General features: G+C 65.3%; 58 protein-coding genes and 1 tRNA gene (2 of these 59 running past the window's edge). 33 read left to right on the forward strand and 26 right to left on the reverse strand.

Annotated features, from left to right (window positions below):
* The 3 genes in view from BMW51_RS07210 to cobS are tightly spaced (at most 6 nt apart) and all read right to left on the reverse strand, a layout consistent with a single transcriptional unit that may run on beyond the window.
* Positions 1-514, reverse strand: partial view of an aspartate/glutamate racemase family protein gene (locus tag BMW51_RS07210; RefSeq protein WP_093004821.1) — the 5' portion only. Its footprint begins 176 nt before the window's first position; the window shows 514 of its 690 coding nt (coding positions 1-514); the start codon lies at positions 512-514; its stop codon lies beyond the left edge, outside the window.
* 6 nt (positions 515-520) lie between these two features.
* Positions 521-2,347, reverse strand: coding sequence for a cobaltochelatase subunit CobT (cobT, locus tag BMW51_RS07215; protein ID WP_093004823.1), 1,827 nt, complete (start codon positions 2,345-2,347; stop codon positions 521-523).
* Positions 2,348-3,352, reverse strand: a complete 1,005-nt coding sequence (gene cobS / locus BMW51_RS07220) for a cobaltochelatase subunit CobS (protein ID WP_093004825.1) — start codon at positions 3,350-3,352, stop codon at positions 2,348-2,350.
* Positions 3,353-3,633: 281 nt separating this feature from the next.
* Between cobS and BMW51_RS07225 the strand changes: the two genes are divergently transcribed.
* Positions 3,634-4,029 (forward strand): VOC family protein, encoded by a 396-nt coding sequence (locus tag BMW51_RS07225; RefSeq protein WP_342723624.1) that lies wholly within the window; start codon positions 3,634-3,636, stop codon positions 4,027-4,029.
* 25 nt (positions 4,030-4,054) lie between these two features.
* The gene (locus BMW51_RS07230; protein WP_093004829.1) at positions 4,055-4,423 is read left to right on the forward strand and encodes a DUF1428 domain-containing protein; all 369 of its coding nucleotides are present in this window, start codon (positions 4,055-4,057) and stop codon (positions 4,421-4,423) included.
* A gap of 6 nt (positions 4,424-4,429) precedes the next feature.
* Here BMW51_RS07230 and BMW51_RS07235 read toward each other — a convergent pair whose 3' ends face one another.
* Positions 4,430-5,023: a J domain-containing protein gene (locus BMW51_RS07235; RefSeq protein WP_425440980.1), complete on the reverse strand. Its 594-nt coding sequence runs from the start codon at positions 5,021-5,023 to the stop codon at positions 4,430-4,432.
* A 55-nt stretch (positions 5,024-5,078) separates the two neighbouring features.
* Here BMW51_RS07235 and BMW51_RS07240 point away from each other — a divergent pair, with 55 nt between their 5' ends.
* From BMW51_RS07240 to BMW51_RS07260, 5 genes are all read left to right on the forward strand, one after another.
* Positions 5,079-5,390: a BolA family protein gene (locus BMW51_RS07240; protein ID WP_093005163.1), complete on the forward strand. Its 312-nt coding sequence runs from the start codon at positions 5,079-5,081 to the stop codon at positions 5,388-5,390.
* 2 nt (positions 5,391-5,392) lie between these two features.
* Complete coding sequence (locus BMW51_RS07245) at positions 5,393-6,094, forward strand: glutathione S-transferase (protein WP_177171589.1); 702 nt, start codon at positions 5,393-5,395, stop codon at positions 6,092-6,094.
* 10 nt (positions 6,095-6,104) lie between these two features.
* On the forward strand, positions 6,105-6,557 hold the full coding sequence (locus tag BMW51_RS07250) for an NUDIX hydrolase (protein WP_177171569.1): 453 nt from the start codon (positions 6,105-6,107) through the stop codon (positions 6,555-6,557).
* Positions 6,538-7,455 (forward strand): pirin family protein, encoded by a 918-nt coding sequence (locus BMW51_RS07255; protein WP_093004835.1) that lies wholly within the window; start codon positions 6,538-6,540, stop codon positions 7,453-7,455. The genes BMW51_RS07250 and BMW51_RS07255 overlap by 20 nt, the downstream gene beginning before the upstream one ends.
* A 99-nt stretch (positions 7,456-7,554) precedes the next feature.
* Complete coding sequence (locus BMW51_RS07260) at positions 7,555-8,493, forward strand: helix-turn-helix domain-containing protein (RefSeq protein ID WP_093004837.1); 939 nt, start codon at positions 7,555-7,557, stop codon at positions 8,491-8,493.
* Here the strand turns inward: BMW51_RS07260 and BMW51_RS07265 are convergent.
* Positions 8,478-9,578 (reverse strand): DUF2332 domain-containing protein, encoded by a 1,101-nt coding sequence (locus BMW51_RS07265; protein ID WP_093004839.1) that lies wholly within the window; start codon positions 9,576-9,578, stop codon positions 8,478-8,480. The two genes, BMW51_RS07260 and BMW51_RS07265, sit on opposite strands and share 16 nt — an antisense overlap.
* Before the next feature lie 62 nt (positions 9,579-9,640).
* Here BMW51_RS07265 and hisG point away from each other — a divergent pair, with 62 nt between their 5' ends.
* Positions 9,641-10,333: an ATP phosphoribosyltransferase gene (hisG, locus tag BMW51_RS07270; protein WP_093004841.1), complete on the forward strand. Its 693-nt coding sequence runs from the start codon at positions 9,641-9,643 to the stop codon at positions 10,331-10,333.
* Complete coding sequence (hisD, locus tag BMW51_RS07275) at positions 10,330-11,625, forward strand: histidinol dehydrogenase (protein WP_093004843.1); 1,296 nt, start codon at positions 10,330-10,332, stop codon at positions 11,623-11,625. The genes hisG and hisD overlap by 4 nt, the downstream gene beginning before the upstream one ends.
* A gap of 46 nt (positions 11,626-11,671) precedes the next feature.
* On the opposite strand, the gene BMW51_RS07280 is transcribed toward hisD, so the two are convergent.
* Complete coding sequence (locus tag BMW51_RS07280; RefSeq protein WP_093004845.1) at positions 11,672-12,190, reverse strand: YciE/YciF ferroxidase family protein; 519 nt, start codon at positions 12,188-12,190, stop codon at positions 11,672-11,674.
* Positions 12,191-12,342: 152 nt separating this feature from the next.
* Here BMW51_RS07280 and nusB point away from each other — a divergent pair, with 152 nt between their 5' ends.
* The 10 genes from nusB to BMW51_RS07330 all read left to right on the forward strand — a co-directional run bounded on the left by nusB (position 12,343) and on the right by BMW51_RS07330 (position 19,988).
* A complete protein-coding gene (gene nusB, locus BMW51_RS07285; RefSeq protein WP_093004847.1) occupies positions 12,343-12,831 on the forward strand; it encodes a transcription antitermination factor NusB in 489 nt (162 codons plus the stop codon).
* Between the two features lie 2 nt (positions 12,832-12,833).
* Positions 12,834-13,013 carry a DUF4169 family protein gene (locus BMW51_RS07290; RefSeq protein WP_093004849.1) on the forward strand — a complete coding sequence of 60 codons (180 nt, stop codon included), beginning with the start codon at positions 12,834-12,836 and terminating at the stop codon, positions 13,011-13,013.
* A gap of 43 nt (positions 13,014-13,056) precedes the next feature.
* Positions 13,057-14,592, forward strand: a complete 1,536-nt coding sequence (locus BMW51_RS07295) for a cation:proton antiporter (RefSeq protein ID WP_093004851.1) — start codon at positions 13,057-13,059, stop codon at positions 14,590-14,592.
* Between the two features lie 2 nt (positions 14,593-14,594).
* Positions 14,595-15,494, forward strand: a complete 900-nt coding sequence (thiL, locus tag BMW51_RS07300; protein WP_093004853.1) for a thiamine-phosphate kinase — start codon at positions 14,595-14,597, stop codon at positions 15,492-15,494.
* Positions 15,495-15,579: 85 nt separating this feature from the next.
* Complete coding sequence (locus BMW51_RS07305) at positions 15,580-17,751, forward strand: sodium-translocating pyrophosphatase (RefSeq protein ID WP_093004855.1); 2,172 nt, start codon at positions 15,580-15,582, stop codon at positions 17,749-17,751.
* Between the two features lie 190 nt (positions 17,752-17,941).
* Complete coding sequence (gene infA / locus BMW51_RS07310) at positions 17,942-18,187, forward strand: translation initiation factor IF-1 (RefSeq protein ID WP_026325702.1); 246 nt, start codon at positions 17,942-17,944, stop codon at positions 18,185-18,187.
* A 32-nt stretch (positions 18,188-18,219) separates the two neighbouring features.
* Positions 18,220-18,786, forward strand: a complete 567-nt coding sequence (locus BMW51_RS07315) for a Maf family protein (protein ID WP_093004857.1) — start codon at positions 18,220-18,222, stop codon at positions 18,784-18,786.
* Positions 18,779-19,711, forward strand: coding sequence for an Rne/Rng family ribonuclease (locus tag BMW51_RS07320; protein ID WP_093004859.1), 933 nt, complete (start codon positions 18,779-18,781; stop codon positions 19,709-19,711). Before BMW51_RS07315 ends, BMW51_RS07320 begins: the two co-directional genes overlap by 8 nt.
* Complete coding sequence (locus tag BMW51_RS07325) at positions 19,708-19,881, forward strand: DNA gyrase inhibitor YacG (RefSeq protein WP_093004861.1); 174 nt, start codon at positions 19,708-19,710, stop codon at positions 19,879-19,881. Before BMW51_RS07320 ends, BMW51_RS07325 begins: the two co-directional genes overlap by 4 nt.
* A gap of 31 nt (positions 19,882-19,912) precedes the next feature.
* Positions 19,913-19,988, forward strand: a tRNA-Phe gene (locus BMW51_RS07330).
* A gap of 89 nt (positions 19,989-20,077) precedes the next feature.
* On the opposite strand, the gene BMW51_RS07335 is transcribed toward BMW51_RS07330, so the two are convergent.
* Positions 20,078-21,205, reverse strand: coding sequence for a tyrosine-type recombinase/integrase (locus BMW51_RS07335; RefSeq protein WP_093004863.1), 1,128 nt, complete (start codon positions 21,203-21,205; stop codon positions 20,078-20,080).
* Between the two features lie 950 nt (positions 21,206-22,155).
* Here BMW51_RS07335 and BMW51_RS15845 point away from each other — a divergent pair.
* A complete protein-coding gene (locus tag BMW51_RS15845) occupies positions 22,156-23,226 on the forward strand; it encodes a hypothetical protein (RefSeq protein ID WP_143051826.1) in 1,071 nt (356 codons plus the stop codon).
* 295 nt (positions 23,227-23,521) lie between these two features.
* Positions 23,522-23,716 (forward strand): KTSC domain-containing protein, encoded by a 195-nt coding sequence (locus tag BMW51_RS16425; RefSeq protein WP_218139370.1) that lies wholly within the window; start codon positions 23,522-23,524, stop codon positions 23,714-23,716.
* 151 nt (positions 23,717-23,867) lie between these two features.
* Here the strand turns inward: BMW51_RS16425 and BMW51_RS16400 are convergent, their stop codons facing one another.
* The gene (locus tag BMW51_RS16400; protein WP_342723570.1) at positions 23,868-24,557 is read right to left on the reverse strand and encodes a DUF6771 family protein; all 690 of its coding nucleotides are present in this window, start codon (positions 24,555-24,557) and stop codon (positions 23,868-23,870) included.
* A 134-nt stretch (positions 24,558-24,691) separates the two neighbouring features.
* On the reverse strand, positions 24,692-25,153 hold the full coding sequence (locus BMW51_RS07355) for a thermonuclease family protein (protein ID WP_143051832.1): 462 nt from the start codon (positions 25,151-25,153) through the stop codon (positions 24,692-24,694).
* A 245-nt stretch (positions 25,154-25,398) separates the two neighbouring features.
* Here BMW51_RS07355 and BMW51_RS07360 point away from each other — a divergent pair, with 245 nt between their 5' ends.
* The 3 genes from BMW51_RS07360 (at position 25,399) to BMW51_RS07365 (ending at position 27,350) form a co-directional block, all read left to right on the forward strand.
* On the forward strand, positions 25,399-25,641 hold the full coding sequence (locus BMW51_RS07360) for a hypothetical protein (RefSeq protein WP_093004869.1): 243 nt from the start codon (positions 25,399-25,401) through the stop codon (positions 25,639-25,641).
* 327 nt (positions 25,642-25,968) lie between these two features.
* Positions 25,969-26,253: a hypothetical protein gene (locus BMW51_RS15850; RefSeq protein ID WP_143051827.1), complete on the forward strand. Its 285-nt coding sequence runs from the start codon at positions 25,969-25,971 to the stop codon at positions 26,251-26,253.
* 557 nt (positions 26,254-26,810) lie between these two features.
* Complete coding sequence (locus BMW51_RS07365; protein ID WP_093004871.1) at positions 26,811-27,350, forward strand: Ros/MucR family transcriptional regulator; 540 nt, start codon at positions 26,811-26,813, stop codon at positions 27,348-27,350.
* A gap of 15 nt (positions 27,351-27,365) precedes the next feature.
* Here the strand turns inward: BMW51_RS07365 and BMW51_RS15855 are convergent, their stop codons facing one another.
* Positions 27,366-27,791, reverse strand: a complete 426-nt coding sequence (locus BMW51_RS15855; RefSeq protein WP_143051828.1) for a hypothetical protein — start codon at positions 27,789-27,791, stop codon at positions 27,366-27,368.
* Between the two features lie 466 nt (positions 27,792-28,257).
* On the reverse strand, positions 28,258-28,830 hold the full coding sequence (locus tag BMW51_RS07370; protein WP_093004873.1) for a recombinase family protein: 573 nt from the start codon (positions 28,828-28,830) through the stop codon (positions 28,258-28,260).
* A 224-nt stretch (positions 28,831-29,054) separates the two neighbouring features.
* Between BMW51_RS07370 and BMW51_RS15860 the strand changes: the two genes are divergently transcribed.
* The gene (locus BMW51_RS15860; protein ID WP_143051829.1) at positions 29,055-31,442 is read left to right on the forward strand and encodes a hypothetical protein; all 2,388 of its coding nucleotides are present in this window, start codon (positions 29,055-29,057) and stop codon (positions 31,440-31,442) included.
* A 704-nt stretch (positions 31,443-32,146) separates the two neighbouring features.
* Here BMW51_RS15860 and BMW51_RS07375 read toward each other — a convergent pair.
* The 9 genes from BMW51_RS07375 to BMW51_RS07415 form a co-directional block, all read right to left on the reverse strand.
* The gene (locus BMW51_RS07375) at positions 32,147-33,295 is read right to left on the reverse strand and encodes a DUF1501 domain-containing protein (protein ID WP_093004875.1); all 1,149 of its coding nucleotides are present in this window, start codon (positions 33,293-33,295) and stop codon (positions 32,147-32,149) included.
* A 4-nt stretch (positions 33,296-33,299) separates the two neighbouring features.
* Complete coding sequence (locus tag BMW51_RS07380) at positions 33,300-34,730, reverse strand: DUF1800 domain-containing protein (RefSeq protein WP_093004877.1); 1,431 nt, start codon at positions 34,728-34,730, stop codon at positions 33,300-33,302.
* 95 nt (positions 34,731-34,825) lie between these two features.
* Positions 34,826-35,272 carry a periplasmic heavy metal sensor gene (locus BMW51_RS07385; RefSeq protein WP_093004879.1) on the reverse strand — a complete coding sequence of 149 codons (447 nt, stop codon included), beginning with the start codon at positions 35,270-35,272 and terminating at the stop codon, positions 34,826-34,828.
* Positions 35,273-35,275: 3 nt separating this feature from the next.
* Complete coding sequence (locus BMW51_RS07390; RefSeq protein ID WP_093004881.1) at positions 35,276-35,674, reverse strand: hypothetical protein; 399 nt, start codon at positions 35,672-35,674, stop codon at positions 35,276-35,278.
* A complete protein-coding gene (locus BMW51_RS07395; RefSeq protein ID WP_093004883.1) occupies positions 35,667-36,227 on the reverse strand; it encodes an RNA polymerase sigma factor in 561 nt (186 codons plus the stop codon). The genes BMW51_RS07390 and BMW51_RS07395 overlap by 8 nt, the downstream gene beginning before the upstream one ends.
* A gap of 36 nt (positions 36,228-36,263) precedes the next feature.
* Positions 36,264-36,695, reverse strand: coding sequence for an EF-hand domain-containing protein (locus tag BMW51_RS07400; protein WP_245708325.1), 432 nt, complete (start codon positions 36,693-36,695; stop codon positions 36,264-36,266).
* A 76-nt stretch (positions 36,696-36,771) separates the two neighbouring features.
* The gene (locus BMW51_RS07405) at positions 36,772-37,023 is read right to left on the reverse strand and encodes a GCG_CRPN prefix-to-repeats domain-containing protein (RefSeq protein WP_177171570.1); all 252 of its coding nucleotides are present in this window, start codon (positions 37,021-37,023) and stop codon (positions 36,772-36,774) included.
* Positions 37,024-37,151: 128 nt separating this feature from the next.
* A complete protein-coding gene (locus BMW51_RS07410) occupies positions 37,152-38,438 on the reverse strand; it encodes a sigma-54-dependent transcriptional regulator (RefSeq protein WP_093004885.1) in 1,287 nt (428 codons plus the stop codon).
* Positions 38,435-40,240, reverse strand: coding sequence for a sensor histidine kinase (locus BMW51_RS07415; protein WP_093004887.1), 1,806 nt, complete (start codon positions 40,238-40,240; stop codon positions 38,435-38,437). Before BMW51_RS07415 ends, BMW51_RS07410 begins: the two co-directional genes overlap by 4 nt.
* Positions 40,241-40,393: 153 nt before the next feature.
* On the opposite strand from BMW51_RS07415, the gene BMW51_RS07420 reads away from it, so the two are divergent.
* The 3 genes from BMW51_RS07420 to BMW51_RS07430 are packed head-to-tail and all read left to right on the forward strand — an operon-like array spanning position 40,394 to position 45,776.
* Positions 40,394-41,743, forward strand: coding sequence for a dicarboxylate/amino acid:cation symporter (locus BMW51_RS07420; protein WP_093004889.1), 1,350 nt, complete (start codon positions 40,394-40,396; stop codon positions 41,741-41,743).
* Positions 41,744-41,745: 2 nt separating this feature from the next.
* Complete coding sequence (locus BMW51_RS07425) at positions 41,746-44,880, forward strand: TonB-dependent receptor domain-containing protein (RefSeq protein WP_245708329.1); 3,135 nt, start codon at positions 41,746-41,748, stop codon at positions 44,878-44,880.
* On the forward strand, positions 44,880-45,776 hold the full coding sequence (locus BMW51_RS07430; RefSeq protein ID WP_093004893.1) for an SGNH/GDSL hydrolase family protein: 897 nt from the start codon (positions 44,880-44,882) through the stop codon (positions 45,774-45,776). The genes BMW51_RS07425 and BMW51_RS07430 overlap by 1 nt, the downstream gene beginning before the upstream one ends.
* A 4-nt stretch (positions 45,777-45,780) precedes the next feature.
* Here BMW51_RS07430 and BMW51_RS07435 read toward each other — a convergent pair whose 3' ends face one another.
* The 3 genes from BMW51_RS07435 to BMW51_RS07445 all read right to left on the reverse strand — a co-directional run bounded on the left by BMW51_RS07435 (position 45,781) and on the right by BMW51_RS07445 (position 50,074).
* Positions 45,781-47,418: a long-chain-fatty-acid--CoA ligase gene (locus tag BMW51_RS07435; RefSeq protein WP_218139371.1), complete on the reverse strand. Its 1,638-nt coding sequence runs from the start codon at positions 47,416-47,418 to the stop codon at positions 45,781-45,783.
* Positions 47,419-47,542: 124 nt separating this feature from the next.
* A complete protein-coding gene (locus BMW51_RS07440) occupies positions 47,543-48,229 on the reverse strand; it encodes an NnrU family protein (RefSeq protein ID WP_093004895.1) in 687 nt (228 codons plus the stop codon).
* A 33-nt stretch (positions 48,230-48,262) separates the two neighbouring features.
* Positions 48,263-50,074 (reverse strand): peptide MFS transporter, encoded by a 1,812-nt coding sequence (locus BMW51_RS07445; protein WP_093004897.1) that lies wholly within the window; start codon positions 50,072-50,074, stop codon positions 48,263-48,265.
* Positions 50,075-50,203: 129 nt separating this feature from the next.
* On the opposite strand from BMW51_RS07445, the gene BMW51_RS07450 reads away from it, so the two are divergent.
* Genes BMW51_RS07450 through BMW51_RS07465 form a run of 4 tightly spaced genes read left to right on the forward strand, consistent with a single transcriptional unit; the run spans position 50,204 to position 52,148 of the window.
* Entirely contained in the window at positions 50,204-50,776 is a 573-nt protein-coding gene (locus tag BMW51_RS07450) for a nitroreductase family protein (RefSeq protein ID WP_093004899.1), read from the forward strand.
* 56 nt (positions 50,777-50,832) lie between these two features.
* Positions 50,833-51,189, forward strand: coding sequence for a GntR family transcriptional regulator (locus tag BMW51_RS07455; RefSeq protein WP_093004901.1), 357 nt, complete (start codon positions 50,833-50,835; stop codon positions 51,187-51,189).
* A 51-nt stretch (positions 51,190-51,240) separates the two neighbouring features.
* Positions 51,241-51,663, forward strand: a complete 423-nt coding sequence (locus BMW51_RS07460) for a hypothetical protein (RefSeq protein WP_093004903.1) — start codon at positions 51,241-51,243, stop codon at positions 51,661-51,663.
* On the forward strand, positions 51,660-52,148 hold the full coding sequence (locus BMW51_RS07465) for a hypothetical protein (RefSeq protein WP_093004905.1): 489 nt from the start codon (positions 51,660-51,662) through the stop codon (positions 52,146-52,148). The genes BMW51_RS07460 and BMW51_RS07465 overlap by 4 nt, the downstream gene beginning before the upstream one ends.
* Before the next feature lie 3 nt (positions 52,149-52,151).
* Here BMW51_RS07465 and BMW51_RS07470 read toward each other — a convergent pair whose 3' ends face one another.
* Positions 52,152-53,822 carry an acyl-CoA dehydrogenase gene (locus tag BMW51_RS07470; RefSeq protein ID WP_093004907.1) on the reverse strand — a complete coding sequence of 557 codons (1,671 nt, stop codon included), beginning with the start codon at positions 53,820-53,822 and terminating at the stop codon, positions 52,152-52,154.
* A gap of 37 nt (positions 53,823-53,859) precedes the next feature.
* On the opposite strand from BMW51_RS07470, the gene BMW51_RS07475 reads away from it, so the two are divergent.
* On the forward strand, positions 53,860-54,786 hold the full coding sequence (locus tag BMW51_RS07475) for an L-threonylcarbamoyladenylate synthase (protein ID WP_093004909.1): 927 nt from the start codon (positions 53,860-53,862) through the stop codon (positions 54,784-54,786).
* Positions 54,787-54,879: 93 nt separating this feature from the next.
* On the opposite strand, the gene BMW51_RS07480 is transcribed toward BMW51_RS07475, so the two are convergent.
* Together BMW51_RS07480 and msrA are read right to left on the reverse strand one after the other, a co-directional pair.
* A complete protein-coding gene (locus BMW51_RS07480) occupies positions 54,880-55,167 on the reverse strand; it encodes a hypothetical protein (RefSeq protein WP_093004911.1) in 288 nt (95 codons plus the stop codon).
* A 94-nt stretch (positions 55,168-55,261) separates the two neighbouring features.
* Positions 55,262-55,388, reverse strand: the 3' end of a protein-coding gene (gene msrA, locus BMW51_RS07485) for a peptide-methionine (S)-S-oxide reductase MsrA (protein WP_093004913.1). Its footprint extends 422 nt past the window's final position; the window shows 127 of its 549 coding nt (coding positions 423-549); the start codon falls outside the window, past its right edge; it ends in the stop codon at positions 55,262-55,264.

The raw sequence follows: 55,388 nt of genomic DNA on the forward strand, positions 1-55,388 counted from the left end.
AGTCGAGTACCGTGCCCCGCACCAGCTCGCGGTAGATCACGTCGTGCACGATCCCGCGATCGGCGCGCGTCGGCACGATCACGTCGAGGCCGCGCGCCTGCAACCGATCGACGTAGAACGGCTGCTCCATCGTGAAGGCGGTGCCGAGCAGGCCGACGCGGGTGAACCCCGCCCGCGTCACTGCGTCGGCGGTCGCGTCGACGACGTGGATCAGCGGCAGGTCGACGCCTTCGGTGATCGCGTCCGCAACGCGGTGCATGGTGTTGGTGCACAGCCCAAGCAGCTCGGCGCCGCCGCGCTCCGCCGCCCGTGCCGCCTCGACCATACGCGCCGCCAGCACGTCCCACTCGCCATCGTGCTGGAGCGCGACGATCTCGGCGAAATCGACCGATACCATCACGCTCTTCGCCGAATGCGTTTCGCCTATTCGGCGTCGCACCTCCTGGTTGATGATGCGATAATAGTGCGCCGAGCTCTCCCAGCTCATCCCGCCGATCAGGCCGATGGTGCGCACCGTCCGCTACTCCGCGTCGAACAGCGCCGCGAGCTGCTCGATAATCGTGCCGCCCAGTTGCTCGGCATCCATGATCGTCACCGCGCGACTGTAGTAGCGTGTCACGTCGTGCCCGATCCCGATCGCGACCAGCTCGACCGGCGAGCGACGCTCGATCCAGTCGATCACCTGGCGCAGGTGGCGTTCCAGATAGCTGCCCGAATTGACGCTGAGCGTCGAATCGTCGACCGGCGCACCGTCGGAGATGACCATCAGGATGCGGCGCTCCTCGGGCCGCGCCATCATCCGCGCGTGCGCCCACATCAACGCCTCGCCGTCGATATTCTCCTTGAGCAGCCCTTCGCGCATCATCAACCCGAGCGAGGTGCGCGCGCGCCGCCACGGCTCGTCAGCCTTCTTGTAGACGATGTGCCGCACGTCGTTGAGCCGGCCGGGCTGCGGCGGGCGGCCCGCCGACAACCACGTCTCGCGCGATTGACCGCCTTTCCAGGCGCGCGTGGTGAAGCCCAGAATCTCGGTCTTGACCCCGCAGCGCTCCAGCGTGCGCGCGAGGATGTCGGCGGAAATCGCCGCGATCGAGATCGGACGCCCGCGCATCGAACCCGAATTGTCGATCAGCAGCGTGACTACGGTGTCGCGGAAATCGGTCTCGCGCTCGATCTTGTAGCTGAGCGACTGCCCCGGCGCGGTCACCACCCGCGCCAGCCGCGCGGCGTCGAGCAACCCTTCCTCCTGATCGAAATCCCACGAGCGCGATTGCTGCGCCATCAATCGCCGCTGCAGCCGGTTGGCGAGTTTGGACACCGTCGACTGCAGGTGGACGAGCTGCTGGTCGAGATAACCGCGCAGCCGCGCCAGCTCGTCGGCGTCGCACAGGTCGGTTGCCGCCACGACCTCGTCGAACTGCGTCGACCAGACCTTATAGTCGAATTGCGGCATGTGGTCGGACGGCGGACGGTTGGGGCGGACGGGCTGCATCCCCTCCTCGCCCTCGTCGCCGGGCTCGCCGTCGACGTCGTCCATGTCGTCGCCGTCGGTTTCCTGACCCTCGCCCTCCTGCTCGTCCGACTGGCGCTCTTGCCCACGCGCCTCGGTCTGCGCCTCGCCCTCGCTCCCTTCGGCCTCGCCCTCGTCGGCCTCGTCGCTGTCCTCGCCCTCGCCGCCGGCCTCGTCCTCGCCGCCTTCCTCGTCGCTCTCCTCCGGCACCTGCTCGCCCTCGACGAGTTCGAGGTCCTCAAGCAGCTTGCGCGTCAGCCCCTGGAACGCGCGCTGGTCGTCGAGCACCAGCGACAGGGCCTCCAGGTCGACGCGCTCGCCGACCCAGTCGCGCACCAGCGCCAGTCCCGGCTCGCTCGCGACCGGCGAGGGCAGCCCGGTCAGCGCCTCGCGCACCATCAGGCCGAGCGCGGTCGACAGCGGCACCTCGCTCTGCTGGCGAGCACGCGTGATCGGGTCGGCGCGCAGCCGCACGTCGAGCGCGGTGGCGAGATTGTCCGCAATCCCCGCGTACCCGCGACTGCCCAGCGCCTCGACCCGCGCGGTCTCGACCGCGTCGTAGACGGCGCGTGCCACGGCCTCGGCCGGCGCACCGCGCGCGTGGAGCGCGGTGTCGTGATGCTTCAGCCTGAGCGCAAACGCATCGGCGAACCCGCGCGCTTCCGCCACCTGATCCGCGGGCAGCGAGCGCGCGGGCATCGGCACACGGATGTGCTTGCCCGACTGGGACGGCGCGTCGGCGGTAAAGGCGAGCTCCACCTCCGCCTCGTCCGACAGCGCGCGCGCGGTGCCGCCGAGGACGTTCTTGAACCGGTCGAGGGGCGTGTCGCTCGCCATTTACGCCTTCGCGGCCACGCTCTCGGGCAGGTCTTTCCCGAACACGCGCTGGTAATATTCCGCCACCAGCGGCCGCTCGGCGTCGTCGCACTTGTTGAGGAACGAGAGCCGGAATGCGAAACCCACGTCCTTGAAGATCAATGTGTTCTGCGCCCAGGTGATGACGGTGCGCGGGCTCATTACGGTGGAGATGTCGCCGTTAATGAAGCCCTTGCGCGTCAGGTCGGCGACGCGGACCATGTTCTCGACCGTCTTCTTGCCCTCGGGCTTGTCATACTCGCCCGATTTGGCGAGCACGATGTTCGCCTCGGTTTGCGCCGGCAGGTAGTTCAAGGTGACGACGATGTTCCAGCGGTCCATCTGGCCCTGGTTGATCTGCTGCGTGCCGTGATACAGCCCGCTGGTGTCGCCCAGACCGACCGTATTGGCGGTCGCGAACAGCCGGAAATACGGGTTGGGGCGCAGCACGCGATTCTGGTCCAGCAGCGTCAGCTTGCCCTCGGTTTCCAGCACGCGCTGGATCACGAACATCACGTCGGGACGCCCCGCGTCATATTCGTCGAAGACGAGCGCGGTCGGCGTCTGCAGCGCCCAGGGCAGCAGGCCTTCGCGGAACTCCGTCACCTGCTGGCCTTGGCGCAGCACGATCGCGTCGCGTCCGATCAGGTCGATGCGGCTGATATGCGCGTCGAGGTTGATGCGGATGCACGGCCATTTCAGCCGCGCCGCGACCTGCTCGATGTGGCTCGACTTGCCGGTGCCGTGATAGCCCTGCACCATGACGCGGCGGTTGTGCGCAAACCCCGCCAGGATCGCGAGCGTGGTGTCGGGATCGAACACATAGGCGGGGTCGAGGTCGGGCACGCGCTCGTCGGCCTCGGAGAAGGCGGGCACCTCCATGTCGCTGTCGATCCCGAACAGGTCGCGCACGCCGACCATCTTGTCGGGCGCGTCCATGATCGTGCTGTCCCGGCTGTCGGGCTGGGTGTTGGAGAGGTCGTTCATCGAGCTTGAGCCGCTTGTTTAAGAGTTGCCGCAATCAGTGCGAAGGGATCGCGTTCGCGTCAACCCGCGCGTGGGCGTCGGCCCGGCATGCACCGGCAGATGGAACGGTGAGGATAACGCCCCGGCGTTCGCGAGGTTGCCCGCGTTGGTACGCGTCCGCACGAAAGACGAGCGCGGCTTCGTTACGCTCACTCCAACGACAAGGTGGTTGCGTTCGCCGGCGTCTCGCTCATGCTGCTGCTCGGATCGACTCGCTAGAAGGAGGCCTGCCTGTGCCGCGGATGATCTTCGTCAACTTGCCGGTCAGCGACGTCGCGCGCTCCACCGCCTTCTACCAGGCAATCGGGTTCACGTTGAACCCGGACTTCTCGAACGCGCAGGCGAGCGCGATGGTATGGTCGGACGCGATCCACGTCATGCTGCTCGACCGCGGCTTTTACGCGACCTTCACCGACAAGCCGATCGCCGACACCCACGCCACCAGCGCGGCGCTGCTGTGCCTGTCGTTCGACAGCCGCGACGAGGTGGATGACATCAGTCGGGCCGCGGTCGCGGCGGGCGGACGCGAAACGCGCGCGGTAACCGATCAGGGCTTCATGTACGGCGGCGCGTTCGAGGACCCCGACGGACACACGTTCGAGACCGTGTTCATGGACACGGCCCCGGCCGCGGACTGACCTTAAGGCAGGAGAAAATGGGCCAATGACCTACGTCAACGGGTTCGTGACGCCGGTGCCCAGCGACGGGTGTGACGCCTATGTCGCCGCAGCAGGAGAGGCGTGGCCGTTGCTCGCCGAGTACGGCGCGCTCCAGATGATGGAGAATTGGGGCGACAAGGTGCCGACCGGCACGCGCACCGACTTCGCACGCGCCGTCGCGTTGCAGGACGGCGAAACGGTCGTGTTCAGCTGGGTGCTGTGGCCCGACCGCGACACCGCGGAACGCTGCGAGGCCGCGATGCACAGCGACGAGCGGTTTCAGACGCTGTCCATGCCGTTTGACGGCGCGCGCATGATCTTCGGCGGGTTCGAGACGGTGTTCCATGCCGGCGCCGGTGCGACCGGCGGCTGAGCGCGCTCACGCGAAGGCGGGTGCCTGCCGTAATTGCTGGTAGGCCGCGATCACCTTGGTCAACCGTTCCTCATGGCTGCGATCGCCGCCGTTGCGGTCGGGATGATATTTGCGCACCAGTTCGGAATAGCGTTTGCGCAAGGCTGCGCGGTCGGCATCGGGCGCGAGGCCGAGAGTGTCGAGGCTGCGGCGATCCTCACCCGACAAGGGCTTGCCGTCGCGTCGCTCGGGTGCCGTCGTGCGGCGAAAGCGCGCGCCGATCGCGTCGAGCGGATCGGCGTAATCGGCCCAGCGCGGCGGCTGGTCGCCCTGACCCGCACGTGCGAAGGCGCGGGTCTCGCGCTCCCACCCCGCGGTCGGGCTCTGCGCACGGTGGATCTCGTCGGCGCTCATGCCCTCGAAATAATTGTAGCCCGCGTTGAACGCGCGGACGTGGTCGAGGCAGAACCAGCGGAAGCGCGGCGGCGCGTCGCCGCTGCCTGGACCATCCAGCGGTGGCGCGCGGAACTCGCCCGCCTCAGCGCAGCCCGGATGATCGCAGGCACGCTGGCTGTTCTCGACGCGGCCGTGGAAACGCGTCTGCGGTCTGTCCTTCCTGATCGACACGATGGTTGAGCCTGGCGCCTTTCCCGCAAAAACTGCCTATATGGGGCCGATGACCGACCCTGCCACCGCTTCCGTCACTCCGCCCGGCCCTGTCGAGCGCGCGATCAACGAGCGCCTGACTGCCGCGCTGTCCCCCACCCACCTGCGCGTGATCAACGAGAGCGCACAGCACCGCGGCCACATGGGCGATGACGGATCGGGCGAGAGCCACTTCCGCGTCGTGATCGAGAGCGCGGCCTTCGCCGGCCAGTCGCGCGTCGCGCAGCAGCGGCTGGTCAATCGCGCGCTCGCCGACCTGCTCGCTGACCACATCCACGCGCTCGCCATCGAGGCGCGCGCGCCGGCGGAGGCAGTCGGGTGACGATGAAATTATGGTACTGGCCCGAAATTCAGGGCCGCGGCGAGTTCATCCGGCTTGCGCTGGAAGCCGCCGGCATCGCGTACGAGGATTGCGCGCGCGTGAGCGGCGCCGACGCGCTGATCGCCGACCTTGATGCGCGCAAGGGCCGCGCACCGTTCGCGCCGCCCTATCTCGACATCGATGGCTTCACGATCGCGCAGGTCGCCGACATCCTGCTCTACCTGGGCGATCGCCACGATTTGGCGCCATCGCGGATCGCCGATCGCTACTGGGTGCACCAGTTGCAACTCACGATCGCGGATTTGGTCGCGGAGGTTCACAACGTCCACCATCCCGTCGCCGTGATGGACTATTACGACGACCAGAAGCCTGAGGCGGCACGCGCGGCGCGGCAGTTTCGCGAGGAACGCCTGCCCAAGTTCCTCGACTATTTTGAGCAGGCGGCCGAGTGCAACGACGGGCCGTGGATGATCGACCACCGCTGGACCTATGCCGACACGTCGTTGTTCCAGCTGATCGAGGGACTGCGCTACGCATTCCCGCGCCGGATGGCGACGCTCACGCCCGATTACCCCGCGCTCGCGCGCATCCACGGGCTCGTCGCCGATCTGCCGGGGATCAGGCAGTATCTCGCCAGCAATCGGCGCATCGCGTTCAACGAACAGGGCATCTTCCGCCATTATCCCGAACTCGATGACGAGTGACGTGTCCGCGATGACCGTACGCGTCCCGCGGCCTGCGGCGCGCATCCTGCTGGTCGACGCGCAAGCCCGCGTGCTGCTGTTCCGCTTCACGCCTGCCGACCGGGCCCCCTTGTGGTGCACGCCCGGCGGTGCGGTCGATCCGGGCGAAAGCTACGAGGCGGCGGCGCGGCGCGAGCTGTGGGAGGAGACCGGGCTCGACCGCGACTGCGGACCACAGGTTGCGCGCCGCGTCGTCGACTTTCTCACCTTCGACCGGGTCGAGGTGACTGCGGACGAACGCTGGTTCCGCGTCGATGTCGAGCACCACAATGTCTCGGGCGCGGCACTGACCGATCAGGAACGCGAACTGATGGCGGAGGCGCGCTGGTTCACGCGCGACGAACTCGCCGACTGGGCGGAAGTGATTTATCCCGCCGATCTGCTTGCCATGCTGGAGGAAACCGATGTCCACGCCCCCAAATGACGGCGACGCGCTGATCCTGCAGACGCTCGCCCCCGCAACGCACGATCTGGGCGGGTTCAAGGTCTATCGCACGCTGCCGCACAAGGAGCGGACGATGGTCGGTCCGTTCCTGTTCTTCGACCAGATGGGACCGGCGCACCTGCCGCCCGGCGACGGCGTCGACGTGCGCCCGCATCCGCACATCGGGCTGTCGACCGTCACCTATCTGTTCGACGGCGCGTTCCAGCACCGCGATTCGCTCGGCAGCGACGTGCGGATTACGCCGGGCGCGGTGAACCTGATGACCGCGGGCTCGGGCATCGTCCACTCGGAGCGGTCGCCGCAGGACGTGCGTGCCGATGGTCCCGCACTCGCCGGCATCCAGACCTGGCTCGCACTGCCCGACCACCTGGAGGAGCATGATCCCGCGTTCGAGCATGTCGCCGCCGACGCATTGCCCGAGATTGCGTATGCCGGTGCCCGCGCGCGCGTCATCATGGGAACGCTCTGGGGCGAGCGTGCGCCGACCACGACCTGGGCCGACACAATCTACGCCGACATAACGCTAGATGCGGGCGGCAGCGTGCCGGTCGACCATTCTACTGACGAGCGCGCAATCTATCTGGCGCATGGTCAGGCGACGCTCGACGGCATGACGCTCGAGCCGCAGCGGCTCTACGTGCTGCGCCCGGGCACCAAGGCGACGCTCAGGTCGGAAACGGGCGGACGCGTGATGCTGGCTGGCGGCGCGGCCTTCTCGACCCCGCGCCACGTATGGTGGAATTTCGTGTCCTCGTCGCGCGACCGCATCCGCGAGGCACGACGCGCGTGGAAGGCGGGCGAGTTCGCGGACGTACCAGGCGATGACAAGGAGCGCATCCCGCTTCCCGAAGTCCCGAAAACGGTCAGTTACCCGTAAGTCAAAATCGCGCGCGCCTCTTGATCCGTGTCATCGTAAAGATCACAGCAAGCATAAGGGGCTGATCGTGTGAGCGTGCCTCCTGCGTGAGGGGACGGCATGAGAGCGGAAGACCTGCGCGGCGGCACCAACCGCCCCGGCGTGCCGGCATCGGCGTTCGCGATGCCACCGGGGCTCGCCGTCCGCTACGACCTGCCCGCGCCCGACCTGCTCGAGCTCGTCAGCGGTTACGCCAGCTACGGCGACGGCAACCGTGCCGAGATGATCAACTGGTTCCTGCCCGCGCCACCGATGATCTGCGTGCTGCTGGATGCAGGGCCGGTCGGGATCGCGATCCGCAACCACCGCTTCGCGCCTGCACCGGTCAGCGTGTACGGCGCAACCAGCAGCGCGTTTCGCGCGACGACCAACGGCGGCATCCAGGTCGGCATCGGGCTGACCGCGCTCGGCTGGGTGCGGATGTTCCCGCAACCGGCCTCTGCCTTCCACAACCGCGTCGTCCCGCTCGATCAGGTGCTGCCCGCCGGCATTGCGGAGCGGCTATTGGGCGAGTTGGAGAAGCTTAGCGACGAGACGCTGATCGCACCCACACTCGACGCGCTTTTGGCGCCGCTGTTCACCCGCCGCCACCCGCACGAGGACGCCATTCGCGACTTCACGCGGTTGATGCTGGTCGACGGCGTGATCGAGATTGCGGACACGGCCGATCGATTGGGGCTGACCGTCGCCACGCTGCGGCGGATCGCGATGCAGGCGTTCGGCATGCCCCCCAAGCTGCTGCTGCGCCGCGCACGCTTCCTGCGCTCGCTGGTCAAGCTGCTCGGCTCGGGCGAGCCGATGGGCTATCATCTGATCGACAGCAGCTACTACGACGCGTCACACTTCCTGCGCGATGCCAATACCTTTCTAGGCATGCCGCCGCGGCGCTTCCTTGCGCAGGGTACGACCTTCCTGACCGCGAGCATGGTCGCGCGCGCGGCGGCGATCGGCCCCGCAACGCAGGCCCTGCACGCCCTGCCGCGTCAGTCCGCCTCGTAGGCGCCGCGGCGCATGACATAGTCGCGCGTTTCGTAAGGCGGTGACAGGCCCTCGACCCAGGCGCCGTGCGCGTGCGTGAGCGCGACGAGTTCCATCGGCGTCGTCCCCGGCCAGCATTGCACCCGCACCTCATGCCGGTGCAGGTCGCGGTTCGGCTCCATCATCACCCAGGCGAGCGGCCGCTCCGCGCTCGCCCGCGCGCCAGCCGCGGCCATCGCGTCGCGAATGCGCGCGCGGCCCTCGGGCAGCAGATACTGCCACACGACCGAGTGCATCAGCACGCGCGTGACCCCCGCCGGCTGCGGCTCGGCCAGCCGTGCCTCGACCCAGTCGGCCGCGTCGCCCTGCACCAGATCGACGCCGTGGGCGCATACCATCTCGATCGCGGTGTCGAGCCGCGCCTGCCGCTCGGCCGCATCGACCCAGACGTAACCCTGCAACCGCTCCGCCGCTGCCGGTTGCGCGACATCGACCGGCGCGATGTCGACGCCGCGCGCGGATACGACCTCGATCGGCACCGCAGGCGGTGGCGCGCCGCGCCACTCGGGGCGGATCGGCAGCGGCGATCCGGACGGTCCCGCCGCGACGCCGCCCAGATCGAAGCGCATCCGACCGATCAGCAGGTTAAGCCCCGCGCTCGACCCGATCTCCAGCACCTCGACGCGTGGACCGAAGCGCGCGGCAACGTGGAGCAAACCCGTCATCAATCCCGCTGACCGCGCCGCCTCGTTAGTCTGCGGCGGACCATCCAGCCACGTCAGCAAGTCTTCGTCGAGCCGCGCCACCGCGCCGTCCAGCGCGTCGTCGACATTGCCCGCCTCAATAATCACGCTGGAAAACACCCGCGAGAGGTCGGCATCTGCGCCGCGCCGATGAAGCGCGTGCAGCCCGCCGACCAGCCGCAACACGATCGCGTCCGCGACCGGTTCGCCCGCCCAGTCGAGCACGCGTCGCCCGATCTGCGTGTCGCGCGTCAGCACGCGCCCGAGCGAACGCGACACGCGCGCGGTGATCGGCGCCGCCATCGCGTCGCAATATTGCGCCTGCACCTCGAACGCCGCCCGGTTCTCCGCCTCGCTCGCCATCGGCCCTCTCCCTTTCCTCGCCGACATTGCGCCCCTTTCACAGCGCTCGTAAAGCCCGCGGCATGTCCGCCGAACAGCCGCCAGTCGACCAACACGACGTGACCGTCATCGCGGTGCCCAAGGGCCGCATCCTCGCCGAGGCACTGCCGCTGCTCGCGCGCGCCGGCGTCGTGCCCGAGCCTGCATTTTCAGACGAGAACAGCCGCGCGCTGCGCTTCGCGACGCAGGATCCGCGCATCGCGCTGATCCGCGTCCGCGCGTTCGATGTCGCCACCTTCGTCGCGCACGGCGCGGCGCAGCTCGGCATCGTCGGGTCGGACGTGCTCGCCGAGTTCGACTATCCCGAACTCTACGCGCCGGTCGACCTCGGCATCGGGCATTGCCGTCTGTCGGTCGCGGAGCCGGCCGCGCTCGCCGAGCACGACGACCCGCGCGGGTGGAGCCACGTGCGCGTCGCGACCAAATACCCGCACCTGACCGCGCAGCATTTCGCGCGCCGCGGCGTGCAGGCGGAGTGCATCAAGCTGAACGGCGCGATGGAGCTCGCCCCGCTGCTCGGCCTCGCGCCGCGCATCGTTGATCTCGTCTCCTCGGGGCGGACGCTGAAGGAAAATGGACTGGTCGAGGTCGAGCCGATCATGGACGTGTCCGCGCGGCTCGTCGTCAACCGTGCCGCAATGAAAACGCGCGCGCACGTCTTTCCGCTGGTGGAGGCGTTCCGCCGTGCGGCCTCGGCACAGGAGCGGGCGGCGTGATCCGGCTCGACGCCGCCGACGCGAATTTCGCCGTCGCGTTCGACGCGTTGGTCGACGATCGTCGCGAGACCTCGGTCGATGTCGCGCGCGACGTGTCGACCATCATCCGCGCGGTGCGCGACGAGGGCGACGCCGCGCTCCACGCTTTCACGCAGAAGTTGGACCGGCACGATCTGAACGAGACCGGCTGGCGCGTCGACGCCGCCGACTGCGCCGCGGCGTTCGATGGGCTCGAGCCCGAACTGCGCGCCGCGCTCGAACTCGCCGCCGCACGCATCCGCGCCTATCACGAGCGGCAGCGGCCCACGGACACCGACTTCACCGATGCGGCGGGCGTGAGGCTCGGCGCACGCTGGCGCGCGGTCGATGCGGCGGGCATCTACGTGCCGGGCGGCCGCGCGGCTTATCCATCGACGCTGCTGATGAACGCCATCCCGGCGCGCGTCGCCGGGGTCGAGCGCCTGGTCGTCGTCACCCCAACGCCCGAAGGCGAGATCAACCCGCTAGTCCTCGCCGCCGCGCACCTCGTCGACGCAGACGAGGTGTGGCGCGTTGGCGGGGCGCAGGCGATCGCCGCGCTCGCCTACGGTACCGACCGCATCGCGCGCGTCGATGTCGTAACGGGTCCGGGCAATGCCTGGGTCGCCGAGGCGAAGCGGCAGGTCTACGGCGTGGTCGGCATCGACATGGTCGCGGGACCGAGCGAGATCGTCGTGGTTGCTGACGGACAGAACGACCCCGAGTGGATCGCCGCCGACCTGCTCAGCCAAGCCGAGCATGATGTCACGACGCAGTCGATCCTGCTGACCGACGATGCCTACTTCGCCACAAGGGTTGAGGAAGCGGTCGAGCGCCAACTCGCCGACCTGCCGACCGCCGCCACCGCGCGCGTAGCGTGGGAAGATAACGGCGCGGTCGTCGTGGTGCCGACGCTCGCCGACGCGATTCCGCTGGTCGACCGGCTAGCACCCGAGCACATCGAGTTCGCCTGCGACGACCCGCGCGCGCTGTTCGATCGGCTGCGCCACGCCGGCAGCGCCTTCCTCGGCCGCCACACGCCCGAGGCGATCGGGGACTATGTCGCGGGTCCGAACCACGTCCTACCAACGGGGCGCCGCGCGCGCTTCGCGAGCGGCCTCGGCGTCACCGACTTCATGAAGCGGACAAGCTTCCTGCAACTCGACGAGACCGCGCTCAACGAACTCGGTCCCGCGACGGTCGCGCTCGCGAACGCGGAGGGGCTGCCCGCGCACGCCAAATCGGTCGCGCTCAGGATCAGGGCCAACCGCTAACCGCTCGTCGCCCCGGAGCCGATCGGGGGCGACGAAGGCGCTTCTTTTACCCCGCCGACGCCATCTCGGCCGCGCGATTGGCCTTGCCCGTCGCCATCGCGGTCAGCTTGTCGTCGGTGGCATATTCCTCCGCCAGCGTTTCCTTCAGGATCGACGCAATCTCGCCGCGTCCCATCTGCTCGGCCCAGGCGATCAGCGTGCCGTAACGTGCGATCTCATAATGCTCGACCGCCTGCGCCGCCGCGATCAGCGCGGCGTCGAGCACCGCCTTGTCGGCGATCTCGCCCGCGACCTCGTTCGCTTCCTTGATGATGCCGTCGATCGCCGGGCAGGTAACGCCTGTTGCCTTCTCGCCCATTAGCCCGAAGATGCGGTCGAGCCGGTCGATCTGCCCCCGCGTCTCGCTCAGATGCTGCTCGAACCCCGCCTTCAACCCCGCGTCGCTCGCCTTGTCGATCATCTTGGGTAGCGCCTTGGTGATCTGGTTCTCGGCGTAATAGACGTCCTGCAACTGGTGCAGGAACAGGTCGTCAAAGGTTTTGATGTCCTTGGTGAACAGGCCCATGTTCGTCGCTCCCGTGATTGATGAGCTGATAACGGTGCGCACGGGCAAGTCGTTGCGCTATCAAGGCAAATTGCGGTCGAGCGGTGCCGACGCGAGGACGGGCGCCGCTCGGGGGTGACGAACGGCGCACGCGCGACTACATCGCCGCCCTTATGTCCCGCACCGCTGCCCGATCGCGCGCCCGCGCCGCCGCCCGCCTCGCCGCCGTTCAGGCGCTCTACCAGCATGAGATGGAGGGGACCAGGATCCCGCAGCTGCTGACCGAGTTCCACCACCACCGGCTGGGCGCGACGATCGAGGATGTCGAGTATGCCGACGCCGACATCGCCTTCTTCGACGATCTGGTATCGGGCACGCACGCGCGACTCGATGAGGTCGACCGGCTGATCGCCGCGCGGCTGTCGTCGGGGTGGAGCTTCGACCGGCTCGACAAGCCGATGAAGGCAATCCTGCGCGTCGGCACCTACGAACTGCTGGCGCGCAGCGACGTGCCGGTCGGCGCGGCGATCAGCGAGTATGTCGACGTGGCCGACGCCTTCTACGAACGGCGCGAGAAGGGTTTCGTCAACGGCATCCTCGACGCCGTCGCCAAGGACGTGCGCGGCGCGAGCGTTCCTGCCGCTGACGCCGGGCAAGGCTGACGATGGGCGAAGTCGTCAACCTGCGCCTTGCGCGCAAGGCGAAGGCGCGTGCCGAGGCAGAGACGACCGCCGCCACCAACCGCGCCGCCTTCGGCCGTACGAAAGCGGAGAAGCAGCGCGACGCGGCCGAGCGCGACCGGCTCGACGCCACGCTCGACGGCGCACGGCGCGAGCGCGACTGACGCGGGTGAGTGACTTCACCGCGCGAGCCGCTACCCTCGTCGCGTGACCTTCTTCGAGAGCCTTCTCGCGCTGATGCTCGCCGCGGTGGCGATGCTGCAGGTCGCGCGCCGCCTGTCGCTGCCCTACCCGACCGTGATGGCCGCCGCGGGCGTCGCGGTCGCCGCGATCCCGGGCGCGCCGGTGCTGTCGATCGATCCCGCCACCGCGCTCGCGCTGTTCATCGCGCCGATCCTGGTCGATGCGGCCTTCGACTTTCCCGTAGGCGCGGCGCGGCGGCTGATGCTGCCGCTGATCGTCTACGCGGGGGTGGCGGTGCTCGCGACCGCGGGGTTCGTCGCCTGGATCGGCTGGTACACGATCGGCCTCCCGGTCGCCGCTGCGCTGACACTCGGCGCGATCGTTGCGCCGCCCGACGCGGCCGCGGCCACCGCGGTGCTGACCAACCTGCCCGTCGCCAAGCGGGTCGAGGCGGTGCTGAAGGGCGAGAGCCTGTTCAACGACGCGACGGCGCTCTTGCTGTTCAACGCCGCGCTTGCCGCGCAGATGAGCGGCACGTTCGACTGGGGCACCGGTGCTCGCTTCGCGCTGGCGGCACCCGGCGGCATCGTGTTCGGCATCGCCTACGGGCTGCTGGTGCGCCGGTTGCAGCCGCACGTCGAGAAGACGGTCGGCGGCACGCTCCTGCAGTTCCTGCACGCCTTCGTCGCCTGGATCGTCGCCGAGCATCTGCATCTGTCTGCCGTGCTCGCGGTGGTGGCGAGCGCGATGACGATCGCGGCGAACACGAACCGCACCACGCCCAGAATGCGCGTCCACTCCTACGCGGTGTGGACCACCGTCGTGTTCCTGTTGAACGTCTTCGCCTTCCTGCTGATGGGCGAGCAGTCACGCAACATCCTGTCGGCAATGTCGGGGCAGGAACTGGTCAACGCCGGCTGGCTCGCCCTGTGGGTGGTCTTGGGGGTGGTCGCCACGCGGTTGCTGATCGCGTTCGGCTATCGCGGCGTCGTGCTGTGGCGCGTGCGCCGCGGGCAGCGGGTGGCGAAGATCAGCCCGGCGGAGACGTTCCTGCTCGGCTGGTCGGGGATGCGTGGGCTCGTCACGCTCGCCACCGCCTTCGCGCTGCCCGCCGGTTTTCCGCAACGCGACTCGGTGGTGCTCGCCGCCTTCGCGGTCGTGCTCGCGACCGTGGTGATCCAGGGCGCTACGCTGAACCCGCTGATACGCTGGCTGGGGATCGGCCGGGCGAAGGAGGCGCGCGAGGAGGTCGACCACGCGCGGCTCCAACTCGCGGAAGCGGCGCTCGCGCGACTGGTCGGTGAAAACGGCGAAGCGGCCGAACAATTGCGCCGCGAGTATCTGGACATTCGCGACGGCGTGTCGGGCAAGGACCCCGACACGCTCAACCGCCGCCACGGCCTCGCCATCGCCGCCGTCCTCGCGCAGCGCGACCGGCTCGAGGCGCTGCGCCACGACCAGTCGATCAGCAGCGACACCTACCTGCTGCTGCAGGAAGCGCTCGACTGGCGCCAGCTCACCGTATCGGGTGACGAGGATCGCCGGATCGAGGAGAATTGAGCGTGGACGAACGCGCTTTCCTCAATGCGCTGCGCACGCTGCCGCTTCACCTTGGGGCGGCTGGCCTGACCGACGATACCGCGATGCTCGCCGGGATGGTCGTCACCACCGACACGATGGTCGAGGGCGTACATTTTCTTCCCTCTGATCCGGCGGACGATGTCGCGTGGCGGCTGGTCGCGACCAACCTGTCCGATCTCGCCGCAAAGGGCGCGTTGGTTGAGGGCGTGCTGCTCAACTATCCGTTATCGGAAGTGGCGTGGGACGGCGCCTTCCTGCGTGGGTTCCGCGCGGTACTGGCGCAGTATGACGCGCCGCTGCTGGGCGGCGACACCGTGTCGCTGCCGCCGGGCGCACCGCGCGTGCTGACGCTGACCGCATTCGGCGCCGATGCCGCGGCACCACCGCGTTCGGGCGCACGCGCGGGTGATGCACTGTGGGTCACCGGCACGATCGGGGACGCGGGTCCGGGTCTCGCGATCGCGCGAAGCAACCAGGCGCGCGACGCCGACGAGGCATGGCTGCTCGCCCGCTTTCGTCGGCCGACCCCGCGCCTTGTCGAGGGGCGAGTACTCGCGCCCTACGTCCGCGCGATGATGGACGTGTCCGACGGGCTGCTGATCGACGCCGCACGCATGGCGGAGGCGAGCGGATTGGCGGTGACGGTTGACCTCGCCTCGGTGCCGCTCTCGGTGCCCGCGCGCCGATACGGATCGACCCCGCTCGCCGCCGCGACGGCCGGTGACGATTACGAGCTGCTGTTCGCCGCACCGGCCGACTGGATACCGCCGGTTGCAGCCACGCGCGTCGGCGCGTTCGCGCCCGGCCGCGGGCTTACACTCGTCGACGATGGCGCGCCCGTCCCGCTGCCGGCACACCTGGGTTATCAGCACAACGCTTGACTTCGCGTGGCGTTGGGTGCCCCTTCGTGCCCGAGGCGAGCGCGAGCGAACATCGCGCCGCCAAAAATAGGAGGGAAGAACGGGCATGACGAGCGTCTATGTCGCCATCCTCTGCGGCTTGGTGGCCGTGGCCTATGGCATCCTCACCAGCGGCCAGGTGCTGCGACAACCCACCGGCAACGAGCGCATGCAGGACATCGCCGCCGCGATCCAGGAGGGCGCGAAGGCGTATCTCGGCCGGCAATACACCACCATCGCGATCGTCGGCGTGATCGTCGCGGCCGTGCTGTTCGCGACGCTCGGTCTGCTGTCCACCACCGGGTTCGTGATCGGGGCTTTGCTGTCGGGGGTGGCGGGCTACGTCGGGATGAACATTTCGGTGCGCGCCAACGTCCGCACCGCGGAGGCCGCGCGCGGCAGCCTGCAGGGCGGGCTCACCACCGCCTTCCGATCGGGCGCGGTGACGGGGATGCTGGTCGCGGGCCTCGGTCTGCTCGCGATCGCGGGCTTCTTCTGGTACCTCGTCGGCCCGGGCGGACGTGCCCCCAACGACCGCGCGATCGTGGAGGCGCTGACCGCGCTCGCGTTCGGCGCGTCGCTGATCTCGATCTTCGCGCGGCTGGGCGGCGGCATCTTCACCAAGGCGGCCGACGTCGGCGCCGACCTGGTCGGCAAGGTCGAGGCCGGCATCCCGGAGGACGATCCCCGCAACCCCGCGGTCATTGCCGACAACGTTGGAGACAACGTCGGCGACTGCGCCGGCATGGCGGCCGACCTGTTCGAGACCTACGTCGTCACGCTGGGCGTCACGATGATCTCGATCGCGCTCCTCATCCCCGCCGACGCGGCCGAGCTGCTCAGATTGATGAGCCTTCCGCTGATCGTCGGCGGCGTGTGCATCGTGACCAGCATCATCGGCACCTATATGGTGCGGCTGGGGCGTGGTGGCTCGATCATGGGCGCGCTCTACAAGGGGTTCTGGACCTCGGCGCTGCTCTCCATCCCCGCGATCTACGCCGTGACGCGCTGGACATTGGGCGACATGAGCGCGGTGATCGGCGGCGCGGGCTTCCTCGATCCCGCGGGCGATGATCTGACGACGGGTGCCGACACTGCGACGCAAGGCAGCGGCGCAATCGCGTCGTTCACCGGCAACGACCTGTTCTGGTGCATGCTGATCGGCCTCGCAGTCACGGGGCTGATCGTGTGGATCACCGAATATTACACCGGCACCAACTACCGCCCCGTGAAGTCGATCGCCAAGGCGTCGGAAACCGGCCACGGCACCAACGTGATCCAGGGCCTGGCGATCAGCCTGGAGGCGACCGCGCTGCCCACGATCGTCATCGTCGTCGCCGTCATCGCCGCCTACAAGCTCGCCGGGATCATCGGCATCGCGTTCGGCGCGACCGCGATGCTGGCGCTCGCGGGTATGGTCGTCGCGCTCGACGCCTATGGACCCGTCACCGACAATGCCGGCGGCATCGCCGAAATGGCGGGGCTGGAAGACGAGGTCCGCGCGCGTACCGATGCGCTCGACGCGGTCGGCAACACGACCAAGGCGGTGACCAAGGGCTACGCGATCGGCTCGGCCGGGCTCGCCGCATTGGTGCTGTTCGGTGCCTATACGACCGATCTCGCGACCTACTTCCCCGATCTGACGGTCGATTTCAGCCTATCCAACCCGTACGTGATCGTCGGACTTCTGCTCGGTGCGCTGCTGCCGTACCTGTTCGGCGCGTTCGGCATGACCGCAGTGGGGCGCGCGGCCGGCGCAGTGGTCGAGGAGGTGCGCGGGCAGTTCCGCGACAATCCCGGCATCATGCAGGGAACCAGCCGTCCGAACTACGGCCGCACCGTCGACCTCGTCACACGCGCCGCGATCCGCGAGATGATCATACCCTCGCTGCTGCCCGTGCTTTCCCCAATCGCGCTCTACTTCATCGTACGCGCCGTCGACGGGCAGGCCAGCGCCTTCGCCGCGGTTGGCGCGATGCTCTTGGGCGTCATCGTCTCGGGACTGTTCGTCGCGCTGTCGATGACATCCGGGGGCGGCGCTTGGGACAATGCCAAGAAATATATCGAGGACGGCAACCACGGCGGCAAGGGATCGGAGGCGCACAAGGCCGCGGTCACCGGCGACACGGTCGGCGACCCGTACAAGGACACCGCCGGTCCCGCGGTCAATCCGATGATCAAGATCACCAACATCGTCGCCCTGCTGCTGCTCGCGGCACTGGCGGGCGGCGCGGGCTGACGGCGCGTCGGGCCGGGAAGCGGTGTCAGCCGCTGCTCGCCTTGCCCGATCACGGCAAAGCGCCCATATCATCGGTGTCGGCCGGACTCGCATCGCGCGGGTCCGGTCATTGTTGCTTGTCCGGCGCTCCTTCCCTTTTGGCCGTGCTTCGGCTAAGGGCGCGCTCGTCCAATCCCGAAAGAGACACCGTTTGGCGAAAGAAGAACTCCTCGAAATGCGCGGCCAGGTGGTCGAGCTGCTGCCCAACGCGATGTTCCGCGTCCGGCTCGAGAACGATCACGAAATCCTCGGCCACACCGCGGGCAAGATGCGCAAGAACCGCATCCGCGTGCTCGTCGGCGACGAGGTGCTGGTCGAACTGACCCCGTACGATCTGACAAAGGGGCGGATCACCTACCGCTTCATGCCCGGCCGCGGCGGCCCCGGCCCGCAATAATCGCGCCGGGCGGTCTTCGCCCGTTTTCGCCGATGCCACTCGTCCTCGCTTCCTCCTCGCCGCGCCGGCGCGACCTGCTCGCGCGCCTCGGTGCCGCGCCCGACCGGGTCGCTGCGCCCGAGATCGATGAAACGCCGCTCAAGGGCGAGTTGCCCCGCGCCTACGCGCTGCGCCTCGCCGTCGAGAAGGCACGCGCCGTTGCCCGCGCGGACGGGGAGGTCGTGCTAGCCGGCGACACCACGATCGCGCTTGGCCGGCGCATCCTGCCGCCTGCCACGACCGAGGAGGTCCAGTGCGACCTGCTGTCCGCGCTGTCGGGACGTCGCCACCACGCGCTGTCCGCCGTCTGCGTCATCGACGCCGCGGGCAGTGAACGCACGCGGCTCGCCGACACGATCGTCGCATTCAAGCCGCTGACCGCGCGCGAGATCGATGCTTATATCGCGTGCGGCGAGGGGATCGGCAAAGCGGGCGGCTACGCGATCCAGGGCCGCGCAGAGGGCTGGGTCCGCTTCCTCGCGGGCAGCCACTCGGGTGTGATCGGCCTTCCCCTGTTCGAGACGCGCGCGCTGCTCGTCACCGCCGGCATCCTTGCCTGAAGCGTACTGGCTCTACGAGGACGGGATCGGCGAGGCGCGCGCCACGCTGATCGACGACGACCGTATTCTCGCCGCCCGCATCGAACTGCCCGGCCGCCTGCGCGTCGGCACCGTCGCGCGCGCGCGGCTGACCGAGTTCCAGCTCGCGACGCTCGATACGGGCGAGCAGGTGATGCTCGATCGTCGCCCGCCCGGTGTGACGCTCGGTTCCGCGATCACGGTCGAGGTTGTGCGTGAGGCGATCCCCGAACCCGGCCGCGCCAAGCGCGCGCGCGGGCGGATGACCGACGCGACGCCGGCGACCGGCCCAAATCTGCTCGCCCGCATAACTGCAACCGGGGTGCCGGTCCGCACCTTGCGCGCGCACGAGCCCGACCTGCTCGAACAGGCCGGCTGGTCGGAGGTGCTCGACGAGGCGCTGTTCGGCGAAATCGCGTTCGCGGGCGGCGCGCTGCGCATGTCGCCGACGCCGGCGATGACGCTGTTCGACGTCGACGGCGACGGTCCGCTCGACGTATTGGCCGAGCGCGCCGCGGTGGCGGTCGCGCACGCGATCCGGCGGCACGGTATCGGCGGCTCCATCGGCGTCGACTTTCCTAGCGTCACTGGCAAGGCCACGCGGCAGGCGGTTGCGGCCGCGATCGACGCGCATTTGGCGCTCCCGTTCGAGCGCACCGCGGTCAACGGCTTCGGCTTCATGCAGATCGTCCGCCCGCGCCCGCGCGCCTCGCTGCCCGAGTTGCTGCGCGACGACCTCGCCGCCGCATCGACGCGCGCCGCGCTGCGCCAGATCGAGCGTGTTCCCGCAACCGCGCCCAATCGTCATCGCCTGTCCGGACCAGTCGGCGCCTGCCTCGACGCGCATCCGGACTGGCTCGACGAACTGGTGCGCCGCACCGGCCGCACGCCTATATTCAACGCATGACGACTGCCCGCTGCCCGATCTGCACCGCACCTGCGCTGCCTGAACACGCGCCCTTCTGCAGCCGCGGGTGCAAGGACCGCGACCTGCTGCAATGGCTGGGCGAGGGATATCGCATCCCCGGCCCCGCCGCCGACGAAGAAGCGCTGGACAGCCTCCGCAACCCCGACTAAGGACGCCGCTCACCGCTGCTCAGCGGTACATGCCCAGGTAGCTCAGTTGGTAGAGCATGCGACTGAAAATCGCAGTGTCGGCGGTTCGATCCCGTCCCTGGGCACCATCAAATCAATAACTTAGCGGTAGAAAGATCAGCGGGCGAACCCGCTGATGTAATTTTTGCTGTAATCGCCCCACTCGTTAAGGCTGGCCTTACGATTCGAGTGCGGTCATCGCATTATCGATGTGGACCCCGTCTACGTGAGAGTAGCGCAGCACCATCGACAACGTCTTATGTCCGCTGACTCGCTGAACGGTAGGCAGATCAACGCCCGCTTTAACCAGCCGAGTGATAGCCGTATGCCGCAGGACGTGTGGGGTAACCGTGGCGGGGTCGAGTTCAGCCCGGACAACTGACCGCTGAAATGCTTTACGGAAGGTGTGCCGGTAACCAGTGGAACTGCCTGCACCACCTTTGAAAAGGTAACCGGTAGCTTCTCCCCGCATCGACCTGATCCGAGAAAGCTCACAAGCTAACTCGGTTGTAATAGGCTGCTCTCGCTGCCCCGCCTTTGCCTGTGGAATGAAGAACCGCTTACGATGTAGATCAAGGTTTTCCCATCGTAGGCGGCGAGCTTCCCCATGCCGCATAGCCGTATGTAACCCTACCATGACGAACAAGCCTACGTCCGGGTCGGGATCGTTATATGCGGCCTGAACCAGCGCAGTAGCTTCGGCTTGGTTCAGAACGACACGACGGCCATTATCTTCCGATAGTCGAGGGATGAAAGGAATAGCGTCTTTCCCAATCCAGCCCCACTTATTAGCCGACCTAAATAGATGCGATAGGGTTGCCAACTCCCTGTTGATAGTAGAGTCCTTCGCTCCTTCCGCACGCCGTGCAGCTACAAACTCGTTGATCGCTGTTACCGGAACCGCAGAGAACCGGTACTCTCCCAACTGAGGTACAAGGCGGGCCGTTAGGTGTTGCCTTTTACGGTCGACGCCTTCGCCTACTCCGCGCTCAAGATGCTCGATATAGCGAACGGCTTCCTCCTTGAATTTAGGAGCCGTCTTCCTTCCTTTAGGTAGGTCTAATCGATCTTCCCGAGCGCGTGTGCGAAGTACCTCTAGCGCAGCCTCGCACTGCTGCCGCGTCACCCCGGCGCTTGCCATACCCATAGCGCGGCTAATCCGCTTGCCATCCACCATCGCGGCAATGACGTAGCGAAGATCACCGGACTTCGTGCGCTGCACCTTGATGCCATGCTCTTCAATAGCCTGACCCGGTAGAAGCGCTTTGAGAGCAGCGGGGGTAAGCTTTACGAACCTACTAGCCATATTAAGTCTCGTAATAAGTGACTGTATCTAGTCTATGGTGAATACATGCGAAGTAGTGACACAAAGAATCGGGAGTTGCCGGAGCCTCCGCCTCGCTTTATCTCCACTTCACAGCCAGCCGATATCCGACTCGCTGCTTAAGGAGACATAGTTTGATTGATAGAGTCAACGTCCGAGTCATGCCCGATGGCCGCTTGGACCGACACAATGCCGCACTCTACTTGGGCGTGGCGACGAAGACCCTCGCTAACTATCGGTCACGGGGCGTCGGGCCGCGCTGTGTCCGCGTAGGAGGCAAAGCCTTCTATTACCTAGCCGACTTAGAGGCGTTCGTAGCGCAAGGCATGGCAGCGTCACCGACGATGTTCACGCACTTGCAGACCCTGCCCTGCCCACACCCTTGAAGCGATCTCGTCGTTGCAATCGCCCATATTGCCGTTGTGAGCTTCACGCTTTCTCGCGCGTAAATGACTGCCAAGTTCCCGCCAGACGACCTTGGAAGCGCGCTCAAGGTCTGCTGCTCGCCGTTGAAGTGCAACCGTCGGTTTAGAGAGCCGGTCGATTAACTCCAAGCCTCCGCCAATTTAAGCAAATACATTAACATAGCATATAGTCAGGTTAACTTCTTAGTCATGCCATCAAATACAATTATCAAAGCTGCCGCACCTATCGACCTTTTCGATTCACCCACGGCACGTAAACCGCGCCTCGCGTTTAAGGCGCGTCCACCACAAGAGTTATTAAATCGACCCACTGTCTCTATGACTTTGCGATCACACTCGAAGTCGATCGAAGCTAAGGCTGCCAGCACTTCTTTGCTGCGCCTGATTCACAAACCAATAGGACGCCGCAAGAAGGCTTCTAAGGAGTACCAAGCTGCTATTGATACGATTGTAGCGGACGTACTCAAAGGTGCCTCGTACACGCCTATTCGGCCTTGTATCAGACGCATGGCCGCAAAGGACTTCACTGGCGCACCTATGTGCCGTGATGTTTTTGAGCGCGCGCTAACCGATCTTGCCACCTACGACTTTGTTGAAGTCTACAAGGGTGATCGAGCCTTTCGTGATCGCGAGGGATTCATCACGCGCATCCTGCCCTTGCCGCGTTTGACCGACCTTTGCGCAACGTTCGGGGTCATCGCCTCTGAACACCGCCGTCATTTCACCTACTGTCATAAGGCCGATTGCACGCCGCCTATCCAGCTACGCGCGGCTACAGTGCGCAGCGCCAAGTGGAAGGCCAGAGGAAAGCTTCTACCAGTCGATTACGAAGACCCACGCGTGAAGCACGAAGCTGCACGGGTGCGTGCGCTCAACGCTTTCATCAGAGCGCACGTTGTTACCGGCCCGGTAGAGGCGCAACTGGATGAAATCGCTTTGTATCGCGGCTTCAACCAAGGCGATCAGCCCGGCCACGACTATCGACTAGGTGGCCGCATCTATGCGGATGGGGGCAGCTATCAGCAGCTTTCGTCATTGGAGCGGAGTCGAATTCGCTTCAACGGAGAACCGGTTGCAGAAGTTGATATCTCTGCGTGCTTTCTCACAATTGCCTACGCCCTTACGGGAACGCCGCTACCCTCAACGGGTGATCCCTACAGCGGACCGAAACTTGAACGAGCCGTGGTTAAAGCATGGGTCAACATGACCTTGAGTCACACTCGTTTTCACAAACGATGGCCGACGGAAGTAGTAGAAGATTTGGCACAACGTGGCTTTCCTAATTTGCGCAAAACTCATCCCATTAAGCGTGTTGAGAACGAAATTAGAGCAAAGCTTCCGGTCATGGCAAATTGGCCAGCCGTTCCTATTAGCTGGCCGGAGCTTTTCTACGAGGAAAGTGAGATAATGATGGATGCTATGGAAAGGCTTATGTCACTTGGTATTATCGGCCTTCCCGTTCACGACTCGCTTCTTATTCCTCCTTCTAAGATGAAAGAAGGTATCAAAGCTATTCAAGATGCCTTCTATAACCGGCTTGGAATAATGCCTAAGGTTGAAGCTAAAGGTACTAGTTGAAGTCTCTCCATATACATTAAAAAATTCGTCCTATTAACACCCACACCCACCCTTCACCATACTAGTAGGAGATTGGAAGAGTGTGTTGATGCACAGGTGAAGGCACAGTCTTCTATTACACAAAGAGGCATAGAAGCCCGGTAGCGGGCATGAAGGCGCCAGAGGTAAGGTAAACTACTTAAGGCGCCCTTTCCCCTTGTGCGCGGCCTGTAGCGCCAAATTGGTGAGAATAACCGGACCCTTTTCCGAACAGCTTACTATTACTAGATGTTGTAGAGGCGTCGAGGGCAAGACGGTGGTTTACGTAAACTCAAGCGCGATAAAGCGGGCAGAGTATGATCAGGTTAGCCGACGAATGACGCTGTGGTTTCCACAAGGACATAGCTACACGTTCTGTGGCGTTCCTGCGCACGTGTACGAGGGCTTGCTAACCGCACCGTCCAAGGGTTCTTACTACAACGCTTATATTCGCGACCGCTACCAGTGCTAAGGCTCGCAACCGGCATTCCCGCATAGGCTATGCTGATTTAAGACGCTTACAGCCTCATACAGATCATATAGGCACATGAGGTAGGTAGGCCTACTTAAAGCGCCTTTTTGCCTTCTATGCCGCTCTACGGGCAAATTACAGCATCTACCGCCTACAAGCGCTCTAACGGTAGCCGTAGCTGATCGCGATCTACCTGCTCCATTGGACGGACAGCCTCGCATAACGATCGCGCCAATTCATGCGCCGCTTGTTCACGGATACGCTGAACCGGAGCAGTAATGCCGACACGCACCCAACCGGGTGCGGTCAAGATGGCCGAGGCGAGCGTAGCAGGGTCTAGGCGTTCCATGCAGGGATGAGAACATAGCAGGAACGGTTCGGCAAGAGTTGTGATTGATCGAGCGTTCATCACCGCACGTTGCAGACGTGCGCTAAGGATCGCATCACGACGCACCATGACAGCGCCACGATTCGGATCAGCGGATGAGCATGTGACGGTGCAAGCGCTAAGGTGGCCTTTTGCCCTTGGAGCGACGTTTCTAGGAGCGATCATATTGCTACCCGTCATTGTCGCTTTAAGCGTACCAAGCTCGCCTAAGTTGGACAGCGGTGATATCTTTGCCTTGTCGGCAATCTTCGCGCCGCTAACAGTCGCATGGCTTGTTCTGTTCGTCGTGCCGGCCATCCGGCCGCGCCGGCTAATATTTACGACAAGCGCGGTCACCCTTGACACCTTTTGGCGTAGGCAACAGTGGTCTTGGGAGTTCGTCGAGGGGATGTGGCCTTTCGGTGGATATAAACCCCAAATTGTTATCGTCGTAGGTAACAGTCGTAAGCGCATCTTTCTTGAAGCCTATTGGCCTGGCGACACTAAGATCTTAGAACGAACCCTTTCAGACTTTAAAGATAGACTTAAACAAGCAGAGATATGATTTTTGTCGCGTTATATCACGCCGGTGGAAAGACTGCCGCACCCTAACTTGCGGCATCTGGACAGGTACGCTGCACCAGCCCACCGTCATCCCATTTTGCCTTGTAGATCGCTTGCCCGTGTTGAAGTTGCCAACACGATAGGTCACCCTTATCACTCGACAACGTAGCTAGCGTTCGGCCGTAATGGTCTTTGCCAACACGGTGTATGTGGATGGCCCCAACAAGCGCATCTTCAAGCGATTGCGTGGATGTGTAAGGATCGCCGGGCGCGCAGCGGCGTCCTATGCGACAGTGACCGGGTAGCTCGGGCGTATCTATGCCAAGCAGTCTTATACGCTCTCCGCTGCACCTAACCGTGTCGCCATCAGTCACAGTGCAGTTGGCAACGACGTTCGTGGTTGCGGATGCGGGGGATAGCGTAAGAGGAATAGACGCACCGCCAACAATCCAGCCTAGCCACGCAGCAAGACCGAGAACGGAAAGGACGTTGGCCGCGCGCCGCATCGACGCCCGACGCCGCTTAGTGCGGTAACGCTTGCCGAGTTGGATCGGCACAGCACGGAAAGGCTTACGATAGGTCAAGGGGCCGACCTACGGTTTGCGGGTAAATGGGTTGTTACGGCCGCGAACAGTCAGCCCTAGCGTCGTAATCGTAAGCCGCTAATCTTTCGTGCATGAAGCTTCGATCAAGCTCGCAAGCTACGCTCTTACGAGCGCTACTAACGGTCACACTGATCCCGCTCGGGGCTATGGCAGCATTCTTCACTGTCTACGCCATCCTCTACCCCGCGTTCTGGTGGAGCGAGGTATCGTTCGCGGGTAAGGTGTTTGAAGCTGGTATTCTGCTGATGGCCGTGACGACAGCATTGCTGATCCGCCGACGCGAGTATGTAGAGCGCCACCCTAAAGCAGCTACTGCCGTCTTTACGGTTGGCTTGCTCGCCGCAGCCTACGTGTTTGCATCATCGTTCGAGGCGCTTGGAAGCTTTTAGGGCGAACGCCGCAGGTTGCCAGCATTTGAGAAAGCGCTATCGTGTGGTGAATGGAGGACGTTTCTTTCCCCATATCCAGCGCGCTTTTCTTGGCGTCGATAGTCATCGATCATAAACCTTTGGCGTCCCGACGAGCCAAAGTCGCAAGTATAATTATGTCTCTTGCGGCTTGCGCGATATTGTTTATCTCCATCCCTCTTCCAATCAGCCGCGAAGTCGTAAAGGCTATCTTAGCGGTAATTATAATTGGATGGTTGGGGCTAATAATATCCGCGATCCCGACAGTCCTTCGGACGGCTAAAGCAAGCGCCCGCGAGTAGCTTTTTAATGGCTTCATTATGGCAAGAGTTTGTAGATACGGTAGACGCAAAAATCAGCGTAGATGACGGTATGTTCTACAGTGATCTACGCGCACTAATGATTTGGCCGCTGTTACCGTTCTTTATTGCAACACCCTTCGTCGCCGGGAACGAGCTTATAGGATGGTCTATGGTTGCCGGCATGGTACTGGTCGAAGTACCTTGGGTCATCTTTCTATTCAAACGCCGTGCTGCAAAGAAACGTAGCTGGATTGAGCCTACGCGGTTCTCTGACGAAAATAATGGCTATTAGGCTATCTACCTAGCCGAACTCTTGGATCGCGTGCGCGAGCTTCTACTAGCGAAATAAAGCATCTCGCTTGTAGAGATAACAAGTGAAAAACTCGAATGAGAGTTACAAGACTTCTGTTAAGCCGGAAGACGGGTTATAGATGAAATCCTTGAAGTGATACCATCCTTTAGCCAATAGTAACTGCTTTTCGGACCTTTGATAATAGACCGACATTCAGTGCCATACTCGGTATAGGTACATACCAGATTGCCTTTTATATCATAACGTCCTCTTGCAGTAGCGCCCCACTCACCTGTGGACATACCGTACTCGCCCGTGGGTCGAAAATGCTCCGCATAGCCCATTTGAGCGCCGCCCATTGCGATACTTGACCCAACAACCAAAGATTGAAGCTCACGGCCGGCGAGTTGCTTCCCCGCTATCGAAGAACCTCCCTTGGCGAGCGAGGGACTAGAAGCGCAGAGTACGCCCGCTGCTACGACTAATCTAATTAGCCTATCCATCGGTAACCTTCCCCGCGTATGATCGCACCCATTTGAACCGCCAGAGTATCAGGCATGACCAAAGTAGACGACAACCTAACTCTCGCACATGGCATTGCCTTGGCTTGGCTTTCCAACCCGAACACCCGCGCCAGTGCCGATGCTGTGCAAGCCTTCCTAGCTGACACCTACGCTGCCGTTAGTAAGCTGGACGTTGGCGACGCTGCCGCCGCTAGTGACGTAGAAGAAAGCAGCGCTAGTGAATACGCGCCCGCCGTGTCGGTGCGGAAGTCGCTCGGGAACGGCGACTATCTAATCAGCCTCATCACGGGCGAGCAGTTTAAGACCCTTACCCGCCACCTTAACAAGCACGGGCTTACCCCGGATGAGTACCGGGCGAGGTACGGCTTGAAGTCGTCGTACCCAATGACAGCCCCGAATTATAGTAAGGCCCGTAGCGATATGGCTAAGGAACGCGGCTTAGGGCGCAAGCCGGGTACTGTCGTGGCACAGGCAGCGGAAGCCGTAGCGGAGCCGGTGAAGGCAGTTGCTAAGCGCGCTCGCAAGAGCATTGCCGATGCTAAGCGCGCTGCTCAAGAACACCTAGGCGGATGAAGACGGTGGAACCGCCTACTCCGATATAAAGTCATTAGTCCTGCCGATTATGTTGGCGTCAACCTGCTGAAACCCAGCACCTTTGAACATGCAGCGATATTCCGAGTGGATGACGCCACCTAAGGGACTACGCTGTTGTCCATTGATACGGACGTAACCATGGTTCCTTACGTCTTTAAGCGCTTCTTTTAAATCGTAGCTCGGGAAGTAAGCGCCGCTGCCCGCTTTCTGCTCACAAAGCGCCATTTCAGAAGCGAACTGCGCTTCCGTAAGGGTAGAAGCTGGTTTTGCCCACTTAGACGATTGTTGGCGCTCAAAGGTAGCTTGTTCCGCATCCCGTCTGCTAAATTCCGCTAGTTCAGACTTTGTGGGCGGTTCTGGCTTGGACGACCCCGAACAATGGTCCAGCATCATCAATGGTATCGCGAGAACGGCACCCATCAATACCGCCGTGCAGCCTAGCCCGACGCATGAGTCATTTTTTGACTTGTCCATATGCCCCCGCTCAAGTTTCAGAGGCGCACCGGCGAAGAGCCGGGTGTTGGAATCCCGATACGCTGCATCAGGCCCGTCGCTTTTGGGGCGAGCCTTGGACAGCACGACGGCACCCGGCCGAGAAACTCGACCGAGCAGCGTAACAAAGAGGATTCCACGCCCCGCCTTCCCGATTTTGCGGGACGGCGGAGCTATAGTGGCGAACTACGAAGCCGAGAGCAACGGGCTACGAACGACCTTCCCTCCTAAAAGCGAGGAAGCCGCTAGGTAGCTATAGACCCAGGTGTGAGCCTTCGATTCCCTGCGGGCTTGGCTGGAAAGGCAAAGGAATCATGGTTCCCGTATCTACCTAGGACTTCCCATCTGTTCCCAACATAAAGGAAGGCTGATCTAACGCTTCCTCATCTTCGCTCTAGGCCGCACAATACCGTTTGACCGTAGCAGCCGAGAGGTTGAAGTGACGGGCAGTCACAGCGATGCTCGCCGCGTTATCTTTACGCCACGCTAGGACCGCAGCCGGATCGTTCGCCATCGGCCTACCGAGGCTCACCTTACCGCGATGAGTTTTGCCTGTAGCGGCTAAGGAAGCTCTAGCAGCGGCTCTACCAGCGTCACAGCGCTCCTTGATGCGTTGACGCTCCATATCCGCCACCTGTGCAAGTACCGCGACGATAAGCTCGCCTACGCCCTTACCGATGGGGCCTAGCCCGAGAACGTCGACAGTCACGCCCTTGGCGATCAGCTTGCGGATGGTAGCTTGCACGTCGATGGCGTCGCGCCCGAGCCGATCGATAGCGTAGATCGCGATGCAGTCACCTTCACGCACGTAGGACAGCAACGCAGCAAAGCCGGGGCGATCAGCCGCAAGGGTGGCACCGGACACGCCTTCGTCCACAAACTCTTTATCTGCCACGCCGAGCGCCTTACGCTGCGCTTCTACGCTTTGGTCGCCGGTCGAACAGCGAAGGTAGAGAATGCGGGTCATGGTAGCTCCGAGTCGCTCAAAAGTCCTGCCGTCCTTTTGTGCCTAGCTCATTGGAGAGTCTAGTACCTTCTTAGCCGAGCTACTAAGCAGTTCGCTGCATGGCTCAAAGCTTACAAGTTCCAAGCGGGAGTCGGCATCATCAAGGTCAAATTTGCTAACGTTTAAACTTCGGAGGCTAGCAAATTCAAACCTGATGGCTAAGCTGTTCCACGAAGGATAGTCTCATGAACAGCGATAATCCCATGTGGAAAAATAGCGTCACACTCCGTAAACAACTCGATGAGTGGACGGACGACAACATCGCCAGCCTAGCTAGCCTTTATAATGTTAGCTTGATATTCGGCGGACTGTTGTGGTCGGACGACGTGAATACGCTTAATGAAATAGCCGACTGCATTTCGTTAACACCGTACGCCGAGGGCGTTTGGCAATCCTGCCCTATAGACGTAACCGCGTCTCCATATTTGGCGAAGCTGGCTTTCTTCCAATCCTTTTACCACACTGACCTGTTCGTCGATGTAATTGCAACCGACTTCAAAAGGATAAGAGAGATAGTCGATGCGTCAATTAAAGGTAAGATTGCGCGTTCGCCTAGCCGCTTTGGCAGATCGTTATACGATCGGTATAACTCTATGTTTGACATGTTGCGCGCCGACCATCTTTCAGTCTCCGATACTGAGAGACTACTGAATAGCACTGATCAAGGCGTATATCAGTATGGCAACGATGTTCTTGGACCACTCGGTCTGCTCAACTCACCGGAAACCCGCAACTTTCGAGCGAGTAGAAGCTTGCCATTATGGCATTGCGATAACGTCGGGTGCAACCATTTACACGATGTAAGTTTGTCTGATCATCAGGGACAACTTCGACAAGTTATAAACCAAATAGACTCGTACTGTGACCGAGTGATGGGTCCACCGTCCCATTGGTCAGCAGCGATTAGTATGAAATCTGACGAGTACATAGATGACGACTATGGTGATCTTTTTATCATAATTCAGGAACAGTTTAGCAAGGAAGAAAGGATTGCCCTTCTATCCGAGCTGCTTGATCGTCCAGATCCAAAGGAGTTGCTTTGGCCAATAATAAAGTCATCCTTTAAAAAGACAGAGTACCAAAAGCCACGATCTGATTTCCTAGCGGCAATCTCATCTGAACATATCAATCACTTGATATTGGTAAACGACAACATCGATTTGATATTCTCGATCGACTCGCTGATAAAGATCGACGCTATAATTGTCCCGTCGACAGAAGTACGCCGCGCAAGGACTAATCATAGCTCACTCTCCTCGCGATGCGAGATATCGTCATTGGGAATCAGGTCGGCAGGAATCAATCCTATAATAAAAACAGCTCAAATAGTTTGGGAAGCGTATGACGAAAATGGATCGCTTTCGGAGTTATCTTGGCGGGCCCTTAAAGCGGCAGGCCCTGCTACGCCTGGGACAGTTTTGCAGTATTTAAACGCAAAAAGCCCGAAGGAAGCAATTAGCGATTTAGTGCTTTGTAGCAGCGAGATTTCTCAATATATAATGAACAGTTTGATTATCGAGCTGTACGATGATGAGACGAATGATGCACTTTCCGACCGCATCCTATGGAAACTCGGCTTTGATGTTCCTCGGTATGGTAGGGAACACTCGAACCTACTACGAAACTTGGATTTGTTTCGAGACGTTCTAATCGAACAGTCGGGGCCGCTTGACGAAATTGCGCGAGAAAAAATCCGTTCGTCCGGTGTTAACTTGTTTGTCCATCTCGAAAACTTTTTGGAAAACCTGATTTCGTATAATGTATGGTTATTCAGTAACGATCACTACAACGACAGCTTTATTTATAAGTATCGACTAGCGCTGGAATGCGTCCCAAAGGTAATCGGACCGATCGGAGACACTTCTTGGAATCCACTAGGCGGTAACACCCTCGGTGTGTTGCTGTCTTATTTATCGGCATCGCTAACTTGGATGGAAGGATTATTGAAATCCGACCCCCTTGCGATCAAACGGCCAGATGAGGACTATCCCCACTACTCTCATGCCGACGACAAGTTATTCCCGTTTCATTATACCGAGTTCTGGGGTAACAGTGATAAGACAGAGTTGGCACGGTATATCGATGCATACAAAGATGCCACAAACTCGTTTCTTCGATCCGGCCTAGCCGCGGTTCGAAACGGTATAGATCACTATCGGGCACCCGAGCGTTTTCCAACTGTCGAATCGATGTTGCTATGTGAGATGAAACTGCGACAAGCTGTGTTTTCCACGGACGTGAAAGGCATTTATCCGAAAACTTGGTGGATGAATAACCGCTTATACGACTCTAATGGTCGATACGAAGAGACCTTGTTCGATCAGTCCGGCAAAATAACGAAATTGTCGTACCCAACTGTGCTTAAGGGAATAAGAGAGATCACTTTTGGGGAAGCAGCTATTATCCCACACGGAAATCTAATTGGCCAGTCAAACTCATCGATAGTATTTGTGGTTAGGGAGGAAAGTCACGCGTCAAAGATGTGGGATAACTACCCAGCTCGTAAAGGCCCAGAACCAAAGTTCGATCCACAGGAAAGCGGAGACACAGCAGCGGCAAAGTCCGAAAAGTAACGCGTGCCTTTGCCCTGTCGTAAATGGTTTAGTATAGATTTAATTTAACTCACAGTGCAGCTAGGGAATGACCTGCGTCTTCTCCGCGATTTGTATGAGCGAGTAAGGTGAATGGCGGGTGTGTGGGGCTGCGAAATAGTCAGTCCTCAGCGACTAAACCAAGTCATTCGATTACTGCCGCTCCGTGATGGAGAATCAGCTTCCGATTGCGGCGGCGCGCCCACAAAACGGGAACGTTCGTGGCCCACGCTTTTGTGCAACCGGAAAAGTTTGTGTGCGATTCTACTGTGAGACAATTTCGCTCTATCACCAACTAAATCATTGGTTTTCGAAGATTGGTAACCCTTACGGGATGGGTGCATAGCAGCAGCTCGCTATGGAGATTACAGCGCCGCTCGCCTACGTCACACGTCCTGCTTCGCCGACTCAAGTACAGCAATTCAACGTTGCAATTCACCGGGGTAAACAGTGCTGTAATTTCGCTGTAATCGATGCGGGAAAACAGCGGAAAATGCGGTTACATGGGGGCATACACCAAAACGTCAGGGTGGGCTAAGTCGTTGGTTTAGGGTGGTAACCGGATGGTTCGGGAACGATCCGCATCAAGACTGAAAATCGCAGTGTCGGCGGTTCGATCCCGTCCCTGGGCACCATCAAATTATCAACCTTCGTCGTGCCGCGCCAACATACGCGCCCGGACCTCCTCACACACGTAACAGCCCGGTCAGCGGCCGTTCCGCCGTCGCCTGCGCGAACAGGCCGCGCCTGACCCGCTCGGGATCGAGCGCCAGGCTCTCCGCGACAGCGCCGGCAATGATCGCGTCGAGCGCGCTGGTCGGCCGCAGGTCGCGCGCTTCGTAAAGGCGCCCGGCGGCCAGGCCCGGCCAGTCGGCGATGACGCGCCCCCCCTTCACGTTGCCGCCGACCAGCATCGCGACCGAACCGGTGCCGTGATCGGTGCCGCCGGTGCCGTTGACCGACGCGGTCCGGCCGAACTCGGTCGCGACGAGCACCGTCGTCATGCCCCAAGCCGCGCCCAGTCCGTCGCGCAGCGCCGCGACGAGTGCGTCCAGGTTGCGTAACTGCCCCGCGAGCCGGCCCTGCTGCGCGTTGTGCGTGTCCCAGCCGAGCGTTTCCAGCATCGCGATCCTGGGTCCGTTCGGCTTGGTGAGGAAGCTGGCGGTCAGCCGGCCGAGGCTGGCTGGGTCCTGCTTCGCGCCGAGATCGCCCGCCAGCCCCTTGGTCTCCAGCGCCGCCGCCCACGGCGCATGCAGTTGCAAGTCGGCATCGTACAGCGCGGTGACGCGCGTCATCAGGTCGTCCGCGGCGTGCGGCAGCGCGGAGGGCGCGTAGGAGGCGACCTGCACCGCGCCGCGCAGCGCGGTCGGCACCATCGGCGCGATCGCGATCGCTTCGTCCGCCGATCGCGGCAGCATCGCGACCAGCCGGTTCATCCACCCGTCACGCACCGCATAAGGCTGCGTGCCCCCGGTCTCGAGCACGTTCTGCCCGTCGAAGTGCGATCGGTCGCGGTACGGCGAGGCGACCGCGTGGACGAACAGCGCCTGCCCCCGCGCGTACATCGCGGCAATCTCGCTGAGCGCCGGGTGGAGCGTGAACATGCCGTCGAGCTTCACGCCCGCGCCGCCATCACCGATCAACGGCTCGCGCAAGCCGGCGAACGCCGGGTCACCGACGGGGCGCAGGATGTCGAGCCCGTCCGCCGCGCCGCGCTGGATGATGAACACGAAGCGGCGTTCGGTCGGCACGGTGGCGAGCGCGAGGCCGGGCGCGACGAACAGCGCGCCGGCGCCGAGTGTTGCGGTGGACAGGAATTGGCGGCGAGCGATCATGCGATCATCTCCTCAGGAAATCGGGCGACACCAGCATCAGCGCGATTGCGCCGGCCGGGCTCTCGGAGTGGGCGATCTGGTCGGCCGTGTTCGCCGCGAGCGAGGCGGGCATGATCCGCAGCGCGACGATCCGCGCGTCGAGCGCCTGGCCGAGCGGCGCGGCCAGCCGCTGCGCGACTTCGACGCGGCGCAGCAGCGCGTTGGACGCGGCCCAGCTGGCGGCGACATCGTCCCATCCCGCAGGTGTGCCGGGCTTCCACACCCGCTGGCCGAGCTGCGTCTGGAGTGCCGCGATCTGCATCGCGCCGACGTCGCGCCGCCCGGTGCCGCGCAGCGCGGAGATCGTCCACTCCCACGGCGTCTTGAACTTGGTCGGCGCAGGCACCCACGCCTCGGGTGAGGCGATCAGCGCACGGTAGAGCGTCGGCAGGTCGCCGCCGCTGGCCGTAAAGCTCTGCGCCAGCCGCGCGACCATCGCGGGCGGCGGATCGTCGCCCGCGAAATGGCGCGCCAGCTTGGTCGCGACGTGCGTCGCGGTGGCGGGCGAGCACGCGAAGTCCGCCAAGATCGCGCGCGCCTGCCCCTCGCCGCCCTCATCGTAGCGCTTGCCCAGGATCGTCCTGCTGCCGGGTTCGTGCTGGTTCGCGCGGAACGCGAAGCGGTTGGGATCCCCGCCTGCGCCACCGCCCATTCCCTCCACCGACCAGCCGGTCAGCGCGCGCGCGAATTCGGTCACGTCGGCCTGCGTATAGCCCGAGCGGACACCCAGCGTGTGCAATTCCATGATCTCGCGCCCGAGATTCTCATTCAGGCCCCGCTTGCGCAGCGGATTGCGGGCGGCGTTGCGCAGCGCCGCGGGGCTGCCGGGACCGATCGATTGCGCCTGATTGAGGTAGATGAGCATCGCCGGATGCTGCTCGACCGCCAGCAGCATGTCGGAGAAGCGACCGAGCACGTGCGGGCGGATCGCGTCGCGCTCGAACGCGGCGGCGAAGGCGGTGATGGGCGCGTTGTCGGCCGAAACGCAGAAATGGTTGGACCAGAAATGTACCATCCGCTCGACGAATGGTGCCTCGGTCGCGAGCGCGGCGTCGGCGCGCGCGCGAACGCCCTCGTTATAGAGCGCCTGCACGTCCTGCCGATAATCCTGCCGCGCCGCCTTCAGCATCGCCTTCGCGTCGCCGGGCTGCGTCGCGCCGGGCGACAGGGCGGCACGAGCCATCCTGGTTGCCTGCTGCTGTGCGCGGTACTGTGCAACCAGTTCACCCGCATCGAGGAGCGCGGCGTAGCGGGCCGGGCGCACATCGAAGCGGTCGAATTGCTGCGACACCCACCGCGCCGGGTCGGTCGGCGGCGCGTCGTCCGGCCGCGCGCCCAGACCGAAGCGGTTGAGCGCGATGGCGGCCGGGGACAGCTTGGCAGCCGCTACAGGCATGATCTTGGCTCCGCTGATCCTGTTAGAACGCGGGCGCCCGTTGCCCGGCCGCCCTACCTCCTTGAACGGACGTGTTCCGCTTTTCCGTCGCAGGCCTAGTCGTTCGGCGCGCCGCGTCTGGTCGCCCGCCGGGTCATCGCCTCCGCCAGCCTCGCACGGTCCGCCGCGGGCAGTTCAGCCGCGAAGCTCACCGCTCGCCGCTCGACTGCGGCGCGCACCGCCGTGTCGGCCGCGCGTGCGGCGTCCAGCACGGCGACGACCGCAGTCTGATCGACCGGGTTTTGCCTGAGCAGGTCGGCGGCGCGTGCCTTTGCCGCGCGCGACGCGTCGATCGTCGCGCGCATCGACTGCCGCGTCTGACGCAGGGCACGTCGGAACTGGCGCCGCTCGTCGGGCGGCAGCTCGGCACCCGCGATGCGCAGCGACCCCGCATTCACCATCCGCTTGCCCGTGCGCAGCGACGCGTAACCGGCGACCAGCGCGGCCGCGAGGAACAGGTTGAGCAGGACCGAGACGATCAGCGCCAGTCGGATACGAGACATCGTCTAGCCCTCCATACCGGCCACGTCGCCGAACGACGTGCTGCCCGCCGCCATGTCGACCGGCGGCGCGACCGCGACCGCTGCCGTGCCCGCGACCACGCCCGCGAGCGTCGCCGCCAGCCCGAAGCCCGACCACCACCAGCGCTGCCGGATGCGCGCGCTGCGGGTGCCGACCGCTGCCTTACTCCCGATACGCGCCGCGAGCCCGGCCGCCGGTGCCGGGATCGTCCATTGGTCGAGCCGCGCGTCGAGCAACAGCGCATCGGCGAGGATGGCGCGCCCCTCCGGCGTCAACGCCACGCGCGCCGCCGCCGCGCGGTGCGCGACCGGCCAGCGCGCCACCACGCCGCCATAGGCGTCCGCCAGGTCGCGGAAACGATCGAGGTCGAGCGGATCAGTCATCTTGCCTGCTTTCCTGCGACGGCATCAGCCGCGTGCGCAACGTACGTCTTCCCCGCGCCAGCAACGATTCGAGCGCCTCGATGCTGACGCCCAGCGCCTCTGCGGCCTCCGCGCCGGAGAGATCCTGATAGTGGACCAGCAGGATCGCCTCGCGCTGCCGCTCGGGCAATTGCGCGATCGCGGTCGCGACCTGCGCTCCCCGCTCCGCCACCAATAGTGCAGCCTCGGCGTCGGGCGCGGGGTCCGCGAGATCGGGCACCGCGTCGCTCGTCACCTCGCGGCGGCGGCGAAGCCGGTCGCGACACAGGTTGAGCACGACGGTGTGCAACCACGTGTCGACGCGCGCGCGATCCGGCTGCCACGTGCCCGCGACCCGCCACACCCGCGCAAACGCCTCCTGCGCCACGTCCTCCGCCGCCGCGCGGTCGCGCAGCATCCGCGTGGCGAGCGCCAAAATACGCGGCAGCTTGGCGGACACGAGCAGCCGGGTCGCGGCCGCATCGCCGCGCCCTATCCGCGCGATCAGGTCGGCGTCGGGATCGCTCCCGCTCAAGCCTGCTCGACGCCTTCGCCATCGCGCAACGTCACGTCACGCCTCCGGCGCGACGCGCCTCGCGGATTTGCGCGCCGCGAATCGCTCGGTCGGTGACAGCACGCCGTCGTGGTCGGTGTCCAACCGCGCGAATCGACGCGTCAGCATCGACGCGATCTCCTGCCGGTCGACCATGCCGTCATCGTTGCGGTCGAGCCTGGCGAAGCGGCGGGCGGGATCGCCCTTTCCTCCGGTTGCGGCGGCGAGGTATTCCGCCCGGCTGACCTTGCCGTCACCATCGGTATCGGCGGCGAGCACCCGCCGCTCACGCCGGCTGGTGAAATCCTGCAGCGTCAGTCCGCTTCTCGGCCGCGCGGCAGCGCTATCGTTCTGCGCCGCGGGCGGCATCGCCTGTCCGCACGCCATCGCCGGCAGCAGCAGGGCGAGCGCGGTCGATGCTGCACCATATCGCGTCTTGATGGTCGTCACGCTGCTCTTGTCCCCGTCATGCTCGTGTCACGCATCAACGTCGCCGGGCGGCGCGGACGCCGCCCGTGCGGATCGCTCAACGATAGCGCCAGCCGCCGTGCCAGCGATAGCGGTGGCCCCAGAACCGGTTGCCGTACCAGTAACCGCGCCCGGGATAGTAACGGTGCACGATATAGGCGCGCGGGGCATAACGCGGGCCGCGGTTGGACACGCAGCGGCCGTAATAGCCGCGGTGGAAACCGGGGCCGCAACCCTGACGTGCCTCGGCCGGCGCACTCGCCATCACCATGCCGCCCAGCGCCGCTGCCGCCAAAAGAAGGGTCTTCATCATCGATACTCCTTCACGCTTCGTCACGTCACGGTGACGACCAGACGTTGAACGGAGTTTGCCCGCCGATCCGTCGGTGAGCATCCGATAAAAAATCGACAATTGCTGCCCAATCGCGCGCCGCGAACTCACACGGGCGCGCGAAACGCCGCCGGATCGATGCCGTGGCGCGCCATCTTCTCGTACAGCGTCTTGCGCGGGATGCCGAGGATCGCGAGCGCGTTGGCGACGTGACCGCCGGTCGCGGTCAGCGCGTCGGTGATGATCGATGCCTCGAACCGCGCCACCCGCTCCCGAAGCCCGCTATTTTCCGCTGCGTCGCTGCCCGACGCCAATAAGCTCGCGAACGCGTAGTTGCGCAGCTCGCGCACGTTGCCCGGCCACCCGTGCGTCAGCACTCGGTGGCGCACCTCCGGTGAAACCAGATAGTCCGCGCGTCCGAGCGACTGTTTGGCCTCGTCGACGAAATGCGTGAACAGCAGCGCCACGTCATCGCCTCGCTCCCGCAAGGGCGGCAGGTACAGCCGCGCCTGGGCCAGCCGGTGAAACAGGTCGGCGCGAAACCGCCCTTCCGCGACCAACTGTGCCAGCGGCGTCTCGCTGGTCACGAGCAGGCGAAGATTGACCGGATCGCTCCAGCTCGCGCCACACGGCTGTACCTCGCGATCCTCGACGACGCGCAGTAGTCGCGCCTGGATCGCATCGGGCAAGGTGTCGACCGCATCGAGCAGCAGCGTTCCGTTGTTCGACGCCGCAATCCGTCCGCCACGACGTGCGTCGCCGAACAGCTCGACCTCGGCCGCGTCGTCACCCAGCGCGGCGCAATCGACCGCGACGAAGGGACGTGTGCCACGTCGCCCCGACCGGTGCAGCAGCCGCGCGACCAGGTCCTTGCCCGTGCCGCTTTCCCCCTCGATCAGCACGTCAACGGGCAGGTCCGCCAGTTCGCGCACCGAACGACGCAGGTTTAGCATCGCGGGCGCGTTGCCGATCAGCGGCCCCTCGCTCTCCTGCACCGCGTCGCGCAGGCGTCGGTTCTCCAGCACCAGCGCGCGACGCTCCAGCGCGCGGCGGATCGTGGCGATCAGCTGCTCGGTCGCGAACGGCTTGGTCACGAAGTCGAACGCCCCATCGCGCAGCGCCGACACCGCCATCGGCACGTCGCCGTGCCCGGTCACGAGGATAACGGGCAGGTCGGGATCGAGCATGCGCAGCCGCGCGAGCAGCTCGAAACCATCCATGCCGGGCATGCGAATGTCGGACACAACGACGCCCGCGAAGTCGTCTTCGACCACGGCGAGCGCCGGCTCGGCGCGCGCGAACGCCTCGACCGAGAGCCCGGCCAGGTCGAGCGCCTGTTCGGTCGCGAGCCGCAGCGCGTGATCGTCCTCGATCAACAGCACCCGTTCGCTCACTTCGCCCTCCTGAGCGTCAGCACGAACCCCGCGCCCGACAAATGCGGCGCGTCGTCGACCGCGAGCTCGCCGCCGAATTCGCGCGCGATGTCGCGTGCGATCGCCAGGCCCAGCCCCAGGCCATCGGCACGGCCGGTGACGAAGGGCGTGAACAGCGTGTCGCGCACTTCCGGCGCGATCCCCGTACCGTTGTCCGATACCCTGACCGTTACCGTATCGGCGGACGCGGCCACGCCGAGGTGTATCGCCTGCCGCACGACGCCGGCGGTTGCGTCGAGCGCGTTCTGCGTCAGATTGACCAGCACCTGTTCCAGTCGGATCCGATCGCCGAGGACGCGAGTGTCGCGAACACTCGCGGGCACGTCGAGCGTCAACGCACCGCGCACCCGCTCTCCCATCAACAGCAGCAGCCCGTCGATCACCTCGCCGATCGTGGTGTTTCCCGACGCGCTGCGCCCCCGACGCGAGAAGGCGCGCAACTCGCCGGTGATCGCTCCGATGCGGTCGGTCAGCGCGACGATGTGGTCCAGATTCTCGCGCGCGCGCTCGGGTGCGGCGCGGTCGAGCAGGATCGTGCCGTTCTCGGCGAAGGTGCGGATCGCGGCGACGGGCTGGTTGATTTCGTGCGCGACGCCCGCGGTAATCTGGCCGAGCGAGCCGAGCCGGCTGGCGAGTGCCAGTTCCTCGCGCGCGGTGCGGTAGCGCTGGTCGGCAGCGAGCCGCTCGGCCGATTCGACGCTCAACCGCGCATTCGCGTCGCGCAGTTCTGCGGTACGCGCGGCAACCTCACGCTCGAGACCGGCGCGCGCCTCGCGCTGCAGTCGCCGCCGCTCCGCCGAGCGCCACGTTGCGCCCGCGATCACCGCGACGACGAACAGCAATCCAAGCGCCCACAAGGTCGCCTGCTGCCGCGCTGCAGTCAGCGCCGGCGCGAGCGGGGCAAGGTGCAACACTCCGCCGCCCGCGAGTGGTGATGCCGTACGTGCCACGCGGTAGCCGACCGGCTCACCCGGCGCACTCGCATCCTTGCCCGCGATGGAGAGCGGCACGCGCGTCGGCAAGGACCGCCCGAATTGCAGCGTGCGCCGCGCTAGCGCGGCGGTCGCGCGGTCGAGTCCGTCGAGCGCGTGAAAGCGCCAGTCCGGGCGGCTGGTCACCAGCACGATGCCACGCCGATCGGTCGCGACGCTGACGCCCGGCGTGCGCGCCCATTGCGCCTCCACCCGGTCGAACTCGACCTTGACCACGACGACACCGAGCGTGCGGCCCGCCCGAGTCACCCGGCGCGACAGGTACAGCCCCGGCCGTCCGCTGACGGTGCCGAGCGCGAACAATTCGGCCGAGCCGTCACGCATCGCGTCGATGAAATACGGGCGAAAGCTGTAATCCTGCCCGACGAAGCTGGTCGGCAGGCGCCAGTTGCTCGCCGCCACGGTGCGCCCGCTTTGATCGATCGCGTAGATAACGGCGGCGTTGGTCCGCGCCGCGAGCAATTCGAGCGTCCGGTCGAGTCGTTGTTGCGCTCCATCGCCGGCCAGCGCCGCGGCAACGTCGGGATATTCGACCAGCACCAGCGGCAGCAGCCGGAACTTTTCCAGCTCGCTCGCCAGCAATCCGGCGTGATTGGCGGCAATCGTCGCTGCGGCCTTGTCGGTGGCGGCGCGCGCCCGCGCCTCGGTCCAGCGCCACGCGCTCCAGCCGAGCGCCGCGCATGCGACGCCCGCGAACACGACGAACAGGATCGAGCGCCGCCAATGTGCGGTTTTCCACACACTTTCCTGTCCCGCGGCACCATCGGACATGCCTAGCTGATCACCCTCGTCTTTCGCCCAGACGCTCTTTCTGCCGTCTTCGCAGTAACTTACCCTTCGCGTCGCCCTAACGTGGTGCGTGCGTCATCCGCCTCTACACTGTACGCAACGTTCCGCCACGAGAACGCGGAAAAGGTGAGGATCATGAACAGCCCGTCTGTCAGTACGAACGCATATCCGAGCGACGCCCAGGCGGCGGCACGGCGGCCGTTCTACACGCATCTCTACGCGCAGGTGCTGTTCGCGATTCTGCTCGGCGCATTGGTCGGTCATTTCGCCCCCCAGACGGGCGAGGCGCTCAAGCCGCTGGGCGATGCCTTCATCAAGCTGGTGAAGATGGTGATCGCGCCCGTCATCTTCTTGACATTGGTCAGCGGCATCGCGGGCATGAAGGAACTTGGCGCAGTCGGGCGTGTCGCCGGCAAGGCGTTCGGCTATTTCCTGTTCTTCTCCACTCTCGCGCTGATCGTCGGACTGATCGTCGCCAATGTGGTGCGGCCGGGCGCGGGGATGAACATCGACCCCGTCGGGCTCGATAGCGGCGCCATCGCGGGCTACGCGCATCAGGCGCACGAGACGACGCTGACCGGCTTCCTGCTCGGCATCATCCCCGACACGCTCGTCTCCGCGCTGATCCAAGGCAACATCCTGCAGGTGCTGCTGGTTGCGATCCTGACCGGCATTACGATCAGCCTGGTCGGCGAGCCCGCGCAGCCCGTGCTCGACCTGATCGAGCGGCTGGGCACGATCGTGTTCCGCCTGACCGGCATCCTGATGCGCGCGGCGCCGATCGGCGCGTTCGGTGCGATCGCGTTCACCGTCGGCAAGTACGGCGCGGGCAGCCTGGTCAATCTGGGTGGTCTGGTCGCGACCTTTTACGCCACCTCCTTGCTGTTCGTGCTGGTGGTGCTCGGTACCGTCGCGCGCGTGCATGGCTTCTCGATCCTGAAGCTGATCGCGTACCTGAAGGCGGAGCTGCTGCTCGTGCTCGGCACCTCGTCGTCGGAAGCCGCGCTGCCCAATCTCATCGCCAAGCTGGAGGCAGCGGGGTGCGACCGCGGCGTCGTCGGGCTGGTCGTGCCGACCGGTTACTCGTTCAACCTCGACGGCACTAACATCTACATGACGCTTGCCGCCTTGTTCATCGCGCAGGCGTGCAACGTCGACCTGACGCTGGGACAGCAATTGCTGCTGCTCGGCGTCGCGATGCTGTCGTCGAAGGGGGCGGCAGGCGTCACCGGTGCGGGGTTCATCACGCTCGCCGCCACCTTGTCGATCGTGCCGTCGGTGCCGCTCGCCGGCATGGCGCTGATCCTCGGCGTCGACCGCTTCATGTCCGAATGCCGCAGCCTCACCAACTTCATCGGCAACGGCGTCGCCGCGATCGTCGTCGCGCGCTGGGAAGGCAAGCTCGATCTCGAGCGGCTGCGCGCCACGCTCAACAACGAGGAGCCCGCAAAGACGGCTCCCGCCACAACGATACAGGGAGAGTGATTGTGAACCGTTTCCAGCACCTGCTCGCGGGCACCAGCATGCTCGCCGCGCTCACCGTCTCCGGTAGCGCCGCTGCGCAGTCTACGCCGCTCGCGACGACGCCGACCCTCGTGCAGGAGGCCGTCCCCGGTCTCGCCGAGGCGACGCCGCAGGCCGACCAGAGCCCCGACACCGCCGCGCAGGCACCCGAGCCGGTCGCGGACATCGTCGTCGTCGGCACGCAGATCAAGGGCGCGAGCGCGACCGCCGCGCTGCCCGTCACCGTGATCGACCAGGCGCAGATCGACGCGACCGGCGCGCTATCAGGTGACGAGTTGTTCCGCTCGATCCCGCAAGTCGGCGACGTGACCTTCAACGAGGCGCAGGGCGCGCAGACGTCGAATTCGGCGCGCGGCGACGTCAATTCCATCAACCTGCGCAATCTGGGCGTCGGCAACACGCTGGTGCTGTTGAACGGCCGTCGCCTCGTCCAGCATCCGACGAGCCAGGCGGGCGACGGCAACGTGCCGGTGCTCGGCTATAATTCCAACTCGCTGCCGGTCGCGGGCATCCAGCGGCTGGAGGTGCTGCGTGACGGTGCGGCCGCGATCTACGGCGCCGACGCGGTCGCGGGCGTGGTCAACACCGTGACCAAGGACAAGTTCGACGGCGCCAGCCTCGACTATCGCTTCGGCTTCGCGGAGGGCACGCACCGCAAGGAGCTGCAGGTGACGGGCACCTACGGCAAGAATTTCGACGAAGGCCGCGGCAACGTGTCGGTGTTCCTCGACTACACCCGCCGCACCGCGCAGCTGCCCGAGGATCAGGATTACACCGCCACCGACAATCTGTTACCGCTGTTCGCGAACGATCCCGCCTTCGCCGGCAACCTGGCCGCCGACGGACGCGCGACGCAGTCGCCGTGGGCCAATCTGGCGGTGGTCGGCGGACCCGGCACGATCCGCCGCGGCACCACCGCACTCACCTCGGCGGCAGGTGCATTCCATACGCAATCGGCGACGAATCCGGGATGCGCGTACATCCTGAACGGCAACACCTGCTACGGCAGCGGCACGCGCGCGACCGCGTCGACGCTGCGGTCGGAGCGGTTCGACACGCGCCCGGGTACCACCGTGACGCCGTCGTTCAACCGCTACAATTCGTTCCTGTCGGCGCACTATGACGTGTCGGACGCGCTGACCTTCTACACCGAGCTGGGCTATTACCAGGCCGACACGGTGCGCATCCAGCCGCCGACGATCAACCTGAACGCGATCGTGATCCCCGCGTCCAATTACTGGAACCCGTTCGGGCCGGTGCGCTTCGCCGACGGCACGCTCAACCCGAACCGTATTCCGGGCCTCACCAATGTGCCCGCCGCCGGTCTGCCGGTGCGGCTCAGCACCTACCGCTTCGTTGATGCCGGGCAGCAGCGCGTCGACGTGACCAACTGGCAGTCGCGCTTCCTCGGCGGCGCGCGCGGCAAGATCGGCAGTTTCGATTTCGACAGCGCGCTGCTCTATTCGGAGGCGAAATCGACCGATCGCTCCAACGCGATCAACATGACGCTGCTGCAGCAGAACCTCGCGCTCTCGACGCCCGACGCGTACAATCCATTCTCGGGCGGCTGCTCGGCAACGCCCTCGGTCGGCGACTGCTCGCCCTCCAGTCAGGCCTCGATCGACAGCTTCTCGTTCGACCTCGTCCGGCGCAGCAAGACGACGCTGGCGCTGGGCGATTTCAAGCTGTCGAACGCCAACCTGTTCGCGCTGCCGGGCGGCAACGTCGGCGTGGCACTCGGCGTCGAGGCGCGGCGCGAGACGCAGGCCGATATCCGCGACGACAATCTGAACGGCACCAACACCTTCCGCGACGCGGTGACCGGCGAGGTCAATCTGTCGAACGTCGCCGCGGTCAGCCCGACGCCGAGCGTCTTTGGTCGCCGCACCGTCTTCTCTGCGTTCGGCGAGCTCGCGATCCCGATCGCCTCGCCCGAGATGGGCGTGCCGCTGATGTACCGCTTCGACGTACAGCTCGCCGGGCGGTACGAGCATTACAGCGACTTCGGCTCGGTCGCGAAGCCCAAGATCGCCGCCGCCTGGGATTTGGTCGAGGGGTTCCGCCTGCGCGCCTCCGCATCCAAGGGGTTCCGCGCGCCCAACCTCGAGCAGGTCAACACGACGCGCTACTCGCGCCTCGGCTCCAACACCGATTTCATCCGCTGCGAGGCTGACCTGCGTTCGGGGCGGATCGCGACGTTCAACGCCTGCGGCCGCGCCAACAGCTACCAGATCGCGGTGTCGGGCAATCGTGACCTCCAGCCCGAAGACAGCACCAACTGGACCGTCGGCACGGTGCTGCAACCCGCCTTCATCCCGCGCGAGTACGGGCGGCTGACGCTGACCGCCGATTTCTGGTCGATCAAGCAGGTCGGCATCGTCGGACAGTTCGGCGCGCAGAACGCGCTGGTGCTCGACTATCTGCTGCGCCAGCAAGGGTCGTTCAACCCGAACGTCATCCGCGCCGCGCCGACCGCCGACGACACGCCGCTGTTCGCCGGCACCGGCATCGCGCCCGCGGGCACGATCACGCAGATCAACGATCAGTTCGTCAACCTGCTGCCGCAGACCGTGCAGGGACTCGACCTCGCCCTGCTCTACAACGTGCGCACCGACGTGGGTAAGTTCGATCTCGCGATCAACGGCGCGCGCTTGACCAAGTTCAGCCGCGACACCCCGCCTGCGGTGCAGGCCCTGTTCGATGCGCGCGCGGCGGGACAGATCAACGCCGCCACGCCGCTGACCGATGCCAGCGACCTTTTGCAGGACCGCGGGCGGCCGAAATGGCGCGTGACCGGCTCGCTCACCTGGTCGCTCGATCAGTGGCAGGTCGGCGCATTCGCCAATTACATCGGCCCGGTCAACGACACCAATTTCCTCGACACCGACGGCAACCCCTACGTCGTCGACGGCACCACGACGTTCAACCTGTACGGCCAGTACCGCGTGAAGGGCGGCTTCATGGACGACACGCGGCTGCGCATCGGCGTGCGCAACCTGTTTGACAAGCAGCCGCCGGTCACCGCCGACGGCTATCTCGGCTCGCTCTACGTGCCCTACGCGCGTTACTGGTACCTGACCGTTGGAAAGCGCTTCTGATGCTCCGCCTGCTCGCTACTCTCTCGCTCCTCGCCGCCACGCCCGCCTTCGCGCAACAGGCGGCGCCAGCGCCCGCGCCAGCAGTACGCACCAGCGCACCGATCCGCGTGCTGTTCATCGGCAACAGCTTCACGCAGGGCGCGCATTCGGCGGTGCGCAACTGGCACGCGAACGCCGTTACCGACCTCAACCGCGCCGGCTACGGCGGGGTGCCGGCCTTGTTCAAGGCGTTCGCCGACCAGGCCGGGCTCAACTACGAGGTCAGCCTGGAAACGCAGGGCGGCAAAACGCTCGGCTTCCACTATGACGAGCGGCGCCAGCTGTTCGACCGTGCGTGGGACGTGGTGGTGTTGCAGGAACTGTCGACGCTCAGCCATGCGCGTCCCGGCGACGCGACCGACTACGTCCGCGATGTCGGACGCCTGACGCGGCTGCTGACCGCGCGCAACCCGCGCGTCCGCGTCGAGCTGATGGCGACGTGGAGCCGCGCCGACCTCGCCTACCGTGGGCAGGACCGCTGGGCGAGCAAGCCGATCGCGACGATGGCGCTCGACCTGCGCGCCGCCGCCGATCAGGCGCGCGCGGCCACGCCGGGCGTCGCGGGCGTGCTGCCGGTCGGACAGGCGTGGAACCGCGCCTTCGCGCGCGGCGTCGCCGACCCGAACCCCTATGACGGCGTCGCCTTCGGACAGGCCGATCTGTGGACCTACGACCAGTATCACGCCAGCGTCGCGGGCTATTATCTCGAAGCGCTGATCGTGTTCGGGCAGCTGACCGGCGTCGACCCGCGCACGCTCGGCCGGGGTGAGCGCTCAGCGGACGAGCTCGGCCTGTCGGAGGATACGGCGGCGGCGTTGCAGGGGATCGCGTCGGACGAGCTACGCGCCGCGCGCTGACCGCTCACGCGTCCGGCAGCGCGTACCCCGCCATGCGCTGCCGCAGCAGTTTCTTGTCGATCTTGCCGGTTGCGCCGAGCGGGATCTCGTCCACCACGACGACGTCGTCGGGCATCCACCAGCGCGCGATTCTACCGTCGAGGAAGCCGAGCAGCTCCGCCTTGCCGCAGGTGGCACCGGCGTGGCGCTGGATCAGCAGGATCGGGCGCTCGTCCCATTTCGGATGCGCGACGCCGATCACCGCGGCGAGCGCGACCTCCGGGTGGCCGACCGCGATGTTCTCGATCTCGATCGAGCTGATCCACTCGCCGCCCGATTTGACGATGTCCTTCGCGCGGTCGGTGATCTGCATGTAGCCCGCGGGATCGATCGTCGACACGTCACCGGTGTCGAAGAAGCCCTCCGTGTCGAGCACATCGCCGCCCTCGCCGCCGAAATAGCCGCTCGTGATCGTCGGCCCCTTGATCATCAGCCGCCCGGCCGTCCGGCCATCGTGCGGTAGACGGTTGCCCGCGTCGTCGACCAGCTTGAGCTCCAGCCCGCAGACCAGCCGCCCCTGCATGCCCTTGTGCCGCACCTGCTCGTCATAGGGTTGCGCCAAGACCTCGGGGCTGGGTGTCGACAGCGTCGCGAGCGGCGAGGTCTCAGTCATGCCCCAACCCTGCACCACCTCGACGCCGTAATCGTCCTGGAACGCGCGGATCAGTGCCTCGGGCGGGGCGGAGCCACCGATCACCACGCGCTTCAACGTCGAGAAGCGCGCGCCGCTGGAACGCAGATAGTGGAGCAAGCCCTGCCACACGGTCGGCACCGCGGCGGAGAAGGTCACGCCCTCGTCCTCGATCAACCGGTAGATCGACTCGCCGTCCATCCGCGCGCCCGGCAGCACCAGCTTGGCGCCGACCGCGGGGGCGGAATAGACCACGCCCCAGGCGTTGGCGTGGTACATCGGCACCACCAGCAGCACCGTGTCGCGCGTCGTCAGCGCGAGCGCGTCGGCCTGCAACGTCATCATCGTATGCAGGTAGTTGGATCGGTGCGAGTAGAGCACGCCCTTCGGGTTGCCCGTCGTCCCCGAGGTATAGCACAGCCCGCACGCCAGCCGCTCGTCGAAGCCGCCCCAGGCGAACTCGGCCGGCTCGTCCGCGATCCAGTCGTCGAACGCGACCGCCGGATAGTCGGTCGTGGGCAGGTCGGCGGCGGCGCACAGGAAGATCACGCGCTCGATCGACGGCGCGGCGGGGAGCAGCGGTCCGATCAGCGGCGCACAGGCAGGATCGGCGAGCAGGATGCGATCGCCCGCGTGCGCGGCGATATAGGCGATCTGTTCGGGGAACAGCCGCGGGTTGAGCGTGTGGAGCACCGCGCCCATGCCGGTCGCGCCGTACCAGGCGGCGAGGTGCCGCGCGCTGTTCCACCCCATCGTCGCGACCCGGTCTCCCTGCCCGATCCCGGCGCGGGCGAGCGCGTTCGACACGCGCTTCGCCGCCTGGTGCAGCCAGGCATAGTCGAGGCGCGTGACGCTGCCGTCAGCCTCGCGCGACACGATCTCGCGCGCGCCGTGCCAGGTGTTGGCATGATCGAGGAAGCCGTCGACGGTCAGCGACACGTCCTGCATCAATCCGAACAGCGCCTGCGACATGGCTCGCTCTCCTATCCACACCGGCTGTTTCGCCGGTTACGTGCCTTGTGGCCGTTTCCGCCCCAACTTGTCGTGTTTCGTTTGGTGTCGCCAGCCCGCTTACGTAACTTTTGTTGGCGTGGGGTCAGACGACCCACCGCCAGACGCCCGCCGCCCAGCCGGCGAGCGGAATGTGCGCCCAGGTCGCCGCCAGCCACAGCACGACGCCGCCGCCGAGCGCGTGACCGCCGAGCCTGCCAACCTGCGCATGTCCGGCCGTGATCGCGGCGAAGGGCAGGTAGCTCGTCCGCCGCTCCCACTCGGGCCAGAAATCGGGCTGGAGCCGCGCCTTCTTGCGGTCCTGAAGATGAGCGCCGACCAGCGCCAGCACGATGATTGCGCCGGCCAGCACGACGTTCGACGGGTCGGGGTAGACGAGGATGTGCGCGCCGCCCCACAGCGCGAAACCCCACATCATCGGATGGCGCGTGATCGCGTAGACGCCGCTGGCGAAAGGGACCGGTCTGGTCTTCGCCGTAGGATCGGGCAGCGCCGGGTTGCGGACCAGCGAGCCGGTGAACAGCACGCTCGCCACCAGCATCACGATCGTGGCGATTGCCCACGAGCCATCACCGACCGGCCACAGCGGCGTCGCCGCGGGCGTGGCGCGGTACGCGACGACGAGCCAACCGAGCGTCACCACCGCGACGAGGCTGTAGAGCCCCAGGAACCCGCCCTCGCCGATCCGGCGCACCAGCGGCGCGCGCAGCGGATGCGACAGGAGGAAGTGCGTACCCACGAACGCGACCGCGGCGAGCCCCACTTCCTCCATCCCGGCTTCCCCCCGCCCGATTTCCGCTCGTCGTTACTGGACCCCGTGCATCCAGCGCTTGATGAACGGCGACAGCGCCAGCAGCACCGCACCGATCACCGCCGCGGTCAGACCGATGGTCCAGAACACCTGGTTGTAGGTGTCGAGGCTGACCTTCAGGTTGGTCACCTGCCCGCCGACCGTCTCGACCGAGGCGACCTGCGCCACGATGCCGGCAACATACTGCGCGACCGAGATCGACAGGAACCACACGCCCATCATCAACCCGACGATCCGCGCGATTGACAGCTTGGTGATCATGCTCAAGCCCACCGGCGAGATGCACAATTCGGCGACCGAGTGGATCAGGTATAGCCCCGCCAGCCACCAGATCGCGACCTTGAAGTCGCTGCCGGCGAACTGCCCGCCCCAGACGAGGAACAGGAAGCCGAGGCCGACGCCGATCAGCGCGAGGCCGAACTTGACCGGGATCGACGGCTCGATCCCGCGTGCGGCGAGCTTGGTCCACAGGATCGACATGACGGGTGCCAATGCGACGATGAAGAACGCGTTGAAGAACTGCGTCTGCGGCGCGGTGATCGCGAACCCGCCGGCGATCGTCAGGTCGGTGTTGCGATCGGCGAACAGCGTCAGGCTCGACCCCGCCTGCTCGAACAGGGTCCAGAACACGACGTTGAACACGATCAGGATCATCGCCGCCAACATCATCTGGAACTCGGCCTTGCTACCCTTCGCGTACGACCAGATCAGGATGCCGGGCACGCTGACCAGGAAGGTGCCGAACAGCAGCTTACCCATCAGTGACAGGGAGGCGATATAGCCGAGGATGCCCGAGCCGGGTTCGGGCGCGGTCGAGTTCATCAGGTTGACGAACAGGAAATAGAACACCGGCACCGCCAGGATCGCGCCGGCGAAGATCGCGAGCGTGCGGTCGGGGCCGCTGCGCACCGGCGCCTCGCCGATACCGTTCAGCTTCCCGCCGTTGAACTGGATCAGCGCCCAGGAGATCAGCATGCCCGCGGCCGCGAGGCCGAAGCCCGCCCACCAGCCGACCTTATCGGCGAGCAGCGGGCAGAGCAGCTGCGAGCCGAGCGATCCGAGATTGATCCCCATGTAGAAGATCGTGAACCCCGCGTCGCGGCGACGATCGCCGCCGGCGTAGAGCTCGCCCACCATTGTCGAGATGTTGGGCTTGAAGAAGCCGTTACCGACCGAGATCAGGCTGAGCGCGATGAGCAGCACCGCGGTCAGCAGCGCACTGCGCTCGCCGCCGGTTTCGAACCCGCCCTTGGCGACGGTCTGCGCGACCGACTTGTCGGGATTGAGCAGCGAGACCGAACCGTCCTCGTTGCCCTTGATCTCCAGCCGTCCCTGCGGGGTGACGAGGTAGCGTACCTCGGCCGCGGCGCTCGTCGGCGCGTCGCGGAAACCGTCGACCTGCACCTCGTAGCGCTGCCCGTCGATGGTCGCGTACGGCCGCGCCGTCTCGCCGCCGAAGCAGAGCGTGAAATAGCCGACCGCCATCATGATCGCGCCGAACTTCACCGACCGCTTGGAGCCGAGATACTGGTCGGCCAGATAGCCGCCGACGAGCGGGGTCAGGTACACCAGCGCGGTGAATCCGCCGTACAGGCCCGTCGCCTCACGGTCGCCGAACACGAAATGCTTGGTGAGATACAGCGTCAGGAGCGCGCGCATCCCGTAGTAACCGAACCGCTCCCACATCTCGGTCGTGAACAACCGCGCGAGCTGGCGCGGATGGCCGAACCAGGTTTCCTCCGCCGCCGGATTGGTGTGGGTGATGTCGGGCTCGGCGCGGTTGTCCGCGGTCGAAGTATCCACCATTGTTCGAAATACGCTCCCTGAACTTGCGTTCACGCTTACGCTGACGCGGCGCGCGCGATGGTTGCACCGGAGACTAGCGGCTGAGATCGCGCTGTAAATACGCGTTAACACTTCCTAGATGCCGCACCCATGTTCAACGACCGCTCCTCGCTCCTCGCGCATCTCTCCACCCGCCGCTCGGGCAAGCCGCGCGATCTGGTCGCGCCTGGGCCTGATCATGCCGAACTGGTGCAGATGATCGCGCTCGCCGCGCGCACCCCCGACCACGGAAAGCTGGCGCCGTGGCGCTTCGTGATCGTCGGCAACGACCAGCGCGCGCGCCTCGCCGACTTGCTGGTGGAAGCCTACCGCGCCGAGAAGCCGGAGGCACGGCAAGCGGAGCTCGACAACATGGTCCAGTTCGCGACGCAGGCACCCGCGCTGGTGGTCGCGCTTTCTTCTCCGAAGACCGACAACAAGATACCGTTGTGGGAACAGGAGCTTTCGGCGGGTGCCGCGTGCATGAACCTGCTCCACGCGGTGCACGCGCACGGTTACGCGGCGGGCTGGCTGACCGGCTGGCCGGCCTTCTCCGATCGCGTCCGCGATGCGTTCGGGAAAGCGCCCGAACGGATCACCGGCTTCGTCTTCATCGGCACGCCGGGCCGCGCATTGGACGAACGGCCGCGTCCCGCGATCGAACAGGTGTGGAGCGACTGGTAGGGTTGAGACGCGGGGCGAAGGCTCGACTCCGCCCCCATTTGCTGTATTAACGCAGCATGGCAGCACTGAGCAACGAGGACAGCCCGGTCTACATCCGGCTGCGCGCAACCATCGCCGCGGGGATCCTGCGCGGCGATTTCGTCGCGGGTGATCAGCTTCCCTCGGTGCGCGCGCTCGCGGCCGAACACGGCGCCAACCCGCTGACGGTCGCGAAGGCGTATCAGAGCTTTCAGGACGACGGCTACGTCGAGGTGCGTCGCGGCGTCGGCATGTTCGTGCTGGCGGGTGCGGTCGAGCGGCTGCGGCAGGCCGAGCGTGACAATTTCGTCGCCAACCAGTGGCCCCGCATCCGCGGCTATATCAACCTGCTCGGGCTCGACGCCGCGGACCTGCTCGAGCGCAGCGACGCCTGACCCCGGCGGGCACGCGCGCAACCGGGTAGCGGCTCAGCCGTTGTCGCGGGCATGAGCCTGATCGCTTCCGTCCTGCTCGCCAGCGCCGCCGCCGCCGCGCCGTCTGCCACCCCCGATGCGGCTCGCGCGGTCGTACAGCGTTACTATGCCGCGATCGACCGTCGCGACTATCGCACCGCCTACCGCTCGTGGTCGCGCGGTGGCCAGGCCAGTGGGCAGAGCTATCAGCAGTTCGTTCGCGGCTTCGCCAACACGCGCCACACCAGCGTCACGACGGGCGCGCCCGGCCGACCCGAAGGTGCGGCGGGATCGAGCTACATCCGCGTGCCTGTCACCGTTCGCGCGACCCTGAAGAACGGCACAGCGCAACGCTTCACCGGCAGCTACACGCTGCGTCGCGTCAACGATGTCGACGGCTCCACCGCCGAGCAACGCCAGTGGCATATCGAAGACGCATCGCTGCGCCGGCGATGAAATACGCGTCATCGCTGCTGTTGCTGGGTGCACTCGCCGCATGCAACCGCGCGCCAGAGCCGCAGCCCACGCCGACCCGCGTTGCCGCAACGCCGCTGCCCTCACCGACGCCGAGCGCGACCACCGCCGCGCCCGATCTGTCGCGTTACGTCGGCAAATACCCGTTCGATCTGGTCGCGGGCACACGCTTCGTCGATGAACCCGCGGTGCGCGCGGCGGTCGCGCGCGTCGTGCCCGACGCGGGTGTGCGCGACACGGTGCTGAGCCGCGACGGCACCGCCAACCCGGTCGCGGAGTGGGATGGGCGCATCCTGTCCTGGGCGTGCGAGGCGCATAATTGCGGGCCGCACAATTGGGCGATCGCGATTACCCCCGACGGGCGCGACGCGGCCGTGTGCTATTACGACGCCGACGAGCCCGTCTCGCGCTGGTACCCCGCGGGCTTCCGCAATCCAGCGCCCGATGGCTGTCCATCGGGCGAATAAGCGTCAGAATGCGTCGGCGTTGAGCGCGTAGAGCGACGCCGCGGGCGCGTTCGCCGCCGCTTCCAGCCCCATCGCCTCCGGCACGATCTGGTCGAGGTAGAATGCGACGCTCGCCTGCTTGACCGCGTCGGCACCCGCATCACGCGCCTGCCGCTCGAGCAGCCAGCCGCAGGTCGCGACCGACAGCATGGTCAGGAACGGGTAACTCGCCGCCTGGCGATCGTCGGCGTCCGCGGTCTGCAGGCGGCGTCCGATGGCTTCGCACGCGTCGACCAGCGCGGTCAGCCGCGGATGCTCGGCCTCTGCGCGCATGTCGGCGATCAGGCTGGCGAAGGCGGCGCCGTTCGACAGCGACAGCTTGCGCCCGACCAGGTCGGCTGCCTGAATACCGTTCGTCCCCTCGTAGATCGGCGTGATGCGCGCATCGCGGAAGAACTGCGCCGCGCCCGTTTCCTCGACAAAGCCCATGCCGCCGTGGACCTGCACGCCGATGCTCGCGATCTCGTTGCCCAGATCGGTCGCGTGCGCCTTGGCGAGCGGGGTGGTGATCTCCAGCCGGTCCTTCGCCGCCGCGTCGCCCATGCCGGCGCGGTCGACCTGCCCACAGGCGTAGTAGACGAGCGCGCGCGCCGCCATCGTCTGCGCCTTCATCCGCATCAGCATGCGGCGCACGTCGGGGTGCTCGATGATCGCCGACTGCGCCCCCGCGCGCGCGCCCTGCACGCGCTCCTTGGCGTACTCGACCGCCTTCTGCGTCGCCGCCTCCGCCACCTGCACGCCCTGTAGCCCGACGTTGAGGCGCGCGTTGTTCATCATCGTGAACATCGCGCGCATGCCGCCGAACTCGGGTCCGATCAGCTCGCCCGTACAATCGTCGTGGTCGCCGAACGACAGCACGCAGGTGGGCGAGGCGTGCAGCCCCATCTTGTGCTCGATCGAGACGACGCGCACGTCGTTCTGCGTGCCATCGGCGCGCACCTTGGGCACCAGGAACAGCGATATGCCGCGCGTGCCCGCCGGCGCATCTGGCGTCCGCGCGAGCACGAGGTGGACGATATTGTCCGCCATGTCGTGGTCGCCGAACGAAATGTAGATCTTGGTGCCCTTGATGCTGAACGTGCCGTCGCGACGCGGGGTTGCTGTGGCGCGCAGCGCACCCACGTCGCTGCCCGCCTGCGGCTCGGTCAGGTTCATCGTGCCGGTCCACTCGCCCGTCGCGAGCTTGGGAAGGTACAGCGCCTGCTGCTCCGGCGTGCCGTGATGCTCGATCGCCTCGATCGCGCCGACCGTCAGCGTCGGGCACAGCGCGAAGCCCATGTTGGCGCTGCCGAGCGTCTCGAGCACCGCGGCCTGCACGACGAAGGGTAGCCCCTGCCCGCCGAACGCTTCCGACACGCCGATCGTGCCCCAGCCGCCCTCGACATACGCCTGATAGGCTTCACGGTAGCCATCGGGCATGACGACGCCGTCGGGGCTCCACTTCGCCCCCACCGTGTCGCCGACGCGATTGAGCGGCGCCCACTCGCCCGCCGCGAATTGCGCCGCGCCTTCCAGCACCGCGTCGATCACGTCCGGGGTCGCGGCGGCGAAGCGTTCCGTCTTGGCGAGCTCGCCGATGTTGGCGACGGTGTCGAGGACGAAGCGCTGCTCGGCGACGGGGGCGGTGAAGGCCATTTCTCTCTCCTGATCGCGCCCGCTATAGCGTCGCCGCATGGCGGCTCAACCACCCCTGATCTACCCGTTCGACGACGCCGCGATCGCCGAAGCTGCCGCGATCATTGAAGCCGGCGGAATCGTCGCGGTGCCGACCGAGACGGTCTACGGGCTCGCCGCCGACGCGCGTGACGCGCGCGCGGTCGCGGGGATCTACGCCGCAAAAGGACGGCCGAGCTTTAACCCGCTGATCGTCCACGTCGCCGATCTCGCCGCGGCCGAGGCAATCGCGACGTTCGACGACGATGCGCGTGTGCTCGCCGAGCAATTCTGGCCGGGGCCGCTGACCCTGGTGCTGCCGTTGCGCGCCGACGCCGGCATCGCGTCGCTGGTCACCGCCGGACTCGACACGATCGCGCTACGCGTGCCCGCGCACCGTGCGATGCAGGCGCTGATCGCCGCCACCGGCGCGGCGCTCGCCGCGCCATCGGCGAACGCGAGCAACGGCATCAGCCCAACGCGCGCCGAACATGTCGCCGTGAGCCTTGGTGTGCGCGTGCCGCTAATCATCGACGACGGCGCGACGAAAGCGGGTGTCGAGTCGACGATCGTCGCAGGGCGCACCATCCTACGTCCCGGGCCGGTCACCACCGAGATGCTCGGTGCCGTCCTTCCTGTCGCGCCCGGCACGACCGCGCACGTCAGCGCGCCGGGGCAGCTCGCGACGCATTACGCGCCGTCCAAGCCGCTGCGGCTGAATGCGATCCGCGCAGAGGCAGACGAGTGGCTGATCGGCTTCGGCGCGGTCGCCGGCGACGACACACTGTCGGCGCACGGCGATCTCGTAGAGGCCGCGGCACGGCTGTTTGATGCGCTGCACCGCGCCGACACGTCACCCCCCGAGCGAATTGCGGTAGCGCCGGTGCCGGAGCACGGCGTCGGCGTCGCCATCAACGACCGGTTGCGCCGCGCCGCGCATCGATGATCGCGTCTCCAGCGGGCACACGATTCCGCTACCGCTCTCGCACCGTTGATGCTGGAACCCGGCGCGTCGGTCGAGGCGCCGGGTCGCGGAGTGTCAGCGGACCGCCGGCGCCTGATTGGCGACGATTGCCGCCTTCTGCTCGGGGCTCATCGCGTGAGTGTTGAGATCGGCGGCAACGATCGCGTCGGCGCGCTTCTCGCCGGTCTTGCGCACCTGCTCGGCCTGATCCTTCAGATCATCGGCGCGCTGTTCGAGCTGGTCGGCGCGGTTGTCTGCCGCCTTCTTCACGTTGTGTGCGAGCTTGTCGTCACCCGATCCGCCACAAGCGGCTAGCGGCGCGGCAAGGAGCAGGACGGCGGCGGCGAGGCGGAACGTGGACATGATCTCTTCCCTGTGATCGACTGGCCGGCAGATCCGGCAGCGCGATAACACAGATCAGTCCGCCACGTTCCCTATCGCCATTGCCGCCAAACGATCAGCCCTGCGCCCCTGCCATGCTCTTCGTCCGCGCGGCGTAGCTCTTGCGCAGCTTCTGCAGCTTGGGCGGGATCACCGCCATGCAGTACGGATTGCTGCGGCCTTCGGTCTCCCAGTAATCCTGA

This window comes from Sphingomonas palmae, assembly GCF_900109565.1.
Lineage (GTDB): Bacteria > Pseudomonadota > Alphaproteobacteria > Sphingomonadales > Sphingomonadaceae > Sphingomonas > Sphingomonas palmae.

Bases quoted from the DNA above. Each gene is read 5' to 3' on its own strand.
- BMW51_RS07420 (WP_093004889.1), top strand. From the start codon at position 40,394: ATGAACAGCCCGTCTGTCAGTACGAACGCATATCCGAGCGACGCCCAG.
- BMW51_RS07225 (WP_342723624.1), top strand. From the start codon at position 3,634: ATGATCTTCGTCAACTTGCCGGTCAGCGACGTCGCGCGCTCCACCGCC.
- BMW51_RS07360 (WP_093004869.1), top strand. From the start codon at position 25,399: ATGGCAGCATTCTTCACTGTCTACGCCATCCTCTACCCCGCGTTCTGG.
- BMW51_RS07305 (WP_093004855.1), top strand. From the start codon at position 15,580: ATGACGAGCGTCTATGTCGCCATCCTCTGCGGCTTGGTGGCCGTGGCC.
- BMW51_RS15845 (WP_143051826.1), top strand. From the start codon at position 22,156: ATGGCCGCAAAGGACTTCACTGGCGCACCTATGTGCCGTGATGTTTTT.
- BMW51_RS07405 (WP_177171570.1), bottom strand. From the start codon at position 37,023: ATGAAGACCCTTCTTTTGGCGGCAGCGGCGCTGGGCGGCATGGTGATG.
- BMW51_RS07245 (WP_177171589.1), top strand. From the start codon at position 5,393: ATGAAATTATGGTACTGGCCCGAAATTCAGGGCCGCGGCGAGTTCATC.
- BMW51_RS07355 (WP_143051832.1), bottom strand. From the start codon at position 25,153: ATGCGGCGCGCGGCCAACGTCCTTTCCGTTCTCGGTCTTGCTGCGTGG.
- BMW51_RS07480 (WP_093004911.1), bottom strand. From the start codon at position 55,167: ATGTCCACGTTCCGCCTCGCCGCCGCCGTCCTGCTCCTTGCCGCGCCG.
- BMW51_RS07290 (WP_093004849.1), top strand. From the start codon at position 12,834: ATGGGCGAAGTCGTCAACCTGCGCCTTGCGCGCAAGGCGAAGGCGCGT.
- nusB (WP_093004847.1), top strand. From the start codon at position 12,343: ATGTCCCGCACCGCTGCCCGATCGCGCGCCCGCGCCGCCGCCCGCCTC.
- BMW51_RS07280 (WP_093004845.1), bottom strand. From the start codon at position 12,190: ATGGGCCTGTTCACCAAGGACATCAAAACCTTTGACGACCTGTTCCTG.
- BMW51_RS07250 (WP_177171569.1), top strand. From the start codon at position 6,105: ATGACCGTACGCGTCCCGCGGCCTGCGGCGCGCATCCTGCTGGTCGAC.
- BMW51_RS07375 (WP_093004875.1), bottom strand. From the start codon at position 33,295: ATGATCGCTCGCCGCCAATTCCTGTCCACCGCAACACTCGGCGCCGGC.
- cobT (WP_093004823.1), bottom strand. From the start codon at position 2,347: ATGGCGAGCGACACGCCCCTCGACCGGTTCAAGAACGTCCTCGGCGGC.
- BMW51_RS07370 (WP_093004873.1), bottom strand. From the start codon at position 28,830: ATGACCCGCATTCTCTACCTTCGCTGTTCGACCGGCGACCAAAGCGTA.
- BMW51_RS07440 (WP_093004895.1), bottom strand. From the start codon at position 48,229: ATGGAGGAAGTGGGGCTCGCCGCGGTCGCGTTCGTGGGTACGCACTTC.
- BMW51_RS16400 (WP_342723570.1), bottom strand. From the start codon at position 24,557: ATGCGCTTACGACTGTTACCTACGACGATAACAATTTGGGGTTTATAT.
- cobS (WP_093004825.1), bottom strand. From the start codon at position 3,352: ATGAACGACCTCTCCAACACCCAGCCCGACAGCCGGGACAGCACGATC.
- BMW51_RS07465 (WP_093004905.1), top strand. From the start codon at position 51,660: ATGAAATACGCGTCATCGCTGCTGTTGCTGGGTGCACTCGCCGCATGC.
- BMW51_RS07260 (WP_093004837.1), top strand. From the start codon at position 7,555: ATGAGAGCGGAAGACCTGCGCGGCGGCACCAACCGCCCCGGCGTGCCG.
- BMW51_RS07415 (WP_093004887.1), bottom strand. From the start codon at position 40,240: ATGTCCGATGGTGCCGCGGGACAGGAAAGTGTGTGGAAAACCGCACAT.
- BMW51_RS07450 (WP_093004899.1), top strand. From the start codon at position 50,204: ATGTTCAACGACCGCTCCTCGCTCCTCGCGCATCTCTCCACCCGCCGC.
- BMW51_RS07365 (WP_093004871.1), top strand. From the start codon at position 26,811: ATGACCAAAGTAGACGACAACCTAACTCTCGCACATGGCATTGCCTTG.
- BMW51_RS07385 (WP_093004879.1), bottom strand. From the start codon at position 35,272: ATGTCTCGTATCCGACTGGCGCTGATCGTCTCGGTCCTGCTCAACCTG.
- BMW51_RS07430 (WP_093004893.1), top strand. From the start codon at position 44,880: ATGCTCCGCCTGCTCGCTACTCTCTCGCTCCTCGCCGCCACGCCCGCC.
- BMW51_RS15850 (WP_143051827.1), top strand. From the start codon at position 25,969: ATGGCTTCATTATGGCAAGAGTTTGTAGATACGGTAGACGCAAAAATC.
- BMW51_RS07240 (WP_093005163.1), top strand. From the start codon at position 5,079: ATGACCGACCCTGCCACCGCTTCCGTCACTCCGCCCGGCCCTGTCGAG.
- hisG (WP_093004841.1), top strand. From the start codon at position 9,641: ATGTCCGCCGAACAGCCGCCAGTCGACCAACACGACGTGACCGTCATC.
- BMW51_RS07435 (WP_218139371.1), bottom strand. From the start codon at position 47,418: ATGTCGCAGGCGCTGTTCGGATTGATGCAGGACGTGTCGCTGACCGTC.
- BMW51_RS07265 (WP_093004839.1), bottom strand. From the start codon at position 9,578: ATGGCGAGCGAGGCGGAGAACCGGGCGGCGTTCGAGGTGCAGGCGCAA.
- BMW51_RS07460 (WP_093004903.1), top strand. From the start codon at position 51,241: ATGAGCCTGATCGCTTCCGTCCTGCTCGCCAGCGCCGCCGCCGCCGCG.
- BMW51_RS07470 (WP_093004907.1), bottom strand. From the start codon at position 53,822: ATGGCCTTCACCGCCCCCGTCGCCGAGCAGCGCTTCGTCCTCGACACC.
- BMW51_RS07475 (WP_093004909.1), top strand. From the start codon at position 53,860: ATGGCGGCTCAACCACCCCTGATCTACCCGTTCGACGACGCCGCGATC.
- BMW51_RS07445 (WP_093004897.1), bottom strand. From the start codon at position 50,074: ATGGTGGATACTTCGACCGCGGACAACCGCGCCGAGCCCGACATCACC.
- BMW51_RS07315 (WP_093004857.1), top strand. From the start codon at position 18,220: ATGCCACTCGTCCTCGCTTCCTCCTCGCCGCGCCGGCGCGACCTGCTC.
- BMW51_RS07380 (WP_093004877.1), bottom strand. From the start codon at position 34,730: ATGCCTGTAGCGGCTGCCAAGCTGTCCCCGGCCGCCATCGCGCTCAAC.
- BMW51_RS15860 (WP_143051829.1), top strand. From the start codon at position 29,055: ATGAACAGCGATAATCCCATGTGGAAAAATAGCGTCACACTCCGTAAA.
- BMW51_RS07325 (WP_093004861.1), top strand. From the start codon at position 19,708: ATGACGACTGCCCGCTGCCCGATCTGCACCGCACCTGCGCTGCCTGAA.
- BMW51_RS07390 (WP_093004881.1), bottom strand. From the start codon at position 35,674: ATGACTGATCCGCTCGACCTCGATCGTTTCCGCGACCTGGCGGACGCC.
- BMW51_RS07455 (WP_093004901.1), top strand. From the start codon at position 50,833: ATGGCAGCACTGAGCAACGAGGACAGCCCGGTCTACATCCGGCTGCGC.
- BMW51_RS15855 (WP_143051828.1), bottom strand. From the start codon at position 27,791: ATGGGTGCCGTTCTCGCGATACCATTGATGATGCTGGACCATTGTTCG.
- BMW51_RS07335 (WP_093004863.1), bottom strand. From the start codon at position 21,205: ATGGCTAGTAGGTTCGTAAAGCTTACCCCCGCTGCTCTCAAAGCGCTT.
- BMW51_RS07230 (WP_093004829.1), top strand. From the start codon at position 4,055: ATGACCTACGTCAACGGGTTCGTGACGCCGGTGCCCAGCGACGGGTGT.
- BMW51_RS07255 (WP_093004835.1), top strand. From the start codon at position 6,538: ATGTCCACGCCCCCAAATGACGGCGACGCGCTGATCCTGCAGACGCTC.